Source organism: Streptomyces sp. WMMC500 (assembly GCF_027497195.1).
Lineage (GTDB): Bacteria > Actinomycetota > Actinomycetes > Streptomycetales > Streptomycetaceae > Streptomyces.
Map to the genome: position 1 here is coordinate 5,815,236 of NZ_CP114905.1, position 56,635 is coordinate 5,871,870.

Annotated in this window: 53 protein-coding genes, 2 pseudogenes and 1 riboswitch (1 of these 56 running past the window's edge); of the genes and pseudogenes, 32 read left to right on the forward strand and 23 right to left on the reverse strand. The window is 72.9% G+C overall.

All coding sequences use genetic code 11. The annotated features are described in order from the left end of the window. The first annotated feature begins 261 nt into the window (after window positions 1–261). Both O7599_RS25095 and O7599_RS25100 read left to right on the forward strand, forming a co-directional pair. Window positions 262–1,245 carry an HNH endonuclease gene (locus O7599_RS25095; protein ID WP_281617871.1) on the forward strand — a complete coding sequence of 328 codons (984 nt, stop codon included), beginning with the start codon at window positions 262–264 and terminating at the stop codon, window positions 1,243–1,245. A gap of 8 nt (window positions 1,246–1,253) precedes the next feature. Next, entirely contained in the window at window positions 1,254–4,055 is a 2,802-nt protein-coding gene (locus O7599_RS25100) for an SUKH-4 family immunity protein (protein WP_281617872.1), read from the forward strand. Window positions 4,056–4,061: 6 nt separating this feature from the next. Here the strand turns inward: O7599_RS25100 and O7599_RS25105 are convergent. After that, window positions 4,062–5,691, reverse strand: a pseudogene (locus O7599_RS25105) (IS200/IS605 family accessory protein TnpB-related protein). A gap of 334 nt (window positions 5,692–6,025) precedes the next feature. Here O7599_RS25105 and O7599_RS25110 point away from each other — a divergent pair. Beyond that, window positions 6,026–6,964 carry a hypothetical protein gene (locus O7599_RS25110; protein ID WP_281617873.1) on the forward strand — a complete coding sequence of 313 codons (939 nt, stop codon included), beginning with the start codon at window positions 6,026–6,028 and terminating at the stop codon, window positions 6,962–6,964. Between the two features lie 50 nt (window positions 6,965–7,014). Here the strand turns inward: O7599_RS25110 and O7599_RS25115 are convergent, their stop codons facing one another. Continuing rightward, a complete protein-coding gene (locus tag O7599_RS25115; RefSeq protein WP_281617874.1) occupies window positions 7,015–7,614 on the reverse strand; it encodes a TetR/AcrR family transcriptional regulator in 600 nt (199 codons plus the stop codon). A gap of 110 nt (window positions 7,615–7,724) precedes the next feature. Between O7599_RS25115 and O7599_RS25120 the strand changes: the two genes are divergently transcribed. After that, a complete protein-coding gene (locus O7599_RS25120) occupies window positions 7,725–8,471 on the forward strand; it encodes an SDR family oxidoreductase (RefSeq protein ID WP_281617875.1) in 747 nt (248 codons plus the stop codon). Window positions 8,472–8,543: 72 nt separating this feature from the next. Next, the gene (locus O7599_RS25125; RefSeq protein ID WP_281617876.1) at window positions 8,544–8,855 is read left to right on the forward strand and encodes a hypothetical protein; all 312 of its coding nucleotides are present in this window, start codon (window positions 8,544–8,546) and stop codon (window positions 8,853–8,855) included. Between the two features lie 187 nt (window positions 8,856–9,042). On the opposite strand, the gene O7599_RS25130 is transcribed toward O7599_RS25125, so the two are convergent. Beyond that, window positions 9,043–11,625, reverse strand: coding sequence for an FtsX-like permease family protein (locus tag O7599_RS25130; protein WP_281617877.1), 2,583 nt, complete (start codon window positions 11,623–11,625; stop codon window positions 9,043–9,045). A gap of 1 nt (window position 11,626) precedes the next feature. Continuing rightward, the gene (locus tag O7599_RS25135) at window positions 11,627–12,424 is read right to left on the reverse strand and encodes an ABC transporter ATP-binding protein (RefSeq protein WP_281617878.1); all 798 of its coding nucleotides are present in this window, start codon (window positions 12,422–12,424) and stop codon (window positions 11,627–11,629) included. A 716-nt stretch (window positions 12,425–13,140) separates the two neighbouring features. Here O7599_RS25135 and mfd point away from each other — a divergent pair. After that, window positions 13,141–16,737, forward strand: a complete 3,597-nt coding sequence (mfd, locus tag O7599_RS25140) for a transcription-repair coupling factor (protein ID WP_281617879.1) — start codon at window positions 13,141–13,143, stop codon at window positions 16,735–16,737. Window positions 16,738–16,763: 26 nt separating this feature from the next. Here mfd and O7599_RS25145 read toward each other — a convergent pair whose 3' ends face one another. Further along, window positions 16,764–17,048, reverse strand: a complete 285-nt coding sequence (locus O7599_RS25145) for an antibiotic biosynthesis monooxygenase family protein (RefSeq protein WP_281617880.1) — start codon at window positions 17,046–17,048, stop codon at window positions 16,764–16,766. 169 nt (window positions 17,049–17,217) lie between these two features. Here O7599_RS25145 and O7599_RS25150 point away from each other — a divergent pair, with 169 nt between their 5' ends. From O7599_RS25150 to O7599_RS25165, 4 genes and pseudogenes are all read left to right on the forward strand, one after another. Further along, a complete protein-coding gene (locus tag O7599_RS25150) occupies window positions 17,218–17,979 on the forward strand; it encodes an N-acetyltransferase (protein ID WP_281617881.1) in 762 nt (253 codons plus the stop codon). Window positions 17,980–18,111: 132 nt separating this feature from the next. Next, window positions 18,112–18,432: a DUF6247 family protein gene (locus O7599_RS25155; RefSeq protein WP_281617882.1), complete on the forward strand. Its 321-nt coding sequence runs from the start codon at window positions 18,112–18,114 to the stop codon at window positions 18,430–18,432. Beyond that, complete coding sequence (locus tag O7599_RS25160) at window positions 18,432–18,671, forward strand: hypothetical protein (protein ID WP_281617883.1); 240 nt, start codon at window positions 18,432–18,434, stop codon at window positions 18,669–18,671. The genes O7599_RS25155 and O7599_RS25160 overlap by 1 nt, the downstream gene beginning before the upstream one ends. A 15-nt stretch (window positions 18,672–18,686) precedes the next feature. Further along, window positions 18,687–18,776, forward strand: a pseudogene (locus O7599_RS25165) (N-acetyltransferase); the annotation flags it as partial. 33 nt (window positions 18,777–18,809) lie between these two features. On the opposite strand, the gene O7599_RS25170 reads toward O7599_RS25165, so the two are convergent. Both O7599_RS25170 and O7599_RS25175 read right to left on the reverse strand, forming a co-directional pair. Then, complete coding sequence (locus tag O7599_RS25170) at window positions 18,810–19,298, reverse strand: DinB family protein (protein WP_281617884.1); 489 nt, start codon at window positions 19,296–19,298, stop codon at window positions 18,810–18,812. A gap of 135 nt (window positions 19,299–19,433) precedes the next feature. Then, window positions 19,434–20,222, reverse strand: a complete 789-nt coding sequence (locus O7599_RS25175; RefSeq protein WP_281617885.1) for a methyltransferase domain-containing protein — start codon at window positions 20,220–20,222, stop codon at window positions 19,434–19,436. A gap of 103 nt (window positions 20,223–20,325) precedes the next feature. Between O7599_RS25175 and O7599_RS25180 the strand changes: the two genes are divergently transcribed. Further along, a complete protein-coding gene (locus tag O7599_RS25180; RefSeq protein ID WP_281617886.1) occupies window positions 20,326–20,889 on the forward strand; it encodes a helix-turn-helix domain-containing protein in 564 nt (187 codons plus the stop codon). Here the strand turns inward: O7599_RS25180 and O7599_RS25185 are convergent. The 7 genes from O7599_RS25185 to O7599_RS25215 all read right to left on the reverse strand — a co-directional run bounded on the left by O7599_RS25185 (window position 20,866) and on the right by O7599_RS25215 (window position 26,576). Further along, window positions 20,866–21,219, reverse strand: coding sequence for a hypothetical protein (locus O7599_RS25185; protein ID WP_281617887.1), 354 nt, complete (start codon window positions 21,217–21,219; stop codon window positions 20,866–20,868). The two genes, O7599_RS25180 and O7599_RS25185, sit on opposite strands and share 24 nt — an antisense overlap. Before the next feature lie 97 nt (window positions 21,220–21,316). Continuing rightward, window positions 21,317–21,826, reverse strand: coding sequence for an ATP-binding protein (locus O7599_RS25190; RefSeq protein ID WP_281617888.1), 510 nt, complete (start codon window positions 21,824–21,826; stop codon window positions 21,317–21,319). Between the two features lie 153 nt (window positions 21,827–21,979). Next, window positions 21,980–22,588 (reverse strand): D-Ala-D-Ala dipeptidase VanX, encoded by a 609-nt coding sequence (gene vanX / locus O7599_RS25195; protein WP_281617889.1) that lies wholly within the window; start codon window positions 22,586–22,588, stop codon window positions 21,980–21,982. Beyond that, on the reverse strand, window positions 22,585–23,628 hold the full coding sequence (gene vanA / locus O7599_RS25200) for a D-alanine--(R)-lactate ligase (RefSeq protein WP_281617890.1): 1,044 nt from the start codon (window positions 23,626–23,628) through the stop codon (window positions 22,585–22,587). Before vanA ends, vanX begins: the two co-directional genes overlap by 4 nt. Then, window positions 23,621–24,598 (reverse strand): D-isomer specific 2-hydroxyacid dehydrogenase family protein, encoded by a 978-nt coding sequence (locus O7599_RS25205; protein ID WP_281617891.1) that lies wholly within the window; start codon window positions 24,596–24,598, stop codon window positions 23,621–23,623. The genes vanA and O7599_RS25205 overlap by 8 nt, the downstream gene beginning before the upstream one ends. Before the next feature lie 136 nt (window positions 24,599–24,734). Then, a complete protein-coding gene (locus O7599_RS25210) occupies window positions 24,735–25,280 on the reverse strand; it encodes a dihydrofolate reductase family protein (RefSeq protein WP_281617892.1) in 546 nt (181 codons plus the stop codon). Window positions 25,281–25,430: 150 nt separating this feature from the next. Further along, on the reverse strand, window positions 25,431–26,576 hold the full coding sequence (locus O7599_RS25215) for a peptidoglycan bridge formation glycyltransferase FemA/FemB family protein (protein ID WP_281617893.1): 1,146 nt from the start codon (window positions 26,574–26,576) through the stop codon (window positions 25,431–25,433). A gap of 175 nt (window positions 26,577–26,751) precedes the next feature. On the opposite strand from O7599_RS25215, the gene O7599_RS25220 reads away from it, so the two are divergent. The 7 genes from O7599_RS25220 to O7599_RS25250 all read left to right on the forward strand — a co-directional run bounded on the left by O7599_RS25220 (window position 26,752) and on the right by O7599_RS25250 (window position 32,599). Next, entirely contained in the window at window positions 26,752–27,738 is a 987-nt protein-coding gene (locus O7599_RS25220; protein WP_281617894.1) for a winged helix-turn-helix domain-containing protein, read from the forward strand. 216 nt (window positions 27,739–27,954) lie between these two features. Continuing rightward, complete coding sequence (locus O7599_RS25225; protein ID WP_281617895.1) at window positions 27,955–28,359, forward strand: hypothetical protein; 405 nt, start codon at window positions 27,955–27,957, stop codon at window positions 28,357–28,359. A gap of 27 nt (window positions 28,360–28,386) precedes the next feature. Beyond that, window positions 28,387–28,845 carry an NUDIX domain-containing protein gene (locus O7599_RS25230; protein ID WP_281617896.1) on the forward strand — a complete coding sequence of 153 codons (459 nt, stop codon included), beginning with the start codon at window positions 28,387–28,389 and terminating at the stop codon, window positions 28,843–28,845. A gap of 529 nt (window positions 28,846–29,374) precedes the next feature. After that, window positions 29,375–29,911 carry a hypothetical protein gene (locus O7599_RS25235; RefSeq protein WP_281617897.1) on the forward strand — a complete coding sequence of 179 codons (537 nt, stop codon included), beginning with the start codon at window positions 29,375–29,377 and terminating at the stop codon, window positions 29,909–29,911. Further along, window positions 29,908–30,087: a hypothetical protein gene (locus tag O7599_RS25240; RefSeq protein WP_281617898.1), complete on the forward strand. Its 180-nt coding sequence runs from the start codon at window positions 29,908–29,910 to the stop codon at window positions 30,085–30,087. Before O7599_RS25235 ends, O7599_RS25240 begins: the two co-directional genes overlap by 4 nt. A 49-nt stretch (window positions 30,088–30,136) precedes the next feature. Then, window positions 30,137–31,135 carry a family 43 glycosylhydrolase gene (locus O7599_RS25245; protein WP_281617899.1) on the forward strand — a complete coding sequence of 333 codons (999 nt, stop codon included), beginning with the start codon at window positions 30,137–30,139 and terminating at the stop codon, window positions 31,133–31,135. A 60-nt stretch (window positions 31,136–31,195) separates the two neighbouring features. Further along, window positions 31,196–32,599, forward strand: a complete 1,404-nt coding sequence (locus O7599_RS25250; RefSeq protein WP_281617900.1) for a DUF6055 domain-containing protein — start codon at window positions 31,196–31,198, stop codon at window positions 32,597–32,599. 80 nt (window positions 32,600–32,679) lie between these two features. On the opposite strand, the gene O7599_RS25255 is transcribed toward O7599_RS25250, so the two are convergent. Next, window positions 32,680–33,009: a helix-turn-helix transcriptional regulator gene (locus tag O7599_RS25255; protein WP_281617901.1), complete on the reverse strand. Its 330-nt coding sequence runs from the start codon at window positions 33,007–33,009 to the stop codon at window positions 32,680–32,682. 86 nt (window positions 33,010–33,095) lie between these two features. On the opposite strand from O7599_RS25255, the gene O7599_RS25260 reads away from it, so the two are divergent. Beyond that, entirely contained in the window at window positions 33,096–34,271 is a 1,176-nt protein-coding gene (locus O7599_RS25260) for an MFS transporter (protein WP_281617902.1), read from the forward strand. A gap of 16 nt (window positions 34,272–34,287) precedes the next feature. Here the strand turns inward: O7599_RS25260 and O7599_RS25265 are convergent, their stop codons facing one another. The 6 genes from O7599_RS25265 to O7599_RS25290 form a co-directional block, all read right to left on the reverse strand. After that, window positions 34,288–35,079, reverse strand: coding sequence for an ABC transporter ATP-binding protein (locus O7599_RS25265; protein ID WP_281617903.1), 792 nt, complete (start codon window positions 35,077–35,079; stop codon window positions 34,288–34,290). 2 nt (window positions 35,080–35,081) lie between these two features. After that, window positions 35,082–36,179 carry an iron ABC transporter permease gene (locus O7599_RS25270; RefSeq protein WP_281617904.1) on the reverse strand — a complete coding sequence of 366 codons (1,098 nt, stop codon included), beginning with the start codon at window positions 36,177–36,179 and terminating at the stop codon, window positions 35,082–35,084. Beyond that, window positions 36,179–37,246, reverse strand: a complete 1,068-nt coding sequence (locus O7599_RS25275) for an ABC transporter substrate-binding protein (RefSeq protein ID WP_281617905.1) — start codon at window positions 37,244–37,246, stop codon at window positions 36,179–36,181. The genes O7599_RS25270 and O7599_RS25275 overlap by 1 nt, the downstream gene beginning before the upstream one ends. A gap of 72 nt (window positions 37,247–37,318) precedes the next feature. Next, on the reverse strand, window positions 37,319–38,446 hold the full coding sequence (locus tag O7599_RS25280) for a SagB/ThcOx family dehydrogenase (protein ID WP_281617906.1): 1,128 nt from the start codon (window positions 38,444–38,446) through the stop codon (window positions 37,319–37,321). 205 nt (window positions 38,447–38,651) lie between these two features. After that, the gene (locus tag O7599_RS25285) at window positions 38,652–39,851 is read right to left on the reverse strand and encodes an MFS transporter (RefSeq protein WP_281617907.1); all 1,200 of its coding nucleotides are present in this window, start codon (window positions 39,849–39,851) and stop codon (window positions 38,652–38,654) included. Then, entirely contained in the window at window positions 39,844–40,257 is a 414-nt protein-coding gene (locus tag O7599_RS25290) for a hypothetical protein (RefSeq protein ID WP_281617908.1), read from the reverse strand. Before O7599_RS25290 ends, O7599_RS25285 begins: the two co-directional genes overlap by 8 nt. A 200-nt stretch (window positions 40,258–40,457) precedes the next feature. Here O7599_RS25290 and O7599_RS25295 point away from each other — a divergent pair, with 200 nt between their 5' ends. Beyond that, the gene (locus O7599_RS25295) at window positions 40,458–41,954 is read left to right on the forward strand and encodes a family 43 glycosylhydrolase (RefSeq protein WP_281617909.1); all 1,497 of its coding nucleotides are present in this window, start codon (window positions 40,458–40,460) and stop codon (window positions 41,952–41,954) included. A 55-nt stretch (window positions 41,955–42,009) separates the two neighbouring features. Here O7599_RS25295 and O7599_RS25300 read toward each other — a convergent pair whose 3' ends face one another. After that, complete coding sequence (locus tag O7599_RS25300) at window positions 42,010–42,735, reverse strand: hypothetical protein (RefSeq protein ID WP_281617910.1); 726 nt, start codon at window positions 42,733–42,735, stop codon at window positions 42,010–42,012. 133 nt (window positions 42,736–42,868) lie between these two features. On the opposite strand from O7599_RS25300, the gene O7599_RS25305 reads away from it, so the two are divergent. The 4 genes from O7599_RS25305 (at window position 42,869) to O7599_RS25320 (ending at window position 47,350) form a co-directional block, all read left to right on the forward strand. Next, complete coding sequence (locus tag O7599_RS25305) at window positions 42,869–43,654, forward strand: HNH endonuclease family protein (protein WP_281617911.1); 786 nt, start codon at window positions 42,869–42,871, stop codon at window positions 43,652–43,654. Between the two features lie 75 nt (window positions 43,655–43,729). Beyond that, complete coding sequence (locus O7599_RS25310) at window positions 43,730–44,881, forward strand: DUF6183 family protein (RefSeq protein ID WP_281617912.1); 1,152 nt, start codon at window positions 43,730–43,732, stop codon at window positions 44,879–44,881. Between the two features lie 114 nt (window positions 44,882–44,995). After that, window positions 44,996–46,021, forward strand: a complete 1,026-nt coding sequence (locus O7599_RS25315) for a glycosyltransferase family 2 protein (protein WP_281617913.1) — start codon at window positions 44,996–44,998, stop codon at window positions 46,019–46,021. A gap of 3 nt (window positions 46,022–46,024) precedes the next feature. Further along, complete coding sequence (locus tag O7599_RS25320) at window positions 46,025–47,350, forward strand: polysialyltransferase family glycosyltransferase (RefSeq protein ID WP_281617914.1); 1,326 nt, start codon at window positions 46,025–46,027, stop codon at window positions 47,348–47,350. Window positions 47,351–47,459: 109 nt separating this feature from the next. Here the strand turns inward: O7599_RS25320 and O7599_RS25325 are convergent, their stop codons facing one another. After that, window positions 47,460–48,599 (reverse strand): acyltransferase, encoded by a 1,140-nt coding sequence (locus O7599_RS25325; RefSeq protein WP_281617915.1) that lies wholly within the window; start codon window positions 48,597–48,599, stop codon window positions 47,460–47,462. Between the two features lie 158 nt (window positions 48,600–48,757). Between O7599_RS25325 and O7599_RS25330 the strand changes: the two genes are divergently transcribed. The 8 genes from O7599_RS25330 to O7599_RS25365 form a co-directional block, all read left to right on the forward strand. Then, window positions 48,758–49,411 carry a SurA N-terminal domain-containing protein gene (locus O7599_RS25330; protein ID WP_281617916.1) on the forward strand — a complete coding sequence of 218 codons (654 nt, stop codon included), beginning with the start codon at window positions 48,758–48,760 and terminating at the stop codon, window positions 49,409–49,411. Between the two features lie 78 nt (window positions 49,412–49,489). Continuing rightward, window positions 49,490–50,668: a nucleoside triphosphate pyrophosphohydrolase gene (locus tag O7599_RS25335; protein WP_281617917.1), complete on the forward strand. Its 1,179-nt coding sequence runs from the start codon at window positions 49,490–49,492 to the stop codon at window positions 50,666–50,668. A gap of 1 nt (window position 50,669) precedes the next feature. Next, entirely contained in the window at window positions 50,670–51,947 is a 1,278-nt protein-coding gene (locus O7599_RS25340) for a cytochrome P450 (protein WP_281617918.1), read from the forward strand. Between the two features lie 98 nt (window positions 51,948–52,045). Next, window positions 52,046–53,116, forward strand: a complete 1,071-nt coding sequence (locus tag O7599_RS25345) for a transglycosylase family protein (RefSeq protein WP_281617919.1) — start codon at window positions 52,046–52,048, stop codon at window positions 53,114–53,116. 161 nt (window positions 53,117–53,277) lie between these two features. Next, window positions 53,278–53,489: riboswitch (cyclic di-AMP (ydaO/yuaA leader) on the forward strand. A gap of 76 nt (window positions 53,490–53,565) precedes the next feature. Beyond that, window positions 53,566–54,216 (forward strand): transglycosylase family protein, encoded by a 651-nt coding sequence (locus tag O7599_RS25350; RefSeq protein ID WP_281617920.1) that lies wholly within the window; start codon window positions 53,566–53,568, stop codon window positions 54,214–54,216. Window positions 54,217–54,558: 342 nt separating this feature from the next. Continuing rightward, the gene (gene eno, locus O7599_RS25355; protein ID WP_281617921.1) at window positions 54,559–55,842 is read left to right on the forward strand and encodes a phosphopyruvate hydratase; all 1,284 of its coding nucleotides are present in this window, start codon (window positions 54,559–54,561) and stop codon (window positions 55,840–55,842) included. A gap of 110 nt (window positions 55,843–55,952) precedes the next feature. After that, on the forward strand, window positions 55,953–56,420 hold the full coding sequence (locus tag O7599_RS25360; protein ID WP_281617922.1) for a septum formation initiator family protein: 468 nt from the start codon (window positions 55,953–55,955) through the stop codon (window positions 56,418–56,420). A 68-nt stretch (window positions 56,421–56,488) separates the two neighbouring features. Continuing rightward, window positions 56,489–56,635 carry the start of a DUF501 domain-containing protein gene (locus tag O7599_RS25365; RefSeq protein ID WP_281617923.1) on the forward strand. It continues 390 nt past the right edge of the window, so the window shows 147 of its 537 coding nt (coding positions 1–147); its start codon is at window positions 56,489–56,491; the stop codon falls past the right edge of the window.

Below are 56,635 nucleotides of genomic sequence, written 5' to 3' on the forward strand. Positions count from 1 at the left end.
GTGCATAGCGGTAAGAGCCTCCCCCGTGAAACTCCGCTGTCTCGCGTCGTCCAGCTTGCCACATACGTACGACAGGCCACCCGAGACGCCTTCCGCACCGGCGTGTGCGCGCCCGGTGGCGCGGGCGTGCGCTGGGCAAGTCCGTCATTGCGGAGCAGATCACGCCGCTTGCCGGGGCGCTCTCTGACCAGGGCAAGACCGTCGGCGGCGGCACCCCATAGGCTGTGTTTCGACGGAGACCAACGGCAGGGGGCACACGCGATGACGTCAGGTCGGCGAGGAACGACCGTCGCACCGCCGAACGCGGCATACGCGGGGCAGGTCGTGAACTTCCCGGACCCGGTCCGGGCTGCCAGACACCCCCGGGGCGTGCGTGTCGATGCCGACGGTTACCCGGATTTCTCTCCGTACGCGCGCGCGGCGGCGGAGATCGCGGAGCCCCCGGAGGGCTTCGGTATCGACGAGCTGCGGCTGACGGACTACGTGTCGGCGAACGCGGCGCTGCGCGCGCAGGGACACGAGCTGTGGTCGACGCTGCCGCCGGTGGCGACGCCGCACGGCTGGACGTGGCATCACGTGGCGGGCACGCGCCGGATGGAGCTGGTGCCGGCGGATGTGAAGGCGCTGCTGCGGCATCACGGCGGGCTGGCGACGGCGGCGGTGGACCAGGACAAGCGCGGTACGCGCCCGTTGCAGGAGACGCGGCCGGTGCACTTCACGCTGCCGCGTGACGGGGCGGCGGTCACGGAGGACCAGGTGCTGGGCGTCGAGGAGGATCTGGGGTACGGGCTGCCGGGCGCGTACCGCGACTTCCTCAAGGCGGCGGGCGGCTGTGCGCCGGTGGGGGCGGCGCTGGATCCGGAGCTGGGGCTGCTGGTGGACCAGCCGTTCTTCACGGTGCGCGACGAGGCGGCGGTCAACGATCTGGTCTACGTCAACAAGTGCCTGCGCGACCATCTGACGAAGGACTACCTGGGCATCGCGTTTCTGCAGGGCGGGGTGCTGGCGCTGCAGACGAGGGGCCGCAGGCGCGGCAGCGTGTGGTTCTGCCCGTACGACGACGCCCGCGACCAGGGTGATGCGGGGTGGTCGGTCGCGGAGCGGGTGGAGCGGCTGCTGCTGTTCTGCGGGGAGGACTTCGACGCCTTCCTGGACCGGCTGGTCGGTGGTCCGCCGGAGTTGGAGACCGTGGCGAATCTGATGGTGGACGGCGGCTTCGCGCGCGCCGTGCCGGTGGAGGGGTGAAGGCGGTAATGGTCACCTTCGCGCAGGCGCAGGAGCGCGCCGATTCGTGGATCAACGGCGGGGTGCCGCAGCAGCGGCGCCGCGAGGTCAAGGTGCGGGAGTTCGAGCTGGGCTTCGTGGCCTGGGCGGAGATCCCGGCCGGCGGTGAGCCGGAGGGTTCCGGGGCGCGGCTGGTCATCGCGCGCGACTCGGGCGATACGACGCTGTGGCCGGCGTTGCCGGTCGGCGAGGTGATCCGGCGCTTCGAGGAGGAGTACGGCGGCGACGAGGCGGCGGCGCCGCGGGGGGCGCAGCCGGGGGAGCGCGTGGACCTGGGGGCGACGTCGTTCCTGCTGACGCCGCCGGAGTGGCTGCAGGAGGCGGCGGACCAGATCGGCATTCCGCGGCGCGGCGACTCGGGGTCTTCGGGGTCTGCGGGGGCTTCCGGTTCCCGCGGCAGGCACGCGGGTGCGGCCGCGGGCTCCGGCTCGCCTGCCCCGGCGCCTGGGCCGGCTTCGGCGCAGGGGAGTCCGGGTGCGCCGTACGGGGCGGGGAGTTCCGGTACGCCGTCTCCGGGTGGGCCCGCTTCGCCGTACGCGGCGGGGGGTCCCGGCGCGTCGGGTGCCTCGGGGGCGGTGGGTCCGCGGGTGGATCCGACGGCGCCCGCGGCGGCGGCGCCGACTCCGTGGAACGACACCAACTCGCGCGGCGACGACGACGCGGCTTCCGTGCCTCTGCCGGAGACGGTCCTCTCGTCGCAGCTTCCCGACACCCCGCCGCCGGGCGGCCCTTACCCGCCGCCGTCCGCCTCCAGCGGTTACCCCGCCGCGCCGGGCGGCCCGGCGTCGGCCCCGGGTGCCCCGGCGGCCCCCGGCGGTACGCCGCCTCCGGCTCCCGGCTCCGGTGGCTACCCCGGTGCGCCGGGCACCCCGCCGCATGCTCCCGCCCCGGCACCGCCGGGGCCGCCGGGGGCCGTGGGAGCCCCCGGATCCACGGGCACCCCCGGCGCTCCGGGAGCCCCGGGCGCCCCGGGCACTCCGCCCGGCGCGCCGCCCGCTCCGCCGGCCCCGGGCGCCCCGGTCCCGCCCGGCCCACCGTCGGCCCCCGGCGCCCCGGGCACCCCCGGAGCCCCGCCGGCCCCGGGCGCCCAGGGCGCCCCGGGTGCCCCCGCCGCCCCGCCGCCCGGCGCCGGCCCCGGCCCCGGCCCCGGCCCCGGCGCGGGTCCCGGCCCCGGTGGCGGCGCCGCCGACATCGCCGAGCAGGCCACCAGCAAGGCCACCCCCCTCCCGCCCCCGCTCAAGGGCAAGCGGGCCCCCGCCGGGCAGGGCGTACCGCCGCCCCCCGGCGCTCCCGGGACGCCCGGGGCCGCCCGCGGCTCCGGGTCGTCGGCACCGCCCCCGCCGTCCGCTCCCGGCGCCCCGGGCGCCGGCAACGCGTACATCCCGACGCAGCTCGTGTCGCAGGTCGACCCGGGCGCCTCCGCGGGCGGCCCGGGCGGCGCACCCCCCGGCCCGCCCGCGCCGCCCGGCGCACCCGGTGCCCCTGCCGCCCCCGGGGCGCCCGGCGCCCCGCCCGTACCCGGCGCTCCCGGCGCACCCCCGCCCGCCGCGCCCGGCCAGGCGGCTCCGCCCCCCGGCGGCGCCCCCTTCGCGCCCGGCGCCCCGGGCGCCCCCGGCGCGCCCCCCGGTGCCGCGCCCTTCCCGCCGGGCGCCCCCGCCGGACCCGCCCCGGGCGCCCCCGGTGCTCCCGGCATGCCGCCCCCCGCGGGCCCCGCCGCCCCCGGCATGCCGCCCGGCGCCCAGAACCCGGCCGCACCCGCCGGCTACGGCTACCCGCCCCCCGGCGTCCCCACGGTCGGACCCGGCTACCTCGCCGTTCTGCGCTACCGCGCCCAGGACGGCTCCGAACAGCAGGTCATGCGCCGCTCCGCCCCCGGCACCCCGCACCCCGAGTGGCAGATCCTGCACGAGCTGCGCGGCATGGGCGTACCCCCGCAGCAGGTCCTGGAGCTGCACACCGAGCTGGAGCCCTGCGACCTGCCCGGCGGTTACTGCTCGCGCATGATCCGCGAGACCTGGCCGCAGGTCCGGCTGAGCCACACCGCCTCCTACGGCCGCGACCACGCCTCCCGGCAGCAGGGCATGCAGCAGCTCATCGAGCACCAGGGCGAGCTGCACCAGGTCGCCGACGGCCCCGCCCGGCCCCGGCCGCAGCGCGTGCCGCTGCCGCCGCCGGGGCAGATCCCGGTGCTGCCGCCGCTGCCCCCGGAGGCGCTGGGGCACGAGCTGTACCAGGCGTTCGGGCCGCAGGGCGTGTTCCGTTACGACCAGCGGGCAGTGGCCCGCCAGGGCGTGCCGGACGTGGTGGCGCAGACGCTCGTGTGGGCGGGGCTGCCGATGGACTTCGGCCCGTTCTTCTGGGGCCAGGCACAGCCGGGCCGGCCGGTGCCGACGCTGGCGGAGCTTGCGGCGGAGCGGGGTGTGCAGCCGGCCTCGGACGCCGGTTCGTACCTCGTCATGGGCAACGACTTCGGCCGCCAGATGTGCGTCCAGTACGGCACGGCGCACATCGTCGCCGTGCCGCTGGAGGCGGCGCCGGGCGGCGGCAGCGCGCCGCCGCAGTTCGTGAACACCGGGCTGCCCGAGTTCGTGCGCTGCCTGGGGATGCTCGGCCACATGTGGCGGCTGCGCTTCGGGCTCACCCCGGACCAGGGGGGGCGCTGGACGGTCGACTTCCAGAACCAGTTGGCGGCGATCGACCCGGCGGCCCTTGAGGGCCCGGACCACTGGTGGTCGGTCGTCCTCGAACAGCTCTGGGACGGCCTGTTGTAACCGTTCCTAGAGGCTGAGTGGAAGTGAGTCCTGGTGCCGGGACTCGTGCTCAGCCGCGTGCCCCGAACGGTTGTGGGCACGCTGGTTGCCCGCTTTCGCTCCGCGTCCGGCGTGCACGGATCGTGTCCGTGGTCCGGGGATGCGGGGGCGGGTTTCCTCGCTCCCCGGGACACCTGACGCGGCCTGGACGGTCCGATGCCCCACCGCATCACTCCGGTGCGGTGGGGGCGGTGCCGTCCGTCGCCGGATCGAACATCCCAGGGCGCGTCTTCCGATCGCCACGGCGGCAGCGTCGTGGCGGGTGGTCGTGCGAGTCTTGGTGGTCAGGGGTTTCTGCCAGTTCTGGGCGCCCCAGCGGCTGGTGTAGGCGGGATCGACGGCGACGAGGGTGATGCTGAGTTCGGCGGCCATGGACACCAGCCGGTTACGCAGCTTAGCCGTGGGCATCCCGGAGATCAGCCGGCGCAACCGTTTGCGCCGCCCGTGTTTCTCTCTGGTCTTCTCTGTGGCGAAGTCCAGGTCCTCGATCGCGATGGCCAGGTTGTGGCGCTGGGCGAGGTGCAGCAGGCGGATGAGGGCATGCCGCATCTGCGCGTCCCGGTGCGGTGCACTGCCGCTCAGATCGTAGGCGAACCTGCGCGGTTCGCCGACGGGATTGCCGTGGGTGTCCAGGCGCCAGGCCGCGAGGTGGTCGGCGTTCATGTCCACGCCGACCAGCCCGCTCGCCTGGGCTGCCTCCACAGGAACGGTCCTGACCGGTGGGATCTGCCAGGAGGCGGTCAGGTACCAGCGGCCGTGGCTCACGTCGTAGTGGATGCGGTAGGCCACGGCACGGTGGGTGGTGATGCGGTCAGCCCACTGCTCGCCCCGGTGGCGGAAGCCCACCCGGCAGGCGAGCACGTACCGGCCGTGGGGTGCGTTCGCCCACCCGGCCAGCGGTGCCGGGAGTTTGATGCTCACCACGCCGCCCGGGCTGACGCGGATGGTCTCGTTGCCGTAGCGCTTGCCGGACTCTCCGTCGGCCTGAAGGAACCAGCGTTCGGCGTCCCACCGCACACGCCACTCGGCCTCGGTCAACCGGGCAGCTTCGAGGTGGTGCCGGGTGCGCAGCAGCTTCTTGCCGCCGCGCACCACCCGCACGCGTCCCGCGTCACGGTCGGCCCGTTCCCGTCCCAGCCGGTCTTCGAGCAGACGACAGGCGCCGGGACTTGGCAAACCACTCCTGCTTCGAGCGGTAACCACCCGGCTGCCCCTTCGAGCCCGTCGCCCCGACCGGCAGCGACAGCCGGTTCGTGATCGTGTCGACGCCGGCCTGAAGGGACTGGACATGGGCGAGTTGGCCGCGCCGGGCCAGTGCCCACTGGTCATGCGTGGCTTTGGTGATGCTGCCCGCCCAACGCGAGGACGACTGCTCGGTCAGGGCACGCTTGCGCTGCGTCCACCGGTCACTGTCGTGCTCGAACCCGGCCGTGCAGCGAACCTTCAGGTCGCGGGAGGCCAGAGAGCCGAGCAGGTCCCCGACCAGGCGCAGGACCGTCTCGTCCCGCCCCGTCAGGCCCTTGGGGCTGTCGCGGATCGCCACCCCAGACGGGCCGGGCACCACGAACGGCGTCGCCATCTTGCGCAGCCCACCCATCCCCCACCCCGCACGGCTCGAAGATCCCTCACCACACCCAACGACCACCTCCCGGAAAGGTCACGCATTCGAGGTAGGAACCCCCGTTCTTCCACGGCCCATCGCACGGTCGTCGACGCTCACCCTGCACAGAACGCGCTCAGACGCTGTCAACCAGCAGCAGTTCCCAACCCCCCGGGCAGCAGTCGGGGACGGGCGCGGGCCGGTGGGGCCGTTTCATATGTTCTTCGACCGATGACCACCTGAAAGGAGTGGGTGTCAGATTATGACCGGTTCGCGCATCTCCTGAAGGATGAGCGCCGACAGCGACCGGGGACGAGAGGAGCTCGATCACATGGGCGCCGTGAAGACGTCGGCTGGGGGCTTCGACACCGTACGCGGTGGTCGCGGCTACCGCCCCGACCAAGTGGACGCCGCGGTGACCCGCGTCGGCGAGGAGCGCGACTCCGCCTGGGAGCGGGCCGCCCGCCTCACCGTCCTGGAGCGCGAGCTGAGCGAGGAGCTCGACCGGCTCACCGGCGAGCTGGCGGAGGTCAAGGAGCAGACCTACGCGGAGCTGGGGGTGCGCGCGCAGGAGATCCTGTACCTCGCCCAGGACCAGGCCGCCGAACTCCGCGGCAGCGCCGCGGAACAACTGCAGCGCGCGGAGGCGGAGACGCGGCAGTACGTCGAGGAGACCACCGCCGACACCCGCCGCGCGGCCCGGGCGCTGCGCGAGGAGGCCGAGGCCCGGCTGCGCAGCGTGCTCGGCGCGGCCGAGCAGGAGGCCGCCGACCTGCTGACCTCCGCGCAGGCGGCCGTCGAGGACACCGCGGGCGAGGCGGCGGCGGCGCTGGCGGAGATGAAGCGCCGGACGGCGGCGATGCTCGACGACGCGCGTCGCGAACACCAGGCGGCGGTACGGCGGTTGGACGAGGAGGTACGGGAGAGCCAGGAGGCCGCCGACGCCGAGCTCGCCACCCGTACCCGCAGCGCGGAGTCGCACCTCGCCGAGCAGGAGGCGGCCCACGCCGAGGCCGAGGCGTACGCGCGCCGCTGCCGCGACGAGGCGGAGGCGCAGGGCGCGGAGCTGGTGGCGGAGGCGGTGGGGCGGGCGGAGCAGATCGAGCGCGACACGCGGCGCGCGCTGCGCGAGGCGGAGGTCCGCCGCGAGGAGCTGTCGGCGCACATGGAGCTCGTACGCGCCACGCTCACGGCGATGACGGGCCGCGCCCCCGACTCCGACACGGCCACGGGCACGGTCCCGGGCCCGTCCCCGCACGCGGACGACTAGAGCGGGTCTCTCTGATCCTGGGGTGAGCGACCTTCGGATCGCCTGCGGGTTCAGTCGCCGGAGTGGTCCGGCAGGAGCTGAGCCGCGAGCGATCGTGCGGTCGCGGTGAGTGTGGCCGTGTCCAGCCCGGTCCGGCTCATGAACACGAGCCCTTGCTGCGCGGCCAGGAGGGCCCGCGCCAGTGCGGTCGGATCCGCTCCGGCCGGCAGGTCGCCCTCGCGCTGGGCGCGGGCGACGCAGTCGCCGATCAGCGCGGTGGACGCCTCGTAGGTGCGGTGGGCGTGGTCGAGGACTGCCGGATCGGCGTTGCCGAGTTCGCAGGTGCTGTTGGCCATCAGGCAGCCACGCCGCGTGCCGGCGCCGGCCGGGTCGTCGATCGGTGCCTCCAGGAGCATGCGTAGAGCGTCCACGGCCCGTGGAGCCTCGGCGAGGGCTCTCCGAAGCTGGCCGAGGAGGTCCTCGGTGTAGCCGTGCAGCACCCGGAGGAAGAGCTGACGCTTGTCGCCGAACGCCGCATAGAGGCTGCCTTTGCCCAGCCGGCTGACCCGCATCAGGTCTTCCAGCGAGGTCGCGGCGTACCCGGCGTCCCAGAACTGCTCCCGGACGGCGTTCAGCACTTGCTTCTCGTCGAACGCTCGCGGACGTGCCATGCGCACCAGGATACGGATTCTTGACCGCACGGTCCACTATTCTTATGGTGGACCGAACGGTCAAGAATTCCGTCGCACGGCACACGCCGCACCGAGGAAGTAGGAAGCACATGGGAAAGCTGGACGGCAAGGTGGCGATCGTCACCGGCGGATCGCGGGGGATAGGGGCGGCGTCCGCGCTGGCACTGGCCGACGAGGGAGCCGACGTCGCCATCAGCTACTCGTCCTCGGCGGACCGGGCCCAGGCCGTGGTCGCCGGCCTGGAGGCAAAGGGGGTGCGCGCGGCGGCCTTCCAGGCCGACCAGGCCGATGCCGAACAGGCCGCGGGCCTGATCCACAGCGTGGTCGAGCAGTTCGGAAGGCTGGACATCCTGGTCAACAACGCGGCCACGGGCGGTGGGGGCCTCGTCGACAGCGAGCAGGTCGACCAGGCCGCCCTCGATCGGCAGCTCGCCGTCAACTACACCAGTGTGGAGGCCGCGATCCGGGCGGCCTTCCCGCTGCTGCCCGATGGCGGGCGGATCGTCAACATCAGCTCGGGTGTGGGAACGCGGGCGGGTTTCCCCGGGATGGCGTACTACGCGGCAACGAAGTCGGCCCTCGAGGGCTTCAGCCGGGGCGCAGCCCGCGATCTGGCGCACCGGGGCATCACGGTCAACGTCATCCAGCCAGGGTTCGTCGACACCGAAGGAAACCCCGCCGACGGCCCGGCCGCGGCCGTGTTCCTCCCGACCACGGCGATCGGACGGTACGGCAGGCCGGAGGAGATCGCCGCGGGCGTCGTCTTCCTCGCCGGCCCGCAGGCTTCCTACGTCACCGGCGCAGTACTGAGGATCGACGGCGGCTACGGCGCATAGCGCGACGGCGAAGCCGACGGCGGCAGCCGCGGACAGGTTTGGGGACAGCCGTCGGCAGAAGGCGCCGGGTCTGTGTGCCGGTACTCCCGGGGCGTCGGGTTCTGCGTCGAGTTCACGATCGAGAACGCCGACGGCAGCGACCTCGGCGGCCCCTGCCCGCCGGACCTGACCGGTGTCACCGCGGACGGCGGTGACACCGGGGCCACGGTCTTCGGCGCGGACGTCGAGGGCTGCGCGGAGGGCGTGGCGCCCGACGAGTTCGCCGAGGCGGGTGCCGCGTACGAGACGAAGCGGCTGCAGGGTGCCGGGCCGGGTGCCACCGTCGCGGACGCCTCGTACGAGGAGGACGACTACGCGGACCAGCCGATCGTCTGGACCTCGTAGCCCCCCGCACGGCACAGGCAACCAAAGAGGGCCGGCGGCCCCGCCCCCGCGGGGCCGCCGGCCCGTACGGGAACCGCCCCCGGCGGCTCCCCTCCTGCCGCCCGGCCCGGCTACCCCCGTACCGGAACGGGCACGGGGCCCGGCGACGCCCACCAAGCTCGCCGGGCCCCTCCACCGCGTACCGCCGCTACTCGGTCGCGATGGCGTTCAGCACGTTCATCCGGCCCGCCCGGAACGCCGGCACCAGCGCCGCGAACAGCCCGACGACCGCCGAGCCCGCGAACACCACCCCGATCGTCGGCCAGGGGATGTCGAGCACCTTCAGGCCCTCCAGCGCCAGCAGTTGCTGCGCCGCGGTGCCCCACGCCATGCCGAGCCCGAGCCCGAGCACCGCGCCGAACAGGGCGATCACCACCGACTCCAGCCGGATCATCCGGCGCAGTTGCCGGCGCGACAGTCCGATCGCGCGCACCAGCCCGATCTCCCGGGTCCGCTCGATCACCGACAGAGCCAGGGTGTTGACGACGCCGAGGACGGCCACGATGATCGCCAGCGCCAGCAGCCCGTTGACGAGGTTGAGCATCTGGCCCACCTGGTCCTTGAGCGTCTGCTTGAAGTCGGTCTGGTCCCGGACCTGGTATTGCGGGTACGGGTCCATCGCCTTCTTCAGCGCCGCGTACGCGGCCTCCTCCTGGCCGTCCTTCGCCTTGCCGAACATGATGTCGTTGCGCGGCAGGTCGCCGGGCTTGATGTAGTCCCGCGCCGTGCCCAGGCTCAGATACGCCGCGCCCGAGTCCAGCGTGGTGTCCGACGAGGTGATCGCGCGCAGCGTCAGCTCCGCCTTGCCGCCGTCCTCGAAGTCGACGGCGAGGGTGTCGCCGAGCTTCAGCCCGTGGTCCTTCGCGAAGTCCTCGCCCACGGACATGCTGTCCTTCTTGTAGGCGTCGGTCAGTTCGCCGCGCACGGTCTCGGACCTGAGGTCCTGCGCGTACGTCTTGGAGGCGGCGGTCAGGCTGTACTCCTCGACCGTCTTGCCGTCCGGCAGCGTCAGGTCCGCGTCGAGCGCCTTGTAGTGGGTGACGTGCTGCATGTGCGGGGCGTCGTCGAGGACCTTCGCCGCCTCCGGCACGATCGGCTGGCCCATGTCGGACTGGATGATGAAGTCCGCGCCCACCGACTTGTCCAGCTCCTCCGTCGCCGAGGCGACCATGGAGGACCCGACGACCGACAGGCAGGCGACGAGCGCGAGCCCGATCATCAGCGCCGAGGCGGTCGCCCCGGTGCGGCGCGGGTTGCGCAGCGCGTTGCGCTCGGCCATGCGGCCCACCGGGCCGAAGATCCGCAGGACGCCGGCCGCGAGGGCCCGTACGAGCAGCCCGGCCAGCACGGGTGCGAAGACGATGAACCCGAGCAGGGACAGCAGCACGCCGCCCGCGAGGAACATCGCGCCGTCGGCGGCCTCGTCGACGCGGGTGGTCTGGAAGAGCAGCCCGCCGCCGGCGGCGGTGAGCACCAGGCCCAGCACGGTCCGTACGACACCGGCCTTGCGGTCGCCCGGCGTGCCGGCGTCGCGCAGCGCGGCCATCGGCGAGACCTTGCCCGCCCGGCGGGCCGGCAGCCACGCCGCGAGCACGGTGACGACGACGCCGAGGACGATGCCCACGACCGGTGTGGTGGCGCTGATCGTCAGGTCGGCGGTGCTCAGCTCCATGCCGACCGCGCCCATGAGCTTCATCAGCCCCACGGCGATGCCGATGCCCGCGCCGACGCCGAGGACCGAGCCGATGACGCCGAGGAGCAGCGCCTCGACGAGTACGGAGCGGTTGACCTGGCGGCGGCCGGCGCCGATGGCGCGGAGCAGCCCCAGCTCGCGGGTGCGCTGGGCGACGAGCATGGAGAAGGTGTTGACGATGAGGAAGATGCCGACGAGGACGGCGATGCCGGCGAAGCCGAGCATGGCGTACTTCATCACGTCCATGAAGCCGCCGAGGTCGTCCTTGCCCTCCTCGACCACCTCGTCCTTCGTCTGCACCTTGAGGGGGTCGGTGAAGTCGGCCGCGGCCTTCTGCACGCCGGCCTTCAGCTCCTCGTGGGAGACGCCGGGGGCGGCGGTGAGGTTGATCGAGGAGTAGACGTCCGGCTTGCCGAGGAGCTTCTCCTGCGCGGTCGCGGTGTCGAAGTAGACGATCGTCGCGCCCGGGTTGGTGATCTTGAAGGTGGCGATGCCGACGACCTCGGAGGTGAACGAGCCGGGGTCGGCGATCGTACGGATCCTGTCGCCGATCTCGACGCCGTGCTTGTCGGCGGCGTCGGCGTCGATGACGACCTCGGTGGGGCCGCGCGGCTCGTGGCCCGAGGTGATCTCGACGGACTTCTGCTCCTGCGGGTCCCAGTTGGTGCCGATGGTGGGGGCGCCGGTGGTGGAGCCGAGGTTGTCGTTGTCGGCGTCCGCGACGGTGATGGCGTCGTTGGTGACCTCGCCGTCGGCGGCCTTGACCCCGTCGACCTTCTCGGCCCGCGCCAGGTCCGCGGCCGGCAGCGTCGGCTGCGGCTTGCGTCCCCACTCGTCGTCGTTGTCGGCGGCCTTGGGGCTGACGCGGACGTCGGCGGCGGTGGCCTTGAAGAGCCGGTCGAAGGTGGTGGTCATGGTGTCGGAGAAGACGAGCGTGCCGCACACGAACGCCACCGACAGGACGACGGCGACCGCGGAGAGCGCCATGCGTCCCTTGTGGGAGAAGAAGTTCCGCATCGATGTCTTGACGACGGTCATCTCAGGCCACCGAGCCCTGCTGTGCGTCGAAGGCGGTGGTCCGGGGGTTGCCCCCGGTGAAGAGGCGCATGCGGTCGAGGACCTGCTCGGAGGTGGGGTTCCACATCTCGTCGACGATGCGGCCGTCGGCGAGGTAGAGGACGCGGTCGGCGTAGCCGGCGGCGACCGGGTCGTGGGTGACCATCACGATGGTCTGGCCCAGCTCGTCCACGGAGCGGCGCAGGAAGCCGAGGACCTCGGCGCCGGAGCGGGAGTCGAGGTTGCCGGTCGGCTCGTCGCCGAAGATGATCTCCGGCCGGGAGGCGAGCGCCCGCGCCACGGCGACGCGCTGCTGCTGGCCGCCGGAGAGCTGGCTCGGGCGGTGCTTGAGCCGGTCGCCCAGGCCCACGGTCTCCACCACGCGCCGCAGCCACTCGCGGTCGGGCTTGCGGCCGGCGATGTCCATGGGCAGCGTGATGTTCTCCAGGGCGTTGAGGGTGGGCAGGAGGTTGAACGCCTGGAAGATGAAGCCCACGCGGTCGCGCCGCAGTTGGGTCAGCTTCTTGTCCTTCAGCCCGGTGATCTCGGTCTCGTCGATCCAGATGCGGCCCGCCGTGACCGTGTCGAGGCCGGCGAGGCAGTGCATGAGGGTCGACTTGCCGGAGCCCGAGGGCCCCATGATGGCGGTGAACTGGCCCCGGGCGATGTCCACATCGACGTTGTCGAGAGCGAGGACCCGCGTTTCCCCCGAGCCGTACGCCTTGGTCACCTGTCGCGCTCGTGCGGCGACGGCCGTGCGCGCCGCTACAGCCGTAGTCACTGTCGTGTCTCCTTCGTCTGCGGAACCTGTCCGTCTGGAACCTGTCCGTCGTGCTTATGAGTCTCGGGAGCGGCGGCCCGGAAATCCCTGGTGCCTGGCGCCGTATCCGGTGTGGGGATATCCCCACCCCCGTACGGGGGACGGGCCCCCCGCCGACCCCCGGTGCCCCGCCGACGACCCGCCTGACCAGGCTAGAAAGCGCGGCTGCCGGTCCCGTCGGCCGGACGGAGGAGCCGTCCCCGGCTTTCGTGCCGGGGCGGGCCCTTAGGGGAGTGCGGGGGCGGTACGGGCCGCGGGTCGGGGTTCGGGGGCGGCACCTGCGGGTTCGGACCGGGGGCGCGGCGGGCGGGGCGCGGCTGCGGGTGCGGGTGCGGGTGCCGGGGTACGGGGACGGGGCTGGCCCGCGGCGCGGGGCGGGTGCGCGCCGGGCAGCGCGCGTGCTGGCGGCGCGGGGACGTGGCCGCGCGCCGGAGTGGGGGGCGTACGCGGGTGGTGACCGTACGTGGCGGTCGGTGACCGTGCGCGGCGGGTGGGGCCGTCCGGCGGCGGGGGGCGCGGGGTGTCGGTGAGGCGTCGTACGCTGGAGACCCCCGGGGCGCTCGCCGCCTCGGGCTGTTCGCGTTGCCCACGGCGCGAGCCGCAGCCCCACCACCCGGTGCCACCAAGCCACCAAGCGACCAGCCACCCAGCACCAGTCACCCGGAGCGGATGTCCCCATGAGCCTGCACGGCCTGCTCGACGCCGTCGTCCGCGACCCCGCACTCGCCGAGGCGGTGACGGCCGCGGAAGGCGGCGGACGGCCGCACGTCGACCTCGTCGGCCCGCCCGCCGCCCGCCCCTTCGCGCTCGCGGCGCTCGCCGCCCGTACCCGGCGCCCGGTGCTCGCGGTCACCGCCACCGGCCGCGAGGCCGAGGACCTGGCCGCCGCCCTGCGCTCCCTGATGCCGCCGGGCCGCGAGGACGCCGTGGTGGAGTACCCGGCGTGGGAGACCCTGCCGCACGAGCGTCTTTCGCCCCGCTCCGACACCGTCGGCCGCCGCCTCGCCGTGCTCCGCCGGCTGGCGCACCCGGACCCGGACGACGCGGCCACCGGCCCGGTCTCCGTCGTCGTCGCGCCCGTGCGCTCGGTGCTCCAGCCGCAGGTCAAGGGGCTCGGCGACCTCAAGCCCGTGGCGCTGCGCAGCGGGCGGTCCGCCGACCTCGAAGAGACGGTGCAGGCGCTGGGGGCCGCCGCGTACAGCCGGGTGGAGCTGGTGGAGAAGCGCGGCGAGTTCGCGGTGCGCGGCGGCATCCTCGACGTGTTCCCGCCCACCGAGGAGCATCCGCTGCGGGTGGAGTTCTGGGGCGACGACATCGAGGAGATCCGCTACTTCAAGGTGGCCGACCAGCGCTCGCTGGAGGTCGCCGAGCACGGCCTGTGGGCGCCGCCCTGCCGCGAGCTGCTGCTGACCCCCTCCGTCCGGGCCCGGGCCGCCGACCTCGCCGTACGGCACCCGCAGCTCGGCGAGATGCTCGGCAAGATCGCCGAGGGGATCGCGGTGGAGGGCATGGAGTCCCTGGCGCCGGTCCTCGTCGACGACATGGAGCTGCTGCTCGACGTGCTGCCGTCCGGCAGCATGGCGGTGTCCTGCGACCCCGAGCGGGTGCGGACCCGCGCCGCGGACCTGGTCGCCACGTCGCAGGAGTTCCTCCAGGCGTCGTGGGCCGCGTCCGCGGGCGGCGGGGAGGCGCCGATCGACCTGGAGCTGCTGGGCCGGGCGTCGCTGTGGGGCATCGCCGACGTCCGTGAGCACGCGCGCGAGCTGGGCATGATGTGGTGGTCGGTCAGCCCCTTCTCCGTGGACGCGGAGCTGGAGGAGGAGTCCCCTGGGCCCTGGGGGCCCGGGGAGGCCCCATCCCTGGAGCTGGGCCTGCACGCCCCGGAGGTCTACCGCGGGGACACCGCCCGCGCGCTCGCCGACACCAAGGGCTGGCTCGCCGACGGCTGGCGCGTGGTGTACCTCACCGAGGGCCACGGCCCCGCGCAGCGCACCACCGAGGTCCTCGGCGGCGAGGGCATCGCCGCCCGCCTCGACGCGGACCTGGGCCCGGACGCGCTCGCGCCGTCCGTCGTGCACGTCTCGTGCGGCGAGCTGGACCACGGCTTCGTCGCCCCGGACCTGAAGCTCGCGGTGCTCACCGAGACCGACCTGTCCGGGCAGAAGGCCGCCGGCCGCGAGGGCGCCCGCATGCCCGCGCGGCGGCGCAAGCAGATCGACCCGCTGACGCTCCAGGCCGGCGACTACATCGTGCACGAGCAGCACGGCGTCGGCCGCTACCTGGAGATGGTGCAGCGGACGGTGCAGGGCGCCACCCGCGAGTACCTGCTGGTGGAGTACGCCCCGGCCAAGCGCGGCCAGCCCGGCGACCGGCTGTACATCCCCACCGACCAGCTCGACCAGGTCACCAAGTACGTCGGCGGCGAGGCCCCGACGCTGCACCGGCTGGGCGGCTCCGACTGGGCCAAGACCAAGTCCCGGGCGAAGAAGGCCGTCAAGGAGATCGCCGCCGACCTCATCAAGCTGTACTCGGCGCGCATGGCCGCCCCCGGCCACGCCTTCGCGGGGGACACGCCCTGGCAGCGCGAGCTGGAGGACGCCTTCCCGTACGTGGAGACGCCGGATCAGTTGTCCACCATCACCGAGGTGAAGGAGGACATGGAAAAGCCGGTGCCCATGGACCGCCTCGTCTGCGGCGACGTCGGGTACGGCAAGACGGAGATCGCGGTGCGGGCGGCGTTCAAGGCGGTGCAGGACGGCAAGCAGGTCGCCGTCCTCGTACCGACGACGCTGCTGGTGCAGCAGCACATGGGCACGTTCTCCGAGCGGTACGCGCAGTTCCCCGTGGTCGTGCGGGCGCTGTCCCGGTTCCAGACGGACACCGAGGCCAGGGCGGTGATCGACGGGCTGCTCGAGGGCTCGGTGGACGTCGTCATCGGCACGCACCGGCTGTTCTCGTCCGACATCCGGTTCAAGGACCTGGGTCTGGTCATCGTCGACGAGGAGCAGCGCTTCGGGGTGGAGCACAAGGAGCAGTTGAAGAAGCTGCGCGCCAACGTCGACGTGCTGACGATGTCCGCCACCCCCATCCCGCGCACGCTGGAGATGGCCGTCACCGGCATCCGCGAGATGTCGACGATCACCACCCCGCCGGAGGAGCGGCACCCGGTGCTGACCTTCGTCGGCGCGTACGAGGAGAAGCAGATCGGCGCCGCCGTCCGCCGCGAACTGCTGCGCGAGGGCCAGGTCTTCTACATCCACAACCGGGTGGAGTCCATCGACCGCGCCGCCTCCCGGCTGCGGCAGGCCGTGCCGGAGGCGCGGGTCGCCACGGCGCACGGGCAGATGTCGGAGTCGGCGCTGGAGCAGGTGGTGGTCGACTTCTGGGAGAAGAAGTTCGACGTGCTGGTCTCCACGACGATCGTCGAGAACGGCATCGACATCTCCAACGCCAACACCCTCATCGTCGAACGCGGCGACACCTTCGGCCTCTCGCAGTTGCACCAGTTGCGCGGGCGCGTCGGCCGGGGCCGCGAGCGGGGCTACGCGTACTTCCTGTACCCGCCGGAGAAGCCGCTGACGGAGACCGCGCACGAACGGCTCGCCACCATCGCGCAGCACACGGAGATGGGCGCCGGCATGTACGTGGCGATGAAGGACCTGGAGATCCGCGGCGCGGGCAACCTGCTGGGCGGCGAGCAGTCGGGCCACATCGCGGGCGTCGGCTTCGACCTGTACGTCCGGATGGTCGGCGAGGCCGTCGCGGACTACCGCGCGACGATGGGGGGTGCCGACGGAAAGGCAGCGGAGGCGCCGCCGCCGGAGGTCAAGATCGAGCTGCCGGTCGACGCCCACGTCCCGCACGACTACGCCCCGGGCGAACGGCTGCGCCTCTCCGCGTACCGCGCCATCGCCTCGGTCACGACGGAGGACGACATCCGCGCGGTCCGCGAGGAGCTGACCGACCGCTACGGCCCGCTCCCGGAGCCGGTCGAGAACCTCCTGCTGGTCGCGGGCCTGCGGATGCTGGCCCGCTCCTGCGGCGTCGCGGACATCACGCTGCAGGGCACCCGCATCCGCTTCAGCCCGGTGTCGCTGCGGGAGTCGCAGGAACTGCGGCTGAAGCGGCTGTACCCGGGCGCGGTGGTCAAGCCGGCGCTGAACCAGATCCTGGTGGACCGCCCGAAGCCGAAGCAGATGGGCGCCCAGCCGCTGAAGGGCCGGGAACTGCTGGCGTGGGTGGGGGAGCTGCTGACAACGGTCCTGGACTCGTAGCCGGTAGGGCGGGGGCGCGCGGCCTGCTACGGGGCCTCGACGCCGGAGATGCGGTACTTGCGTACCTCGGCGTCGAGGATCCGGGCGGACTGGTCGTCGTCCGGGCCGGTGCCGCGGAAGCGGAGGAGGTCCTCGTCGGTCTCCCACCGCTCGTACACGTTGATCCGGTCCGGCTCGACGAGGTCGGCGGACAGCGCGAAGTCCAGGCACCCGGCGGCTCTCCGTGCCTGCGCGACGACGTCCGCGCACCCGGCCAGATAGCCGTCGCGGTCGGCGGGCTCGACGCGCAGGGTCCCGGCGATGATGATCATGACGCTCCTCTTCGTTGCGGCTCGTGAGGACAGACCATCCCGGCACGCGGGACTCATCGCGGCGCCGCGCCGAGGCGAGCGGACGGAGGGCCCGTACGCGTACGCGCCCCGCGAGCCCGTGCTCCGCGGCCCGCCGCCACGGGCCACCCGCCTCGCTACACTCCGCCGCATGGAGCCGATCCGCGTCACCAGCCTCGCCGAACGCCCGGAACTCCGGGCCCGGCTCTGGGACATGGCCGACTCCTGGCCGGAGTTCATGACCCACGACCACGTCGCCAACGCCCTGCACGAGCGCATCGCCGAGGTCTTTCCGGAGCACGTGCACGTCGCCACCGACGACTCCGGCGCGGTGGTCGCCCGCGCGTTCGCCGTGCCGTTCGCGCTGCGCGGCGCGGGGCGCGACGGCGCGCTGCCGGGCCGCGGCTGGGACCAGGTCCTCGTCTGGGCGTTCCACGACCGGCGCTACGGCGTCGAGCCGGACACCGTCAGCGCGATCGAGATCGCCGTCGACGCGGGACAGCAGGGCCGCGGGCTGTCCGCCGTCATGCTCGGCGCGATGCGGTCCGCCGCCGCGGACCGCGGCTTCACCGAGGTCGTCGCCCCCGTACGCCCCAGCGCCAAGCACCGCGAGCCGCACACCCCGATGCCCGAGTACGCCGCCCGTACCCGTGCGGACGGCCTCCCGTACGACCCCTGGCTCCGCGTCCACGTCCGCGCCGGCGGCACCCTGGCCACCCCCGACCCGGTGGCCCCGGCGTCGATGGTCATCGGCGCCACACTCGCCGAGTGGCGCACGTGGACGGGCCTCCCTTTCGACACCCAGGGCTGGACCGACGTCCCGGGCGCCCTCGCCCCGGTCCGCTGCGAGCCGGACCGGAACTGGGCCGTGTACGTCGAACCGAACGTCTGGGTCCGCCACACCCTGCGCTGAGGTCACCCCGGTGTGGGCCGACGAATGTCGTACGCCCCGTGTGGCGGGTCTGACTCCGCTACATTTCCCGAAGCCGTAGATGCGTGAGCGGATGGTCGCACCGGTCGCCACGGCAGACTTGGAGGGATGGAGATGAGCGCTACCGAGACCGTCTGTCCGAGGACGCCCGAGGCCATACTCCACGCCCTGGAACGCAAGCCGGAGTGGCTGGAGTCCTTTCAGCAGGAGTGGATGGCCGCCGCCGCCGATTTCAGCGCGGAGGCGCTGGAGACCGTGCTGGACAAGTGGCATCCGGCCGCGATCGCCTGCGCCGTCCCCGGACACCTGGACGAGGTCGAGGACATGGTGCGCCGCGTCGACGACGGGGACGACAGCGACCTCGTCTTCTACGACGACGAAGGGCTGGCGTGGAGCGCCGCCAACGAGCGCCGGCCAGACCGGGACCGGCGCTGATGGCGACCTACACGATCCGCTATGCGGAGCGCGCGCGAGCGGCCAAGGACTGCCTGTCGCCCCGGCAGAAGTCCTCGTTAGAGGTGCTGGAGAAAAGGCTGGCCGGCAACCCCTACGGATTCGGTGCTCAAAGCAACCGCGACAGCAGTTGGTCGGCGTTCTTCACGGGCGGCGTGATCACATATGTGGTGTCGAATCGGTACCTGATCATCAACGTCATCGATGTCACCGCGGTCTGAGCCCGTACGCAAGACGGGTCCCTCACCCCGGTCCGCTGCGAGCCGGACCGGAACTGGGCGGTGTACGTCGAACCGAACGTCTGGGTCCGCCACACGCTCCGGTGAGGCCGCGGGGCGCGACCGGGGTCGGGCCGCCCGTCAGCGGCCCGTCGCGCCGTCGATCTGTTCGCGGAGGATGTCCGCGTGGCCCGCGTGGCGGCCCGTCTCCTCGATCATGTGCGTCAGCGCCCACCGCACGCTCGGCGCCTTCCCGCCCCGCCCCGGGACCTGCTCGCCCAGGTCCGCGCACCCGTCCAGGACCCGGTTCGCGCCGTCGACCGCCTCGCGGTAGCGGGCGACGACCTCCGCCACGGTGGCCTCCGTCGGGGCGTGGAACGTCGCCTGCCAGTCGGTCACCTTCTCCCCGAGGAACATCGCCCCCTCCACGTGCGTGAGGTGGTGCAGCAGGCCCAGCAGGTTCGTACCCGACGGCACTCCCGCCGTGCGCACCTGCGGGTCCGGGGCACCCTCGACCTTCGCGGCGATCGACGTCCTGAGGTAGTCGAGGAACCCGCGCAGCGTCTCGGCCTCGGTGCCCCCGGTACGTGGCGGCGGGGTGTCCCTGCGGCGGGACGCGGCGGCGGCCATGAGCGGCTCCTCTCCCGGCGATCAGCGGTCGGCGATCGCGTGGTCGGCGGTCAGCGGTCTGCCATCCCCGCCAGTGTCGGAGGCTGCCCCGCCTGCCGCGAGATTTCTTGCCGTTCCGGCAAACTCCCGCCCGGCTCACGCCCGCCGGAGCGCGTACCCCAGGTACGTCACCAGCGGGCTGCCCTCCCGGTCCAGCACCATGTCCACCAGCTCAGGCAACTGCTCGTCCGTCAGCGTGCCCCGCCTGCGCCCGCGCGTCGCGCGCACCAGGCTCCGCACGTCGCGCGGCTTGAAGGCCGCGACGTCCTTCGGCGACAGCCCCGCCCGGTCGAGGGCCTCGGCGAGTTCGGCGGGGCGGCGCAGCCGGCGTGCGGCGTAGCGGCCGCGCGGCATGATGCGTGTGCCCGGGAACGCCTGGAAGGCGCCCAGGTAGATGAGGCGGGACACGGGCGTGCGGTTCACCGTGTCGTAGACGAAGACCCCGCCGGGACGGCGCAGTACACGCGCCGCCTCCGCGAGGACCGCGTCCGGCCGCTCGGTGATCTCCAGGGTGTCGGCGCAGTACACGAGGTCGAAGGAGCCGGCGGGCAGGCCGAGTTCCTCGGCGGGCGCCGTCAGGTACGTGAGGCCCAGTCCGTCGTCCGCCTCCCTCGCCAGCGCCGTCGCGGCGGGGGAGGGGTCGGCGGCGACGACCTCGAAGCCGAGCCGGGCGAGCCCGCGGGCGGGCAGGCCGCGCCCGCTGCCGACGACGAGCGCCCGGCCGCCTGCCGCCGCGCCGCCGGACTCGGCGCGGCCCAGCTCCCCGAGTACGTACCGCACGTATGCGAGCCGGACGGACTGGAAGGTCACGGCCCGGATATGGCGGCCGTCGACAACCGAGGGCGACCCGGCCGAGTCGAGTGCGATGCGCGGGGCGGGGGTCATGGCGGGCGGCCTCCAGCGTCGACGGTGTGGCATCAAGGGTTCCCTGAGTAAACCTAGCAGCTTTAGGTTCCCTCAGGGAACCATGCGCGGGTACGATCCGGGTGTGACCCGTACTCCCCTCTCCGGCGTCGCGTGCTCGATTGCCCGCGCGACCGACCTGTTCGGCGACGCCTGGACCGCCCTGATCATGCGCGACGTCCTCGTCGGCATCCGCCGCTTCGACGAACTGGCCGAAGACCTCGGCCTGTCCCGCAAGGTCCTCGCCGCGCGGCTGGCCCGCCTGACCGAGGAGGGCGTGCTGACCCGAGAGCGCTACCGCGCCAGCCCGCCCCGCGACGAGTACGTGGCCACGGAGAAGGGCCGGGAGCTGTACCCGGTCCTGTTGGCGCTCATGGCCTGGGGCGACAAGTGGTACGCGGACCCCGCGGGCCCGCCCGCCAGGATCCGCCACAACACCTGCGGGCACGTCACCACGCCCGTCACGACCTGCGCCGTCTGCCGCGAACCCCTCACGCCGGCCGACACGACGCAACTCCCCGGCCCCGGCGGCCGGGCCGGCCCCGGCACCCGCCTCCTGGGGCCCCTCATCGCCGCCCGCGCGGACGACGACGGCACCGGCCCGCCTCGGGCCGCGGAGGCTCGGTCACACCTCATGACAGGTGAGTAACAGCGCGGTCCCCTCGGGAAACTCCAGCCGCATCGCGGCTTCACGTCCACCCGTCGCGGGCTGGTATTCGACGTGGACCGACTTCTTGTCGAACCAGGCGATGTCGAAGAATGTGCGTTTGCGCCGTTCCCAGAGTTCGATCGAGGAGGCCGTCGTGATCAGGTAGAACTCCTGCTCTTCCAGGCCCCTGACCTCCTCCAGCGTGACCCCGTCGAAGGTGGCGTCCTCGGGCGGAGGCGACGAGATCTCCTCACCCTCCAGGACGCCCAGTTCCAGAGACTGATCCCCATCACCACTCCGACCTGCCGCCCGTCGGAGTATCTGTAACACCGCCCCACCGGGACCCATCCCCGAAACGGTCCTCGCCCCGGCGGCTCCTACGCGAATCGCGCCGGGTACCGGGGAGTTCGTCGTGGATCTCGACGGTTCACCGGTTCGCCGCGGTCGTCGAGGCGGGGCGTACGGACCAGGCGCGCGGGCCTGCCGCCGACGCGCCCCCGTCCAGGTCCAGTTCCGCGCGGACCGTCTTGCCGATCGGCACGCGGTTCAGCACCGCCCACCGGTCGGCCAGTTCGTCCACGAGCAGCAGCCCGCGCCCGGAGTCGTCGTCCGCCGCCGGCACGCCCAGGCACCCGGGCGCGGGCGGCCGGCGCTCGCCCCGTACGTCGGACACCTCGATCCGCACGCACCGGTGCAGGAGGGAGAGCCGCAGCTCGAAGTCCCGTCCGGGCACGCGGCCGTGGGTCACGGCGTTCGCGGCCAGTTCGGCGACGATGACGGCTGCGTCGCAGGCGGTGGCGGTGTACGGGACGCCCCAGGCGTTGAGCTTGACGAGCGTCAGATGCCGGGCCAGGCGGGCGCCCAGCGGGGTGGAGCTGAATCGCTGGGAGAACACACGTACGGTGACGGGCGGGGAAGGCGTGGAGGGTGCGGCCATGCCCTGAATCTGACCCGATGGGGCGGGTGTTTGGCCAGCTCACAGCCGCGTACCTGGCCTACCGTACGTGGCCGCGGTGCGGGTGGTCACTGTGACGGAGTGTCACGGAGAGCGCCTTGTCCAGGGGCTCGGGCGTGGGGGCGGCAGCGCTCGTCAGAGGACGGGGAAGTCGAAGTAGGTGTCCGGGTAAGGCTCGTCGGTGAGTGAGTAATGCCACCACTCGCACTCGTACGCGCTGAAGCCGCACGACTCCATGACGGACCGGAGGCGCAGACGGTTCCGCGTCTCCGCCGGCGTGATCCCCGGTGCTCCGTGATGCGAGAGGGTGTCCATCAGGTCGTGGTCACCGCCCATGGGAGCGAGCCCGCCGGTGACCAGATCGAAGAGCGTCAGGTCGACGGTGCTGCCCCGGCTGTGACCCGACCTGGCGGCCACGTAGCCGAGGTCGAACATCTCGGCTCTGGTGATGTTCGGATAGTGCCGCGACTTCGTCAGGCCGTCCTCGGGCTGTTCGGCCCAGCGCAGAAAGCAGTCGACGGCGCGCTGGGGGCGGTAGCCGTCCCAGAGCAGCAGGCCGTAGCCGAGGGATTCGGCCTTCTTCCGCGCGCGCTCCAGGGCGGTGCACAGCTCCCTCGTGCCGGCGATCCGGTTGGCGATGTAGCCGTCCACCGGCTTGCCGGTGAAGTTGTCCCAGGTGGCGTACTTGGCGTCCCAGCGTATTCCGCGGACCAGCTCGTCCACGTAGAAGAAGTCGTCCTTCACCGGCTCTTCCCCGTCAGCGCGAGCGACACCGTCCGGTCGATCACGTCGCCGAGCGTCACCCCGGCGGCGGCCATCATCCTCGGATAACGGCTGTACGACGTCATGCCCGGGAACGTGTTGACCTCGTTGAGCACCACCGTGCCGTCCTCCTTGAGGAACAGGTCCACCCGCGCAAGACCCCGGCACCCCAGGGTGCGGTAGACGGTCATGGCCGTCTCCCGGACGAGCAGGCGCGACTCCGCCGGGATGTCGGCGGGCACGATGGCGGTCGAGTTGTCGGAACCCTTCTCCGGCTCGTCCTCCTGGTGAATCCGGAAGAACCCGTGCGAGAGGTCGATACGGTCCACCTCGCCCGCCGTCAGATCCACTTCGTTCCCCAGGATCGCGCACCCGACCTCGCTGCCGGTGACGGCCTCTTCGACCAGCACCTTCGCGTCGTACTGCCGTGCCGTTTCCACCGCGCTCTGCAGTTCCTCCTCGCGGGTCACCTTGGTGACGCCGAAAGACGACCCGGAACGGGCGGGCTTCACGAAGACCGGATAGGTGAGCCGGCCGGGATCGATCTTCTCGTCCGCGCTGACGGTCCAGAAGGTCGGTGTGGCGATTCCCGCGCCGCGGGCGACGGTGTAGGCGAGGGACTTGTCCATGCACACGGCGGAACTCTGCACATCGCAGCCCACATAGGGGATGCCGGAGAGCTCCAGCAGCCCCTGCATCGCACCGTCCTCACCCAGCCGGCCGTGCAGCACGGGCAGCACGACGTCCAGCGGGATCGTCTCGTAGCGCCCCTGCTCCCGGACGAGCAGCCCCCCGACGCTGCTGTCGGGCGACAGCAGAGCCGGGCGGCAGTCCGCGTCGTCCTCCCAGTCCGCGGCGGGGCCGCCGCACAGCTTCCAGGCTCCGTCCCGCGTGATGCCGACATAGACCGGTTCGTACTTCTCGGTGTCGAGGTGCCGGGCGATCTGCTGCGCGGACTTGACGGATACGGGGTGTTCCTCGGAACGGCCCCCGAAGATGATCCCGAGCTTCAGCCTATCCATACCGGTTCCCGCTTTCGAATTTCAGGCAGTTGGCGATCGAGTTGTGGAGCGTGTCGCGTAGCGCGTGGTCCGTGTAGTAGGCGGTGTGCGGACTGATGAAAACGTTGGGCAACTCCTGCAGCCGCAGGAGCTGCTTGTTCTCCATACGCTTGTGCCGGCAGTCGGCGTAGAAGATGCCTTCCTCGCCTTCGAGGACGTCGAGCGCCGCGCCGCCCAGCCTGCCGTCGGCCAATGCGGTGACCAGGGCCTCGGTGTCGATGAGCGCACCGCGTCCCGTGTTGACGACGAACGCGCCCTGCCTTATCTGCTCGATGCGCTGCTGATTCAGCAGATGGTGCGTGTCCTCGGTGAGCGGGGTGTGCAGCGTGACGATGTCGCTGCGCCGCAGCAGTTCATCGAGCGGAACGTAGTCCGCGGCGGTCCCGGGGCGGGGGTCATGGGCAAGGACGCGACAGCCGAATCCCCGCAGTCTGTCGATGACCGCGGCGCCGATACGGCCAGTTCCGACGACCCCGACGGTCAGGTCCCGCAGCTCTTTCCCGCGCGCTTCACCGAGTCGGTAGTCGTGCATGTCCGCGCGACGGATGACGGATTTCGCGTCGCGCACCGCCATCAGCATCATCATCAGCGTGTAGTCGGCCACGCTGTCCGGCGAGTAGGAGACGTTCTCCACCGTGATGCCGATGGTGTCGGCATATTCCACGTCGATGTGGTTGTACCCGATGCTGCGCGTGGAGACATACGCCACGCCGGCCCGGCCGAGCGCACGGAGAGCGGCGTTCGTGACGCGGGTCTTGTGCCCGACGCTGATGCACCGGCTGCCGGCTGCGAGATTACTGTTGGCTTCGGATACCGGTGCGTCGGTGATGACCGGCGTGACGCCGAATCGAGGTGCCAGTTCCCGGAACAAGACGGCCTCGTCCGGGCCGCACCCATACATGGTGATGCGGGGCGGTTCGCTGTGGGTCATGCCTCCAGTCAATGCGGCCGGGTGTTGCCGGGGCGTATGAGGTTTTCGATACGCCGGCGATACACCGCGGCGCGTTCACTGGGGACATGCCCCACAGGGAAACGCCGTGATCTCTCGCGGCCCCGGAGAGCCGCGCCTACTTCCGCACGCGGAAGCGGAGCATCGTGACGGCGCCCGACTGGATGTTGCTGAAGGGTTCCAGGTCGATCCTGTCGAGCCCCGGGGACGAGAAGCGGACACCGTCGCCGAGGAGCACCGGCAGGACGTACACCAGGATCTCGTCGACGAGTCCGCGCTGCAGGCACTGGGCGGCCACGTCGGCACCGAGGATCTCCAGGTTCCTGCCGCCCGCGGCGCTGCGTGCCGTGGCGACGGCTTCCTCGATGTCGCAGGTGAGGAACGTGACGGTGGGGTCCGGCTCCTCGGGGGGTTCGTGAGTGAGGACGAACTGTGCTCCCCCGTCGTAGGTGGTGTCCTGGCCGGCGGCCATACGCTTGCCGACCTCGTACGTGCCCCTGCCGACGAGCATGGCGCCCGTGGCCGCCATCACCTCCGGGAACGCATCGGCGGTCAGGTACTCGAAGATCCAGTCCATGGCGTGGCCGGGACCGGCGATGAACCCGTCCAGCGACATCGCCCTGTTCACGACCACTTTGCCGGTGCCCATGTTCAGATCACTCATGCGTCTTCTCCGAGGATTGCGGAAGCCCGAGGCCGAATCATAGTGCGGCGGCTCAAGGATTCTCACCACGCGGACGGCACTCGGTCATGCGCTGAAAATGAGCAGGCCCGAAGCGCTCACCGGAATTCTGCAATAACAGTACTCAGCGCCTCAGCGCCCGCGGCGCCTCATGTAGAGGTCGAAAGCCCGGTAGACCACCGGCCGCAGCGGCAGATCCCACTCCCCGACGTACCGCACCGCCTGACCCCCGGTGCCGGCCTTGAACCGGATCAGTCCGGCGTGCGCGTCGTCGGGGTCCAGGGTGGCGGTGATGCCGCGCAGGTCGTAGACGTCGCAGCCGGCCGCGAGGGAGTCGCGGATCATCGCCCACTGACAGGCGTTGGAGCCGCGCACCTCGCGCTTCTCGCTCGCGGAGGCACCGTAGGCGTACACCGCGTGGGTGCCGACGCGGACCAGGAGGGTGGCGGCGACCAGGTCGCCCTGGTGGCGGGCCAGATAGAGCGTGATCCGCTCGGGGTCCTCGGCGCGCAGAGCAGCGAACATGGTCTCGAAGTAGGGCAGGGGCCGAGGAGTGAAGTGGTCGCGCTCGGCGGTGTGGACGTAGAGGTCGTGAAAAGCCTTCAGGTCCTCGCCCACGGTGACCTCGACCCCCGCCTTCTCCGCCTTCTTGATGTTGCGGCGCCAGAGCTGGTTCATGCCTCGCAGGACGTCTTCCGCGGTCCTCCCGGCCAGCGGCACCGCGAACTTGAACTGCGGATGCCCGGACCCGAAGCCGTCCACCGCGTGCTGCGGCACCCACCCGACATCCCTGAGCTGCCCGGTGACCCGGGCACCCACCGGGTCGGTCCACCCGCCGGCCAGCTCGGTCAGCCGCCTGACACCCGGATCCGCGAGGCCCTCCTTGACCTGGTCGGCGCTCCAGGTGTGCGTACGCACCGGCGGCCCGAGCCGGATCGCGAACGCGCCGTGCGCCCGGAGATAAGCCGCCAGCGGATCGAGCCACGCGGCGATCTCGCCGCTCCAGTCGATGACCGGCCCCTCGGCCAGGTAGGCGAGCGTGAAACGGTCGAACCGCGGCACCGGCCGGTGCAGAACAAGCCCCGCACCGACCATGCGCCCGCCGTCGAACCAGCCCAGGGACTCGCTGCGCCACTCGGTCTTGACCCTGGCCCACGCCGGAGTCTGCAGAAAGCTGACCGACGGCTGCGCCCGTACGAACGCCAAGTGCTCGGCGGCGCTGATCGGTTGGACGGCCAGGCGCGTGCCGGCTGTCCGCGGTGGTTCGCTGGAGGCCATGCCGTCAGCCAAGGCGGCGGGGTGTTGTCGGCGCGTATGCGGTTTTCGATATGCCGACGATATGTGGGGGGCGGGCGGGTGCCCGTCCGGCCCCCGTGGGCGTACTCCCCGGCGTGAGCGGGAAGTTGCCCTGCAACTGAGACCGCGCACCACTCGTCTCATCCACGGGGGAATCATGCTTCACATCGAGTTCACTTCTGCCGATCTGAACCGCCTGCGGCTGGCGGGCGACGTCAGTCCCATGTGGGAAGTCGTCCTCAGCCTCCAGGCGCTGCAGACCGACCACGCCGCCCTCGCTCTCGACCCCTGGCGCCGCCGAGTACGGGCCGACCTGCGCGCCGCCGGGCTCGGCGGCACCCTGGAGTCGTTACAACGGCTTTGCCCGGAGGCCGCGTACTTTCCGGACTTTCTCACCCCCGCCAGTGCCGGGGGTCGGACGCTCGACGCCGAGTTGGACCAGGTGTTGACGACCCCCAAGGGCCGGCTGCGCAAGGAGATCGGGCGGCTGTGCGGCTACGGCCGCCCGCCCCGCGGCGCGCGGCGGTTGGCCGACGGGGACGCCGCCGCGATGCGGCGGCTCGGGGATGCCGTGCGGCGGTACTACGCGGTGGCCGTCGCGCCGTACCGGGAGGCGATCCGGTCCGCTGCCGCCGCCGACCGACCCGTACGGGCTGACGCAGCGCTGGGGGAGGGGGCGGAGGGGCTGTTGGCCAGTTTCGCGCCGGAGGTGGCCTGGCGCGGGGACCGGCTGGAGTGCGCGTACCCGGTGGACCGGGGGTTCGCGCTCGAGGGGCGGCCGTTGACGCTGATCCCCTCGTTCTTCTGCACCCGCAGGCCCGTCGCTCTCGCCGACCCCGACCTGCCGCCCGTGCTCGTCCACCCGCTCACCCCCGCCCCCGGCTGGCTCCCGGACTCCGACCCCGGTCGGGGCCCCGACTCCCTCGTACGCCTCATCGGCCTCACCCGCGCCCGCGTGCTGGAACTCCTCGACCGGCCCATGTCGACCGGGCGGATCGCCGACGCCCTGTACGTCGCGCCCGCCAGCGCCAGCCGGCACGCCGCCGTCCTGCGCGAGGCCGGGCTCGTGCGCTCCGAGCGGCGCGGGCCGTGCGTGATGCACCGGCGTACGGACCTGGGGGAGGCCCTGCTCAACGGCGGGTGACGCGGCGCGAGTTCGGGCGGCCCCCCGGCGGCTCCCCCGGGCGGCCCCCAGAGACCCCCGCACGCCCGCCCAAGGGTATGCGCCTGCTGTGACAACGCACCCGGGTCACGGGCACCGTGGGCGAGCGCGGTATGAGCGCGGCCCGGGTGATGGGGTACGGTGCCGGGCGGCCGCCGGTGCGTAGGGCGAGTCGGCTTCGGGGGTACGGCGTCGGGCGTGCCCTCGTTCCTGCGCTGGTGCATGAAGACGAACCGCATGCCCCGCCTCACCCTGCCGCCCCAGGTCATCAAGCAGGACCAGGGGCCACTGCATCAGCACCGCCGACTCGCCATTCTCCGGCGGGTTCTCAAAGACGACTCCCTGCCCCTGCGGGCCCGGGTCGCCGCCGCGCTCGTCCTCCTCTACGCCCAACCCGTCACCCGCATTGTCCGCCTCACCGTCGATGACGTCCTCGACAACGGGACCACCGTCACTGTCCGGCTGGGAGACCCGCCGTCTCCGCTTCCGGAACCCGTCGCCGACCTCATGCGGGCATACATCCAGTCCCGCCAGCAAGACCGCCACGAGACTGGTCACCGAAGCCGGAGGAACCTGGCGCCGATACGCCCCTGGCGACCATGAACGGCGCAGATGACTGACAATGCCGGGATGATCCGACCCAGAATCCGTGTCGCCGCATACGTGATCCGGAACCGCGCCGTCCCCGAAGTTCTGGTCTTCGACCACACCGGCATGCCCGAGGCCGGTACCCAAGTCCCGGCGGGGGAAGTCAAATCAGGGGAGGATCTGGAGGAAGCGGTCCTTCGAGAGGTCGCCGAGGAGACCGGCCTGCTGACAGCCACGGTCGTCCGACAGATCGCCGTGGAGAGCAAGCCCCATCCCAACACCGGTCAGCCACGACGAACCACCTTCTTCTATCTGCAGGCATCAGCAGATACCCGAGATGCGTGGAACCACCACGTCAAGGGCGACGGAGATGACGCTGGCCTTATCTTCACCTGCCGGTTCCTCCCCCTCCCTCTGGAGCAACCACTGGCAGACGACCAAGACGCATGGCTGGGCCACATTGACCCGCGCTGGACCACCGCCAGTGGCGACAGCCAGTAATCAAAGGTCGGCCCCAGTCGCTGAATACGCGACACCTCAACATGCGGACTTACCAGTCCCGAGGCCGGATTCCGGCCGCGCGAGGCGGATTCGCGGGCCTCTCGGGTTGACGCCGTCCGCGCTGGGAGTATTTTCAGATGGTGCCAAATCCCGTACGTTGCCTGATATATCGAACGTCGAAGGTGGCACCCCCCATGGACGCACCCCCCCACCAGAAGGCGATTACCGGCGACGGCGACCAGCGGCGCAGCCGCCGTCCCGCTCGGCCGGTCCGGAGCGGCGGCGTCGCCGATCGCCGCCCGCTCCGGGCCGCGTCGCCCGGCGCCGGCTACGGGTGGGGGCACCTGTCCGCGTACCCGGAGAGCTTCTTCGACCGGCTGGAGGCGGGGAGCGGCGTCTGGGCGCCGCACTGCACCACAACGTCTACCGGCGCACCGGAGGTTGAGCGCCTGTATTCGGTATCTCGGGCACTGTTCTCTATATCGGCATGTCATGTGCACGACTAATGACGAAAGACGGGAGGAACAAGGTGAAACGACGTGCGGTACTGGCCGCGACGGCCGGGGGCGTGGCGACGGTCGGTTCGTGGGCGCTCACCGGGACCGCCCAGGCGGCCGAGGGGCCGACGGCGGCGGGGAAGCGGGCCGCCGACCCGCCCACCGGGACGGTGCGGGTGTTCTGGCTCCGGCCCAGGGACGTGCCGTCCGACCAGCGGTACCCCGACGGCATCTCCGGTGTGCTGCGCGAGTCGCAGCGCTACTACCGGCAGGAACTCGGCGTGACGTTCCGGCTGAACGACCCGGTGGTGGAGGTGGTCGACGGTGCACACGATCAGGCGTGGTACGAGAACACGCCGCACGACGCCGAAGAGTACTGGTGGGTCGTGTTCAACATGCAGCAGGAGCTGATGTCCAGGTTCGGCCTCAGGTCCCGGACCAGCGCTGGCTGTGCGTCGGCGAGATCAGCGCCGAGAAGGACGGCGTCTCCGGCGGCGGCGGTGGTGCGGGCTGGGTCATCCTCAGCGGCCACGACGCCGACGGCGCGGCCGGGATCAACGGCCCCATGAACCGGTGGTACGGCGGCATGGTGCACGAACTGGGCCACGCCTTCGGGCTGCCCGACTCCACGTACACCGACGGCACGCCGATGTCGGCGTCCTTCTACGACTACCCGAACTGCCATTTCAACCAGCAGCAGAAGGACGGGATCCGGAACGGCCCGTACGGCGGCTTCCTGTCCTGAGCCGCCCCGGTGCCGTCGTGCGCACACCAGCCAAGAAGGAGGCACCGCAATGACGTACCGGAGACTGTTCGCCCGACTGGTCCCGGCAGTGGCGGCCCTGCTCCTCACCACCACCGTGGCCGCGGCCGAGACCCCGGCCCGTACCGGCCCGGCGGAGAACCCGATCGTCACCGACATCTACACCGCCGACCCCGCGACGCTCGTCGTCGACGGCACCGCGTACGTCTTCACCGGGCGCGACGAAGCGGCGCCCGGCCAGCAGGCGTTCGTGATGCGCGAATGGCACGCCTTCTCCTCGCGGTCCCCCTCGAACGACCCGGCCGCCTGGCAGCACCACGGCGCGGTCCTCTCGCTCGACACCTTCGCCTGGGCCGGCGCCAACGCCTGGGCCTCCGAGGTGGTGCAGGGGCCCGACGGCCGGTTCTACTGGTTCGTCTCGGTCGACGGCCGCACCGACGGCGGGTGGATGAACATCGGGGTGGCGGTCGCCGACCACCCGCTCGGCCCGTACCGGGACGCCCTCGGCGGCCCGCTGATCTCGGACGCCACCCCCGGCTCGTCCGCGCTGAACATCGACCCGACGGTGTTCCTCGACGACGGCGAGGTCTACCTGTACTGGGGCTCGTACTGGGAGCCAAGGGCGGTGCGCCTGCAGGACTCCATGACCGCACTCGACGGCGCGGTCTTCGAGCCGGCGGGCCTGACGGGATTCTGGGAGGCACCCTGGCTCTTCGAGCGGGGCGGCGTCTATTACCTGGCCTACGCCTCCAACTCCGGCGCCGACTGCGTCACCGACTCGGCCTACGCCTGCATCAGGTACGCGACCGCCGGCAGCCCCGCCGGTCCCTGGACGCACCGGGGAGTCGTGCTGGGCCAGGTGAGTTCGACCACGAACCATCCAGCGATCATGGAGTTCGGCGACCGGTGGCACATGGTCTACCACACGGCCGGCGCTCCCGGCGGCGGCAACTTCCGCCGCTCCGTGGCCATCGACGATCTGTTCTTCAACCCCGACGGCACCATGCGGAAGGTCGTCCAGACCCCCTGAACCGACGGCGGCCCGGTCCTTCCCCGGGCCGCCGCCTCCCCCACAGAAGAAGGTGATCCCATGTTCCGCAGACGACACACGTCCGGCTTACGGGCCCGGTGGCGGCGCGGCCTCGCCCTGGCCGCCGCGTCGGCGGTGGCCCTCGTGCTCGCGGGCCCGGCCGGTGCGGTCAGCCAGTCCGCCGCGGTCAGTCCGGCCGCCGCGGCACCGGACACGGAGGTCCGGGCGGCGAAGCAGACCCGGGTCCCGCAGTTCATGATCGACGCGGGTGCCTCGACCCGCAACGTCGCCGAGTCGGAGCACTTCGCCGTCCGCTGGGGCGACGCGGTCGACGCCGTCGCCTGGGGCCGGCAGAACCGCGGGATCGACAACTATCCGCAGTGGGTCGCGGACCACATGGACGACATCTACGACTACTACGTGAACCAGGTCGGGTTCGTCGATCCCGCGGACCACCAGGCCGGATCCCGGTACCGGATCAACCTCTACCTGTGCGGGACCTGGTCCGGCGACTTCCTGCCGCCGGCCAACTGGGCCGGCCGCGACGACATCGGGCTGGGCCACATGTGCCTGCCCTACGACAAGATCTGGGACGACTGGGTCGAGTCGCACGAGTTCAACCACGTCCTCCAGAACTACGCCGTCGACCTCAACATCGCTGCCGGCCACGGCGGCGGCTGGGGCGCCGGCAACCCGGTGTCCGGGCCGGTGTGGGAAGCGCACGCCAACTACATGGCCCGCATGAAGCGCCCCGACGTGGTCGTCGGATCCGGCTACTACGTCGACCGCCAGCACCGCCGGTGGCTGTCCCAGGAGACGTACTACGGCGACTGGATGCTGTTCACCACCATCCGGGACCTCTACGGGCCGCAGGCGGTCGACCGGCTCTGGTACGAGGCCGAGCAGGGCGAGCACCCGATCGACACCATCAAGCGCGTCCTCGGTCTCGACCACCAGGAGTTCGCCGGGCTGATCGCCGAGTACACCTCCCGGCAGGTCGTCTACGACTTCGCCGACGGCGCCGCCATCCGCGGCGACCTCTGGCGCGGCGGCGGGAGCTACCGCCCCCTGCACACCGATCCCCTGCAGAGCCTCGGCGGCGGCCTCTACCGCATCGCGGACAGCGACGCCCCGCACCAGTACGGGCACAACGTCATCCGGTTGAACCCGACCGGCGGCCAGGTCTCCGTCCGGCTGACGGGCCGGTCCGGCCTCTCCGGCGCCGACTGGCGGTTCCGCCTCGCGGCGGTCTCCCCCAATTTCTCCGTCCGGTACAGCGCCGCCTTCGCGCCCGGCCAGACGGCGGACTTCGGTCTCCAGAGCGGCGAGACGCACCTGATGCTGGTCGTCGCGGCCACCCCGTCCCAGCACCGCAACTACCCGATGTGGCAGGTCGGGGTCGGAGACCCGTTCCCCTACGAACTCTCGATCCAGGGCGCGTCTCCGGCACGCGCGACGCAGTAGCGCCGGAACGTCGGCAAGCGCACGTGCGGCCCGTCGTCACCGCAGGCGGCGGGCCGCCCGGGCGCCGCGGGTGGCGCGTTTCAGGAGGACCCCGCCGGGTGCCGGGAGGCGCCGTTCAGCACCGAGTCCAGCAGGCCCGGGAACCGCTCCTCCAGGTCGTCCCGCCGCAACCGCACCAGCCGCGTGCGGCCCTGGACCGTCGTCCACGTCACGCCCGCCTCGCGCAGCACCCGGTAGTGGTGCGACATCGTCGTCTGGTGGACGTCGAGGTCGCCGCCGATGGCGTTGCAGCTCTCCTCGCCCGTCGCGGCGAGCCGTAGCACGACCTCCAGCCGCACCGGGTCGGCGAGCGCGCGCAGCACGTCCACCATCCGGATCGACTCGGCCGTGGGCTGGGACACCTCGCGCATCGTCTTCCTCTTCTCCGGTACGGCCCCAGCCTACCCACCCATTGATACATGGACAACTATCCATGTGTTCTCTAGAGTGCCGTTCCGTGACCAGACAGCTCCTGCCCCTCGCCCTCGCCACCTTCGCCGTCGGCACCGACAGTTACGTCATCGCCGGCCTCCTCCCCGCCATCGCCGCCGACCTCGGGGTGTCCACCCCCGCGGCCGGGCAGCTCGTGACGGTCTTCGCCCTGACGATGGCCGTGTCCGCGCCCGTCTTCGGGGCGCTCACCGGCGGGCTCGACCGGCGGACGACGCTGCTGATCGCGCTCGGCGTCTTCGTCGTCGGCAACGCCGCCACCGCCCTGGCCACCGGCTACGCGACCGCCATGGCCGCCCGCGTCGTCACCGCCGTGGGCGCCGGCGTCATCAACTCCGCCGCCTCCAGCACCGCCGCCGCGATCGTGCCGCCCGAACGGCGCGGCCGGGCGCTGGCGTTCGTGCTGGGCGGGCTGACGCTGGCGACCGCCCTCGGGCTGCCGCTCGGCACGCTGATCGGCCGCGCCGACTGGCAGGTCACGCTCTGGGCCGTCGCCGGGACCGGGCTGGTGGCGGCGGTCGGCGTCGCCGTCGGGCTGCCCGCCGTGCGGCTGCCCGCCGCCTCGCTCCGCGACCGGCTGCGTCCGCTCGCGCACGGCGGCCGGGTGCCGGCGCTGCTGGCCGTCACGATGCTGGCCTTCCTCGGCGCGTACACGCTCTACACCTACGTCGCCCCCGCCCTCCGCGACGCCACGGACGGCGACGAGTCGCTGCTCACCCTGGTGCTGCTGGCCTGGGGCGTCGGGGTGCTCGCCGGGAACACCGCCGCGGGGCGGCTGGTCGACCGCCGCGACCCCGCCCGCGTCCTCACCGGGCCGCTCGCGCTCGCCGTCCTCGCCCTGGCGCTCACCCCGCTGGCCACCCGCGCCCTCATACCCGCGCTGGTGTGGGCGGCGGTCTGGGGCGTGGCCGTCGGCTTCGTCGTCGTGCCGCAGCAGCACCGGCTCGTCGCGCTCGGCCCGGCCGCCGCGCCGGTCCTGCTCGGGCTCAACTCCTCCGCCCTGTACGCCGGGATGGCGCTCGGCGGCGGGCTGGGCGGGCTGGCGCAGGAGTGGTTCGGACTGAGCCCGGCGGGGCTGGGACCGGTGGCCGCGGGGGTCACCGGCGTGGCGCTGCTGTGGCACCTGGCTACGTCCCGGGCGCCCCGGCCGTCCCGGACGTCCCGCGCGCGGACGCCGGCCTGAAGGCCGGGCCCGGGCTTCAGGCGCCGGGTTCCGGGCCGCGGCCGGCGAGGACGACGTGGGGCCGGCCGCTGCGCGGGTGGGCGATGACGTCCGCCTCGACGCCGAACACGCTGCGCAGCATCTCCGGCGTGATGATCCGCTCTGGGTCGCCGTGCCGTACGGTCCCGCCGTCGCACATGACGACGAGCCGGTCGCAGTACTCGGCGGCGAGGTTCAGGTCGTGCATGGCCATGACCGTGGTGAGCCCCTGGTCCCGGACGATGCGCATCAGCTCCTCCTGGTGCGCGAGGTCGAGGTGGTTGGTCGGCTCGTCCAGCACGAGCACCGTCGCCGCCTGCGCGAGGGCGCGCGCGAGGAAGACGCGCTGCCGCTCGCCGCCGGAGAGCGTGCTCACGGAGCGGTCCGCCATGTGGTCGACGCCGGTCCGCCGCATCGCGGTCTGGACCCGTTCGCGGTCGTCCCGGCCCAGGGCCTGCAGGGCCTGGAGATAGGGGGTCCGGCCGACGGCCACCAGTTCCTCGACGGTGACGTCGAAGGTGACCTTCGTCTCCTGGGGTACGCCGGCGATCAGTTGGGCCGCGGGGCGCGGCTTCATCGACCACACGTCCCGGTCGTCGACGCGCACCGTGCCCGACTCGGGCCGCAGATGCCGGTAGACGGTCCGGATCAGCGTGGACTTGCCGGCCCCGTTCGGCCCGATCAGGCCGATCAGCGTGCCCGCGGGTGCCTCCAGGGCGGCGTTCACCACCACCTTCACGGAGCCGAGGGACACCGACACGCCCTCGATGACCAGCATGCCCTCGCGCACTGCTACGCCCCTCCCAGTCGGACTTCGCGGCGGCTCATCAGGTAGAGGAACAGCGGAGCCCCGATCACGCTGGTGGCCACCCCCACCGGGAGTTCCTGCGGCGACATGACCGTACGGCAGGCGATGTCCACCGTGAGCAGGAAGAGCCCGCCGAGCAGCGCCGCCATCGGCAGGAGCCTGCGGTGGTCGTTGCCCACCAGCAGCCGGGCGATGTGGGGGACGATCAGCCCGACGAACCCGATCGCGCCGGAGAGGGCCACCGCAAGCCCCGTGAGCAGCGCGGCGACGACGAAGAGCGTCACGCGCAGGCGCTGCGGGTCCACTCCCACGCTCGCCGAGGTCTCGTCGCCCAGGAGGATCGCGTTGAGCTGGCGGGCCCGCGACATGAGGTAGGCGAAGCCGGTCACCAGTCCCAGCGCGGGAAGGCCGAGTTGGTCCCAGGACGCGCCGGCGAGACTGCCGAGGAGCCAGAAGAGGGCCGAGTTCGTCGTCCCCGGGTCCTCGGCCTGGAAGACGAGGTAGTTGGTGATCCCGGAGAGGCCGGCGCCGACCACCACCCCGGCGAGCAGCAGCCTGGTCGGCGAGAACTCTCCCGTCAGCGTGACGAAGGCGTAGATGACCAGAAGCGCGGCGAGGGCGCCGGCGAAGCCCGCGAAGCCGGCCGAGATCCCGCCGAAGACGCCGACGCCCAGGACCATGGAGGCCACCGCGCCGAGCGCCGCGCCCGACGAGGTGCCCAGCAGGTACGGATCGGCGAGCGGGTTGCGTACGAGAGCCTGGGTGACGACGCCCACGACGGACAGAGCGGCGCCGACCAGTAGGGCGAGCAGGACGCGGGGCAGCCGGAGGTCCCACACGATGCCGTCCTGCACGAGCGTCCATCCGTCCGGGTCGCCGAGTCCGGTGATCCGGTGGACGAGGATCTCCACCACCGTGGGCGCGGGGATGGCGACCGAGCCCACCGCGAGCGCGACCACGGACAGCAGGGGCACGCACAGGACGAGGCCGGCCACCGCCCACCGGATGCCGCCGCGGGCGGGACCGGACCCGGCGGCGAACCGGACGCGGGCGGCGGACGCCCCGGCCTTCGTGCGCGGCATCAGCCGACGAGGCCGGGGTGGAGTTCCCGGGCCAGGCCGGCGACGGCGTCGGCGTTGCGCACGCTGCCGACCGCGTACTCCTCGTAGGTCACCGGGATGAACCTGCGCTCCTTGACCGCGGTCACGCCGGCCAGCGGCTCGAAGTCGTCGAGGAACTTCTCGGCCTCGTTCACGACCTCGTCGAACTCGGCCTTCGTGTCCTTGCCGTAGACGACGATGGCGATCGCGTCGGGGTTGCGGTCCGCGACCTGCTCCCAGCTCACCTTCTCGTAGGTGCTGTCCAGGTCCGCGAAGATGTTCTTCCCGCCGGCCTGGGTGATCACGGCGTGGGCGAGGGTCCGGTTGCCCTGGGCGTACGGGGTCTGCGTGCCCTCCTCGTACTCGAAGCCGAAGACGCTGACGGGCTCCGCGGAACCGACCCGCTCCCGGACCGAGGCGACCTTCTCGCGCATGCCGGACACGAGGGCGTCGGACTCGGCCTTCACGTCGAAGATCCGGCCGTAGTTGTCCAGGTCCTTGTAGACGGAGGCGAAGTCGGTGACCGGGGCCTTGGACGCCGCTTCGCAGGACGTGCTGAACGCGTAGTAGGAGTCGATGTCCCGCTCGGTGAGCTGCGCCTGGCTCAGCGCCCCGAGGCCCGCGTCGAAGTTCGACGACCAGCCGCCCACGACCAGGTCGGGCTGCACGTTCAGCAACTGCTCCTTCTGGACGGGCGCGTAGGACTTCGGTTTGTACTCGCCCGACAGCTTGTGCAGGCCGTCCGCGACGCGCTCCAGTCCGGGGCGGAACGCGCCCGGGGCCACGGCCTGAATCCCCGCGATCCGGTCCTTCAGGCCCAGGGACAGCAGCATCTCCAGCACGCTGGAGGTCACGGTCGCCACCCGGGCCGGAGCCGCCCGGAACGTCGACGTGTGCCCCGTGCAGTCCGTCACCGTCCGCTTCGCGTACGGCTCGCCGTCCGTGGCGGCGGCCGGGGAGGAGTCCCGTCCCGCCGGCCCTCCGCATCCGGACAGGCACAGCACCGCCAGCGCCAGGGCCGCGGCGATCGGGGTGGTTCCTCTGCGCATTCCATCATTCCGTTCTCGGTGGGTGGCCGAACCCCCGGCGGGCGCGGGCCCGTCGGCGGACTCGGCCCCGGGCTAGCGGGGGGACGCGGCGACGCTCATGTCGATCGGATGGCCGTCGACCGGCCCGGCCGGGCGGCCCGCGCCGATCAGGTAGAGGGCGGTCTCGGCGATGCCGTCGACGCCGAGGGCGGCTTCTGCCTCGCTGTCGCGGAACGCGGCGGTCTGGAAGGGGCCCAGGCCCGTCGCCGTGCTCACCAGGGCGAAGGTCTGCGCGAGGTGCCCGGCGTCCAGGAGGATCATCCGCAGCGTGCGCGGGTGGCGGTACTTGTACGTCGCCCTGGACACCAGCGCGGTCATGAAGACGACGAAGCCTGCCGTGACCGCCATCTGCTGGCCGAAGCCGAGCCGGTCCACGTGCCCGGCCCGGAACTCGGGGTCGATCAGCTCCAGCGCGTGCTGCTCGACGTTGTAGTGGTAGAGGCCGGGTGCGACGCCCTCGACGTTGAGCACGCCCACGTACGCCTCGATCTCGTGGCGTGCGCCGCCACCGGGGCTGGTGCGCATCATGAGCGTGCCGTACTCGCGGGCGTCCACGAAGTACATCGGGCCGAAGGTGTAGTGCAGCGTCGTGGCGAGCTGCCGCAGCGTGACCGGTTCCGCGGTGAACTCGCGGTGGGTACGGCGGGCCAGCAGCACCTCGTCGAAGTCCCGGCGCAGCGGCAGGAACGCCCGGGGCAGCCGGACCCGGGGGGCGTCGGGGTAGCTCTTGAAGACGGGCGGCGGGGGGCCGGTCTCCAGCGCGACGGCGGTGGCCGCCGCGCGGTGCTCCGCGTCGTCGCCGATGTACACGGCGTCCTTCGTGCCGAAGTGGAAGAACCGGGCCTCCTCGCTCCAGGCGGCCCACTCCGAGGCCAGCAGGTCCTCCTGCCCGGCCTGTTCCGGGGTGTGCAGGAGCCCGGCGTCCGCCAGGGCGTCGATGGCGGTGCGGACGGACGCGGGGTCGTAGCCGGACAGGGCGTCGAGGACCGACTCGGGATCCGTCCAGTCCTCGAAGCGCTGCAGCAGGCGCAGCGCGTCCTCGTCGACGGCGACCGCGTTGTCCTCGTCCTCGTCGGAGGACTTGGCCGACAGGTAGTCTTCGAGGACGAAGTCGCCCTCGTGCCAGTAGCCGACCAGGCTGCGCGTGCGGCGTAGCTTCATGCCTTTCCTCCTTGGAGGGTTCTCCGGGGGTGATGCAGGGTGCGGGGCGGCAGTCCGCGCCGCCCCGCACCCGCGGTTCAGCGGGTTACGCCGCGTGGTTCGACAGGAGCTTGCCGCGCGTCTTCTTGGCGCGGACCTGGACCTTGAGCTTGGCCATGGTGTTCACCTCCGTTCGCATTCCGGTCGGTTGGTGCGCCCTCGCGTCTCACGACGGCGAGGGAGTACGGGGGCGCAGCAGGTCGATGCGCCAGAAGGCGGCCAGCGCCGCGAGGGCGAGCAGCCCGGCCGCGACGACGACCCCGGCACGCCAGTGGGTGTCCTGGACGAGCCAGCCGCCGAGGCCGGTGCCGGCGGCGTTGCCGCCGAAGGTGGCGGTGGTCGCCCAGGCGAATCCCTCGGTGACCGTTCCCGCGGGCGCGCAGCGGCTGATCAGGCTGAACTCGCCGATGGTCGCGGGGGTCAGGGCGAGCCCGGTGAGGACGGCCAGCCCGAACATGACCGCGAAGCCGGTCCCGGCCAGGAGGAACAGCACGCAGGCCGCGTACAGGGAGAGCAGCACCACGTAGCGGCGTTCGACGGGTGCGGTCCAGTTCCGGCTGCCGTACCACAGGCCGCTTGCCGCGCTGCCGATGCCGACGGCGGAGTAGAGCAGGCCGCCCGAGGACGCGTCGCCGGAGGCGTCCGCGAACCCGATGAGCGAGACGCGTACGACGCCCAGGGCCGCGGCGGTGGCGGTGATCGTGGACAGCAGGAGCAGGAACCCCGCCGCGCGCAGCGGGCTGATGCCCCGCCTGGCGCCCGTGGGCCGGGCCGACCGGCAGGCGGGCAGCGCGGTGAAGACGAGCGTGCCGGCCGCCATGAGGAGGCCGGTCACCGCCACCGCGGCGGAGGGCCCGGCGACGGCGGACAGCCCCGTCACCACCAGCGGTCCGGCGATGAGGAAGGCGTCCAACTGGAGGGAGTCCAGGGCGAGTGCGCTCTCGCGCCGCCGGTCGTCGAGCAGCCGCGGCCACAGCGCGCGCTGACACGCGGAAACCGGCGGCACCGACGCTCCGGCGAGAAAGGCCGCGGCGCCGAGCGGCCAGGCCGACGACAGCCAGGCGGCAGCCGCCAGACAGATGCCGAAGGCGCAGGCGTTGACCGCCGCGGCGGACAGCAGCGGCCGTACCGGGCCGTGCCGGTCCGCGGCCCTGCCGAGGGCGGGGCCGAAGACGGCGTGGCCGATCCCGGCGGCGGCACCCACCGCGCCCGCGGAGCTGAGGGATCCCGTCTTGTCGTGCGCCAGGAGGATGAGGCCGAGCCCGTACATGCTCACGGGCAGCCGCGCGAGGGCGCCGGCCGCCAGCACGGCGGGGACCTGGGGGGTGCGCAGGAGCGCCGAGTAGGACGAGGAGGATTCAGCCATGGCCGCAGCCCTCCGCGGCGTTGCCTAACCCCACCGGGGTCTTCGGGGACGACGCCGGAGAGGGACGGCATCCGCACGACTCGGTCTTGCAGGCGCCGGCGTTCGCCGTGGCCGGGCGGGTGAGGTGCCCGTACAGGAGCGTGACGGCGGCCGACACGTCCGGCGGCACGGACCACTCGCGGCATCCGCCGCGGGGGCCCGCGAGCACGGCGGCGACCCCGTCCTCGGGGCAGGTGCGCACGCAGCCGGACGCCGCCACGGTCAGGGAGTCGCGCCCCAGCAGCCCGTACAGCCGGCTGCGGAACTCCCGTACCCAGGCGTCCCCCGCCTCGGGACGGCATCGCCGGCAGACGAACAGCATGGCGTCGTGCCGTGGCCGGCCGTCGGCGCTCTCCTGAAGGCTCACCCCTAGTCAGTCGGGAGCCGGGCCCGCCGAGTTCCCGGCGCGGGCCCGGCGATTCGACGGATGCGCTTCTGCGCGCGGCCCGTTCCGGCCCGGCCGGCTCCGGCGCGACGGGTTGTACAACGTTGGAATCTCCGCTACAAACCTCGTGACACCCTCCTGCGCACCACACCCCCACAGGCACCGCACGGAAGGTACGCACCGTGACCCACGCCGTACGCAGACTCCGCCGCCGCCCCTGGGCGGCCCTGGCCGCGACGCTGCTCGCCGTCGCCGTGGCGGCCGGCCTCGGCCCGGCAGCCGCCGACGAAGCCCCGGCGACCGGCGGCGCCGCCGCGGACCGCGCCGCGGCCGCCCCGGCAGCCGGTCAACCCGCTGCCGCCGCCGGCCAGTTCCGCAACCCCGTCAACACCGGCGCCGACCCCACCCTCGTCACGTACGAGGGCAACTACTACGTCGCCACCACCCAGGGCGACGCCCTGCGCATGTGGAAGTCCCCCTCCGTCGCGACCCTCCTCACCGCCTCCCCGCACGAGGTCTGGCGCGACAGCGACCCCTCCCGCAACCAGCAGATCTGGGCCCCCGGCCTCTTCAGGGACGGCGACCGCTGGTACCTCTACTACACCGCCAGCGACGGCAACGACGCCACGCACCGGATGTACGTGCTGGAGTCGGAGGGCGCCGACCCGCTCGGCCCGTACCACTTCAAGGCCAAGGTCGCCGACTTCGGCAACGACCGCTGGGCCATCGACGGAGAGCCCTTCCGGCACGACGGCAAGCTGTACTTCGCCTGGAGCGGCCAGCGCGACGACGGCGTCGGCAACCAGCTCTTCGTCGCCCCCATGTCCAACCCCTGGACCCTCTCCGGCGGTCGCGTCCACATCCCCGCGGACGGCAACTGCCCCGAGGTGCGCGAGGGCCCCACCCCGCTGCACAACGCCGCGGGACGGCTCTACCTCACGTACTCCGCCTGCGACACCGGCAAGCCCGACTACGCGATCTGGGCCAAGTCGCTGGCCCCCGGCGCGAACCCGCTCGACCCCGCCGCCTGGCGGCAGGAGCCCGGCCCGATGTTCTCGCGCAACGACGGCGCGGGCGTCTACGGCCCCGGGCACCACTTCTTCTTCAAGTCGCCGGACGGCAGCGAGGACTGGATCGCGTACCACGCCAAGAACACGACGACGTTCACCTACAGTTGGCGCACCACGCGGGTGCAGAAGATCGGCTGGACCGCGGACGGCCGCCCCGACCTCGGCACCCCCGTGGCCGCCGGCGCGACGATCGACCTGCCCGCGGGCGACCCGGGCCCCGGCACCACGGCGCTCAACGACACCGACCCGCAGGTGACGTACACCGGCAACTGGAACTCCGGCGGCGGCTGCGCCGTGCAGTGCTTCTGGGGCAACGACCACTGGAGCGCGGAGGCCGGCGCGACGGCCACGTTCCGGTTCACCGGGACGCGGCTGGCGCTGCTGTCGGTCAAGGACACCGGCAACGGGATCGCCGCGATCTCCGTCGACGGCGGCCCGGAGCAGCGCGTCGACTACTACGGCAGCCCGCGCGTCGGCGAGCAACTGCAGTGGGTGAGCCCGGAGCTGCCGCGCGGCGAGCACACGGTACGGATCCGGGTGACCGGCGAGAAGAACCCCGACTCGGGCGCGGCGTTCGTGTCCGTCGACCGGGCGGAGGTCTATCCGTAGGCGGCCGTCGGACGGTGTGACCGACCGGCGAGGGGGAGCAGTTGCCCGGTGGTGGTCATCTTGCCCAGCGCGGGCAGAACTCCACGTGCAACTGCTCCCAGTCGCGCATGTTCCGTGTGTCCAGGCCCCAGTCGTGGACGGGGCGGCACACGTGGTAGTTGCAGGCGCCGGGAATGTAGAGACCGGTGGCGGCTTCCGGCGGTCCGTACTTCGTGACGGCGAAGATGTCCCTGGCGCCTTCCCGGAAGGCCGCGGCGCCCCCGGTCAGCAACAGCGTCTCGGCGTAGACGTCTTTGCGAAGGAGGAACTCGTTCGCCTCCTTCGGGTCGTCCGGAACGCGGTAGTCGCCGTCGGGATCGGGAAGGTCCCGCTCCGGCACACCGGCGGTGTGGAGCTGTCGGGCGGCGTTCCCCGCGCGCAGGCCCGCCCGGATCCGCTTCCACCGCGAAGGGCGCAACTGCGCGGTGCGCGGGGCCAGTACGAGGTCGAGCGGGTGCTCGCCGTCCTCGCCGATACCGGGGACGGCCGGGGTGGTGCGCATCGGCAGGTAGACCAGGGAGTGCGGCGACCGCGCCGCGAGCAGCCACAGCGTGCCGACGCGGCGGCCGTCCGTGCGGTCCACGTACATCTCGTAATGGCTGCGGGTCTTGTAGAGCGCCCCGTTCTTCAGCGGCCCGGCCGGCCGGATCACGCGGTATTCGGTACCGGCCACCCGCACCTTCTGCACGACGATCTTCACGCGCAGGCCGTCGCGGGTCAGGCGGGCACGTGACGCGGCCATGCTGCTCTCTCCCGCCTGTCGACGCCGGGGCCGGCGATCAGCGTATGCCCCGCGCCCCGGGGGAACCGCGCCGTTTAGCATGCGGAGCCGGGGCCCGGCCGGGGTTCCGGCTCCGATGTGAGGTGCGAGTGCCGTGAGACGAATACGCCGCCTGCCGCCGCTCCTTGCCGCCGCCGCGGCCCTGGCCGTGGCGCTGGCCGCGGGCTGCGACACCGCGGTCGACCCCGCGGACGGGCTCCCGGCGGAGACGACTCCTGCCGACGGCGCTCCCCAAACCCCGGGCCGCGCCTCCTCTCCCCTCGACAACCCCGACGGCACCGCCCCCGGCCTCGCCCCCCTCACCGCCGCCGCCGACCGCGAGGCCGCACTCGGCGTCATCGGCCGCCTGGCCACCGGGAGCCGCGGGTCCGGATCCGGCTACGACCGTGACGAGTTCGGCTACGCCTGGATGGACACCGCGACCGGGGTGCCGCTGGCCTCGAACGGCTGCGACACCCGCAACGACCTGCTGCGCCGCGACGGGCAGGACGTACGACTCCAGGGCGACGACTGCACGGTCGAGAGCATGGAGCTGGCGGACCCGTACGCCGGCCGGGACATCGACTTCGAGCGCGGCCCGTCCTCCTCGGTGGAGGTGCAGATAGACCACGTGGTGCCGCTGTCGTACGCCTGGCAGATGGGCGCCGCGACGTGGGCGGAGGACAAGCGGCGGCAGTTGGCGAACGACCCGCTGAACCTCCTCGCGGTCGACGGCGACACGAACTCCTCGAAGGGCGACTCGGGGCCGGAGTCGTGGCTGCCGCCGGAGGAGGGGATCCGGTGCGCGTACGGCGTGCGGTTCGCGCAGGTCGCGCTCAAGTACGAACTGCCGGTGACGGCGGGGGACAAGGAGACGCTGCGGCGCCAGTGCGGGACGTGACCCGCGGCGCGGCAGGGCGCGGCGATCCGGACGTGCGCCGGAGCGCGGGCGGCGCGGGCGCGTAGGCTCGGCGCCGTGACCGACGACCGGATACGGAAGATCGTCGCGAACCTGCCGGCCATGGAGAACGTCAGGGCCGTGTGGGCGGAGGCCGACGAGCGGCTCGCGCGGGGGGACGCCGGCTTCGCGGCGGACCTCGGGGTCGCCCTCACCGCGGCGTACGGGACCGGGGGCGGCGGGGACGTCTGGCAGTACCGCGGCGTCTTCGACCACCTGCTGCGGCTGCTGGCGACGACCCCGGGGCCCGGACACTGCGCGCACGCGCTGCGGCTGGTGGCCGCGGCGGCGGAGGCCGGCCGGCGGCTGGACCGGTACGCCGCCTCGCTGCTGGCCGGCGGCCAGCCGGCGGCGGAACTCGCCACGGCGTTCACGGCGGACGCCCCCGACGAGCTACGGGCCTGTCTGCTGCACGAACTGGTCCTCAGGAAGGTCCCCGTCACCGAGACGCCGGGGATCGCGGAGTGGGCCGCCTCCCCGTACCCGAGCCGGCACCCGCTGGGCCGGCTGCCGCTGACGCTGTGCGATGTGGAAGGGCGGCCGGAGCTGCCGCGCCACGGCCCCGGGGGCACCGGCCACGCGGTGCCGTACGGCCCGGCGGGCCACCGCGGCGCCCTGCAGGGCGGCTCCGCGGGGCCCGTACCGGCCGCCGAGGAGACGACCACGGACGCCGGCGCGCGGCGCATGGCCAGGGCCGTGGCGAACTGGGCCGAGGAGTCCAACGGGCGCGTCGAGGCGCGGGAGTTCGCCCTCGCCGCGCCGCCGGCGGCAGGCGCGGTGCCGGAGACGCTGCTGTCGCTGGGCCTGGCGTGCCTGCGGGAGCCGTCGCCGCGGAACCCCTTCGCCGTCGTGCCCTGCCCGCCGGCCGAGGCGTGGCGCATGCTCTTCGCCGCCGCGTCCCTGGGCGGGGCGTACAACTCCGGCCTGGGCGGCGCGTACGGCCGGCTGGCGGCCTGGGAGTCCCTGGCCGCTCTCGCCGGGGTGGCGGAGGGCGCGGGCGCGGAGGACGCGGGCGTCGGGGAGGTGGAGGCCCGGGCGGGGGAGTGCGCCTGGTACGGCTTCGTCGCCGACACGGCGTGGTTCGAGCAGGTGGCCTGGGACCTCGCGCTGGCCGCGGTCGGCGCGGAGGGCCGCCGGCTGGCGGTGCTGGCGGCGACCGACACGGACTGAGACCCGGCGGGGCACGCCCGCCACCGCGGACGTTTGCATGACGGGCACCGAGAATTCACCGTCTGGACTTCTGCGGGGCAACCGTTCAAACGATTGCCCTCATAGCCTTGCTCAGTGCCCAAACTGTCAGTCATCGTGCCCTTTCACAACGTGCAGGAGTTCGCGCAGGACACGCTGCGCAGCCTTGCCCGTAACGCCAGCTCCGACCGGGAGTTCATCCTCGTCGACGACTGCTCGACGGATGCCACCCCGCAGATCGTCGACCGCGCCGCGCGGACACTGCCCGGCGCGCGCGTGATCAGGCACGAGACCAACCAGGGCATCGCCCGCGCGAGAAACAGCGGCATCGATGCCGCCCGCGGCGACTATCTGACGTTCCTCGACGGCGACGACTGGTACGCGCCCGGCTACCTGGACGACCTCATCGCCGCCATGGAGCGGTACGGCACGGACTTCGTCCGCACCGACCACGTGCAGTCCAACGGCCGCGACCGCGTCGTGCGCCGCGCCCCGGCCCGCCGCCGCGACTCGATACTCGCGGCCCGCGACGGCATCGGTCAGGCCAATCTCGAAACGATGGTCGACTACCCCTTCGTCTGGGCCGGGATATACCACCGCCGCCTCTTCAAGGACGGCGCCGGGCGCTTCGCCGCCGAGCTGCGCACCGCCGAGGACCGGCTGTGGACGTGGATGCTGCACCTGACCGCCGACACCTTCGCGGTCACGGGCCTGCTCGGCGTCTTCTACCGGCGCGGCGTCAAGACCTCCCTGACGCAGATCAGCGACGACCGCCAGCTCGACTTCATCCCCGCGCACGACGCGATGCTCGACGCCGTACGCGCCGACCCGGACGCCGACCGCTTCCTCCCCAAGGCCGTCCGCACCTACTGCGCCCTCATCGCCTTTCACCGCGGCAACTCCGAGCGCCTGGAGCCCGGCCTCGCCCGGCGCCTGGAGCGCGCCTCCGCCGAGGCGCTGCGGCGCATGCCGCAGGACGTGCTGGAGGAGACCCTGCGCGGCATGGACGAGCAGCGCGGGCGCATGCTGCGGCAACTGCGCGCGTCGGGGCGGGGCAAGCCCGGCAGGCCGGGCAAACCGGTCAAGCAGGACAGTACGGGAAAGCCGGAAAGGGTCGCCTGAGCCGTGCACGAGCACCGCACCCAGATCTTCGAGGTCTCCACGCTGTACGGGGCGGCGACGCTCGCCGCCGCACTGGACGCCGGGCAGTTCGGACCGCGGGCCGACGCCCGCCGCATCCTGCTCGTCGCCAACAACGCGACCGTGCCCGAGACCGCGACCCGGCTCTCGGAGATGCACGGCTGGACGCCGGTCTCCGCCCGCTTCGACGAGGTGCTGGACTACAACCACGAGATCCGCCCGCACCACCCCGCCGCCTGGCACCCCAAGGGCGGCGACGTGCCGCTGCTGCAGCGGCTGCTGCGCCGCGCCTGGGACCTCGGCGACGGGCCGCTGGACCTGGTGGTCGAGTCGGTGACCGCGCCGCCCGCCAAGGCGCTCGTCGCGATCTTCGCCGACGCCGACGTGCACGTGTACGCGGACGGGCTGATGAGCTACGGCCCGACCCGCGAGCGGCTGCCGCAGCACGTGGCCTGCCGGGTGCAGCGGCTGCTGCACCTGGACCTGGTGCCGGGCCTTGAGCCCCTGCTGCTCACCGAGTACGGGGTCCCGGCCGAGGTGGTGCCGAACGAGGCGTTCCGCGCCGTGCTCGACGAGGTGGCCGCCGCCGCCCCGGCGCCGGCCGCGGACCCCGAGGGGGAGGGCGCGCCCACCGCCGTGCTCCTCGGGCAGTACCTCGCCGCGCTCAACATCCTCAGCCACGCCGAGGAAGAGGCGCTGCACGAGCGGATGCTGCGCGGCGCCGCCGCGGCCGGGCACCGCTCGGTCCTCTTCAAGCCCCACCCCACCGCACCCGCCCGCTACTCCACGGGGCTGCAGAAGGCCGCCGCGGACGCGGGCGTCACGCTGACGGTGCAGGAGGAGCCGATGCTCGCCGAGGCGCTGTACGGCACGCTGCGCCCGCGGCTCGTCGTCGGCTGCTTCTCCACGGCGATGCTCACCGCGGCCACCCTGTACGACATCCCCGTCGCCCGGGTCGGCACGGAGACGCTGCTGGAGCGGCTGACGCCGTACCAGAACAGCAACCGGATCCCCGTCACCATCGTCGACTCGGTGGTGCCGGAGCTGGGCGGCCCCGACCGCCCGGCGCGGGACGCCGCCCAACTCGCCGGTCTGCTGGTGGCGGTGGGGTACTGCATGCAGGCCGACAACCACGCGCGGCTGCGCTCGCGCGCGCAGGAGTGGCTGGCGGTGTACCTGGACGCCGGCACGCGCCCGTACTTCAAGCGCAAGCGGCTGACGGCGCTGCGGCTGCCCGGCGGCAACCTCGGCCGGGTCCCCAACGCCCGCAGGGCGCTGGGGAAGGTGCGCAGGGCGCTCACCAAGCCGTAGGAGCCACCGAGCCGCAGGAGCGTCGACACGGCCCCCGGACCGGCCCGCAGGCCGCCGGGGGCTCCGCCGTGTCCCGGGCCCCGGCCGTGTCCCGGCCGCGCCCCGCGCGCTACCCCAGCAGCCGCCGCAGTCCCAGCCGTTGCCACAGCAGCGCCGCGCCGAAGGACAGCACCACGCTCGCCACCCAGATCACCGCCGTGAGCAGCACCGCCTCCGCGCCGCCCAGATCCGCCGACACCAGCGGGTCCGCCAGCGTCCTGATCACCATCAGGTGCACCAGGTACGCCCCGAACGCCGCCCCCGCGACGCGCTTCAGACGCGGGCGCCACCGCTCCGGCACCCGCACCCGGGTCAGCATCAGCAGCACCGAGCCGGTGAACACCGCGACCAGCACGTGGGCGTTGGGGATCACGTAGCTCACCTGGGTCTGGTAGACGAGCACGCCCAGCATCGCCGCCGTCGCGGCGCCGAGCCACAGCATGCGCAGTCCCCGCCCGCTCCGCGGCCGCAGCGAGAAGAGCAGGGCGCCCCCGGCCGCGTACACGAGCGAGTAGACGCCGAACCCCCAGCCGAACGACGGCGTGCCCCAGTCCGTCGCGCGGCCCGCGTCGGCCAGCAGGCCGGGGCCGAGCGCGAAGCCGAGGAGCACCGCGCCGAGCCACCACGGGCGCTTTCCGGCGCGCAGCAGGACGACGAAGCCGAGGAGGAGGACGATGGGGACGTAGGCGTACAGGTACCAGAGGTGGTAGGCGGGGCGTACGGTCCCGAACGCGGCGTCCACCGCCAGGTTCCGCAGGGGGTCCTCGTTCGTCCCTTCGAGCTTGCCCCAGAGCAGATAGACGACCGTCCACACGCCCATGGGGACGACGATGCGCGTCATCCGCTGCGCGAGGCGCCACCCGTCGCGCGGCGGGGCGCCGACGAGGACGGCCCAGCCGGCGATGGCGAAGTACATGGGGACGGCGAACCGGCTGATCGCGTCGGCGGTCATGCCCGCCCAGTACGCGGCGGCGCCGTTCGCCTCCTGGCGGCCGACGGCGTTGATGAACTCCGAGCCGGTGTGGCCCAGGATGACGCCGCAGGCGCACAGCAGCCGGATGACGTCCACGTCGTAGCGGTGGCCGGACCGCCCCTGCGCGGCGGGCGCCGGAGCGGCGGACGCGGGGGCGGCGGGGGCCCGGGCGGCGGGGCGCTTCGGCGGTGCGGTGGAGGCGGCTGCCGGCTGCGCCGGCACGTCGGATACGGTCACTGCCGAACCTTCTTGTGTCCCGGTGTACGGAACATGAATGACGGCCGAACAGACAAGTCACGCCTCGGCAGTGGTGGCGTCGGCCGCCCGTTGCATAAGATCGTGATCCGTATCACGAAGTGGCACGCCGCCGCAGGAGAGCCGCCCAGGAGGCCGCCATGCGCAGGACAGCGCTCGCCGTAACCGCCGCCGCGTTCATCGCGGCCGTGCCGCTGCTCAGCTCGTGCAGCGGCGAACCGCGCGCGGGAGCCGCGGCCGTGCTCGGCGACGACGAGCGCATCACGGTCGCGCAGTTGCAGAACCGGGTCGCGGACGTGCGGGAGGCGCAGAACGCCAGCCCCCAGGCCGACGAGATGATCGACCAGAGCGGCGACCTCAGCGTGGACACGTTGAACTCGATGCTCCAGGGCCGGGTCATCGAGCAGGCCGCCGAGAACCACGGCGTGACCGTCCCCCGCGGCGAGGTGCAGAGCACCCGCCGGGACGAGGCGGACGCGGTCGGCGGCGAGAAGCAGCTCCAGGCCATGTACCTCCAGCAGTACAGCATCCCGCCGCAGGGCCTCGACACCCACTACAAGCAGCAGCTCATGGTGCAGGGGCTGGTGGAGGAGCTGGGCATCGACCCGCAGACGCAGGAAGGCCAGGCGCGGCTCGGCGGGGTGCTGGTCGAGGCGTCGGAGGACCTGGGCATCGACGTCAGCCCGCGGTTCGGCGAGTGGGACGACGAGCAGGTGCGACTGGGGCGGGCCGAGACCCCGTGGATCAAGCAGGTCAGCGCCGCCCCGGAGGGCGGCGTCGCCCCCCAGCAGTGAGCGGGCGGGGCGCGTAGGACGGCCGCGGGACCGGCGGCCGGTGCGGGGCTGTCGGAGGCGTCGGCTACGGTCGGGGACGTGACCGGGCGAATCGTTCTGCTGACCACCACCCACCGCATCGCGCCCGGGCTGCTGTCCTGGCCCGCGTGGGAGGCGCTGCGCGGCGCCGACCGCGTGCTGTGCGCCGACGCCGCGCATCCTCAGGTGCCGTATCTGCGCGAGGCGGGGGTCGCGGTGGAGACCGCGGAGCCCGACGCCCGCGAGCTGGTCGACGCCTGCGCCGCGGGCGCCACCGTCGTCGTGGTCGCCGCGGCGGACGGCGAGCCCGGGCTGACGGACGGCCTGGCTCGGCTGGCGGGCTCGGGGCGGGTGGAGATGCCGTCCCTGGAGCTGCTGCCCGGTTCGTACGACGTGCCGGGGGCCCGGCTGGTCGACGTGGTGCAGGTGATGGACCGGATCCGGCGCGAGTGCCCCTGGAGCAGCATCCAGACCAGCGAGGGGCTGGCGGAGCACAGCCTGGAAGAGGTCTACGAGCTGGTCGAGGAGATCGAGGCGGGGAACCGGCATGCCGTCCGCGAGGAGCTGGGGGACGTGCTGCTGCAGGTCGTCTTCCACGCCAGGATCGCGGAGGACGACCCCGAGGAGCCCTTCTCCGTCGACGACGTGGCGGGCACCATCGTGGAGAAGCTGGTCCGGCGCCATCCGCACGTCTTCGGCGACGCGGTGGCCGAGACCCCGGCGGACGTGAAGGCGCACTGGCTGCGCGAGAAGGCCCTGGAGAAGCGCCGTACGTCGGTCACGGAGGGCGTCCCGCTGGCCCAGCCGGCGCTGTCGCTGGTGGCGAAGCTCGCGGGCCGCGCCCGCACCGCGGGCCTGAACGTGCCGGTGCCCCCCGGGCCGGGCAACGGCGGCCCGCCCACCGCCGGGCACGGCGGACGTACCGACGAGGCTGCCGACGCCGTAGGGGAAGGCCGGGGCGAGCCCGCACCGGCGGGCGGTCCCGCGGCCGTCATCGGGGCGGAACTGCTGGCGCTGGCCCTGCGGGCGGAGGCCCGTGGCGTCGACCCCGAGACGGCGCTGCGGTCGGCGGCGCGCGGGTACCGCGAGGCGATCCTCATCGCCGAGAAGGCGAGCGCCGAGGCTTCGACGCCCGGCTCGCGCGGTGCGGAACCGGCGGCGGCCGGAGCCGAAGCCCCGTCGTCCGCCGCGGGCGGCGGCGCCGACGGCCCTCCCGGCGCCCCTTCCGGCGCCCGCTGACGTGTCCGGCCCCGACGCGCCCGGCGACGGGCCCCGGCCCGCGCTCTTCGGCTGGGAGTTCGCCACCGACCCCTACCCCGCGTACGCCTGGCTGCGCACCCACGCGCCCGTCCACCGCACCACCGTGCCCAGCGGCGTCGAGGCCTGGCTCGTCACCCGCTACGCCGACGCCCGCCGGGCCCTCGCCGACCCGCGGCTGTCCAAGAACCCCGCGCACCACCACAGCGACAAGACCGGCATCCCGGGCGAACGCAGCGCCGGCCTCATGACCCACCTGCTCAACATCGACCCGCCCGACCACACCCGGCTGCGCCGGCTGGTCTCCCAGGCGTTCACGCCCCGCCGCGTCGCCGCCTTCGCGCCCCGTGTGCAGGAGCTGACCGACCGCCTCATCGACGGCTTCGCGGACCGCGGCGAGGCCGACCTCATCCACGAGTTCGCCTTCCCGCTGCCGATCTACGCCATCTGCGACCTGCTGGGCGTACCCGCCGAGGACCAGGACGACTTCCGCGACTGGGCGGGCGCCATGCTGCATTTTTCCGGGGGACGCCGCCCGGACCCCCGGAACCACGGCAAGGGCCCCCGCGGCGGCGTCGCGCGCGCGGTGAAGAAGATGCGCGCCTACCTCGCCGAGCTGATCCACCGGAAGCGCGCGGCGCTTCGCGCCGGCGACGCCGCGGACGACGACCTCATCTCCGGCCTCATCCGCGCCTCCGACGAGGGCGAGAAGCTGACGGAGAACGAGGCCGCCGCCATGGCGTTCATCCTGCTGTTCGCCGGCTTCGAGACCACCGTCAACCTCATCGGCAACGGCACCTACGCCCTCCTCACCCATCCCGCCCAGCGCGCCCTGCTGGCCGCCGAGCCCGCGCTGCTGCCCACGGCCGTGGAGGAACTCCTGCGCTACGACGGCCCGGTGGAGCTGGCGACGTGGCGGTACGCCACCGAGCCGCTGGAGATCGGCGGGCAGCGCGTCGCCGTGGGCGACCCCGTGCTCGTCGTGCTGGCCGCCGCCGACCGCGACCCCGCCCGGTTCGCCGACCCCGACACCCTGGACCTGTCCCGCCGTGACAACCCCCACCTCGGCTACGGCCACGGCATCCACTACTGCCTCGGCGCCCCCCTCGCCCGCCTGGAGGCGCAGACCGCCCTGGGCACCCTGCTGCGCCGCCTTCCCGACCTGCGGCTGGCCGGCGAGACGTCCGAACTGCGGTGGCGCGGCGGGCTCATCATGCGCGGTCTACGGACGCTGCCGGTGCGCTTCGACCCTTCTCTGTGATCTGCCCGTGACTCTCAGGCGATCAACTTGTGATCGGAGGTACTTCGGTATTAAGTTCTGCCACTGGCTCGAACACACAGGGAACGAAAGGCACTCGCATGCGCTCGGGTAACGGACGCCACCGACGTCCCCGCCAGGCCCCCGCGTTCGTCGTCGCCGCCGGTGCGACCGGGGCGGGTCTCGCCCTGCCGCTGCTGGGGGCGAGCGGCGCGAGCGCCGCCGACGCCGGTACGTGGGACCGGGTCGCCGAGTGCGAGAGCGGCGGGCTGTGGAGCGCCGACGAGGGCAACGGGTACTACGGCGGCCTGCAGTTGACGATGGACATGTGGCAGGAGTACGGCGGCGAGGAGTTCGCCTCGCAGCCCGACTTCGCCAGCCGGGCGCAGCAGATCACGGTCGCCGAGCGCATCCTCGCCGGCATGGGCGCCGACAGGGCGTGGCCGGAGTGCGCCGAGGACGCCGGGCTGGACGGCGACGACGCGGTGCCGGAGGTCGACCCCGGCGCCGAGCTGCCGCTGCCCCCCACGGCGCCGCCCACCCTCGCCCCCGACCCGGGCGCCACGGACGGCTCCCAGGGCGGGGAGAAGGACGGGGACCGGCGTACGGACCGCGAGGACAAGCGCGACGCCGAGGACGGCGACCGCGACGCCGAGAAGGGCACCGAGGGCGGCGGCAAGCACCGCGGCACCCAGGACCCGGACGAGCGCGACGGCGGGTCCGGCGAGTCGGCCGGCCGGGACTCCGACACCACCGGCGCCTCCGAGGGCACCGGCCGGCACCGCGCCCCGGACGCCTCCGCGACCCCCACGCCGTCCGACACCCCGCCCTCCGCCCCCGAGGCCCCGCGCGAGGCCGTCGAGACCCCCGGCAGCTCCCAGTCGCCCGACGCGAGCGAGGTGCCCGACACCGGCCGCGAGTGGATCGCGGAGATCCCCGGCGACGACACGGGGCAGCGAAGCGGGAACCGCGGGAGCGACGGATCCGGCGGCGAAGCCGCGGCGGGCGAGGGCAGTTATACCGTCCGACCGGGTGACACCCTCTCGGATATCGCCTCGGAGCATTCACTGGCGGGCGGATGGTCCGAATTGTACGACGGCAACAAGAACTCCCTCGGTGCGGACCCCGACAACATCAAGCCTGGTCAGGAACTCGAATTGAGCGGGAACTGAACGGTCGGCGGGTGAAGTCGGCGCGGATTAGTCATATTTGACGTAATCGGCTGACCGGGCTACCTGACGGACGGAAAACCGGGCGCGGCGCTTTCCGGGGTCTTTGAATCGCACACGCCTATGTGCTTACCGTCACATCGCTCGCCAACGCGAGCCCCGGTGATCGCCTCACGCCGAATCCTGTCGGCGTTCACCCGGGCCACCTGTGCATGAAGCACCGCTGACAGGAGCGGGGGACCCACGGTAAGCGCCGCTCCGGTCCAACGAGAAGGCGGACCGGACGGCTTGGGGTCAAGCCGCACGCTCGACGTACGGCCGGGCACTCACAGCCCGCACCCGACAGCTCACCTCGCAGGCGTCGGTGAGAAAAGAGCATCATGCTTCTTCCTGCCGGAACGGGTAAGCACCGCCGCCCCGCCGCAGAGGCACGCCTGGGCACACACTCCCGCATGGCCGTTCTCGTGGGCGCCACGGGAACCGCGATCGGGCTGCCCGTGCTGGGCCCTCAGCACGCTGCCGCGGAGCCCATCGATACGTGGGAACGGGTGGCCGCCTGCGAGTCCGGAGGAGAGTGGGCGACGAATACCGGGAACGGCTATTTCGGCGGTGTCCAGTTCTCCCAGTCGAGCTGGGAGGCCGCCGGCGGCCGCAGCTACGCCCCGCGCGCCGACCTGGCGTCGAAGCAGCAGCAGATCGCCGTGGCCGAGCGGCTGCTGTCCATGCAGGGCCCGGGCGCGTGGCCCGCCTGCGGCTCTCGCGCGGGCCTGGCCGCCGGCGGCCCGCCCGCCGGGCAGCTCGCGCCGGCGCCACAGGAGGCGCAACCGCAGACCCAGCCGGAGACGGCCCCGCAGGCGCAGGAGCAGGCGCCGCAGGAGGCCCCGCAGGGCACCGGGGCCCGCGGCGCCGGCGAGCAGACGCAGCCGGAGTCCCGCACCGTCTTCCGCGGCTTCTACTACGAGGTCCGCGAGGGCGACACCCTCGACGACATCGCCCGGCGGCACGGCGGGGAGAGCTGGCGGCAGTTGTACGAGGACAACAAGTCCGTCATCGGCGGGGACCCGGACCTCATCCGGCCGGGCCAGAAGCTGAAGGTGAGCTAGCCGGGGGCGCGGGCCGCCGCACCGGACCGAGACCGGCCGGCCCGCCCGCGCCCCGTACCGCCGCACCCGTCGCCCCGTACGCCGCCGGGGCACGGTGCGGCGCGGCGTGGCCGTCCCGGCCCGTCCGGTGCGCCGGCCGGGACGGCCACGCCGCACACCGCCGGCCCCGGTGACCCCGGGCCCGGCTCCGGAACCCTCCCTGCACTCTCGCGTCCTCTCCCGGCCTTTCCGGGCGCGAACCGTCTCGTACCGCGGAATGCGGCCGGGTACGCGCCGGGGCCGTCACCCGGGGCGGCTAGGCTCAGGGCGGAACCCGTAGCGAATCCCTCCGAAGGAGACACCGTGCCGTCCATCGACGTCGTCGTAGCCCGAGAGATTCTCGACTCCCGCGGCAACCCCACGGTCGAGGTCGAGGTCGGCCTCGACGACGGCAGCACCGGCCGTGCTGCCGTACCGTCCGGCGCCTCCACCGGCGCCTTCGAGGCCCTGGAGCTGAGGGACGGGGACAAGGCCCGCTACGGCGGGAAGGGCGTCGAGAAGGCCGTGCTCGCCGTCATCGAGCAGATCGGCCCCGAGCTCGTCGGCTACGACGCCACCGAGCAGCGCCTCATCGACCAGGCGATGTTCGACCTCGACGCCACCCCCGACAAGTCGTCGCTGGGCGCCAACGCCATCCTCGGCGTCTCGCTCGCCGTCGCGCACGCCGCCTCCGAGGCTTCCGACCTGCCGCTGTTCCGCTACCTCGGCGGCCCCAACGCGCACGTGCTGCCCGTGCCGATGATGAACATCCTCAACGGCGGCAGCCACGCGGACTCCAACGTCGACATCCAGGAGTTCATGATCGCGCCGATCGGCGCCGAGTCGTTCTCCGAGGCCGTACGCTGCGGCGCGGAGATCTACCACCAGCTCAAGGCCGTCCTCAAGGAGCGCGGCCTGTCCACGGGCCTCGGCGACGAGGGCGGCTTCGCGCCGAACCTCGACTCCAACCGGGACGCGCTGGACCTCATCGTCGAGGCGATCCAGAAGGCCGGCTACACCGCGGGCCAGGACGTCGCCCTCGCGCTCGACGTCGCCGCCTCGGAGTTCTACAAGGACGGCGCCTACGTCTTCGAGGGCAAGAGCCGCTCCGCCGCCGAGATGACCGAGTACTACGAGCAGCTCGTCGCGGACTACCCGCTGGTGTCCATCGAGGACCCGCTGTTCGAGGACGACTGGGCCGGCTGGCACGTGCTGACCGAGCGCCTCGGCGACAAGGTCCAGATCGTCGGCGACGACCTCTTCGTCACCAACCCCGAGCGGCTGCAGCGCGGCATCGACGAGAACGCGGCGAACGCGCTGCTGGTCAAGGTCAACCAGATCGGGTCGCTCACCGAGACCCTGGACGCCGTCGAGCTGGCCCAGCGCAGCGGCTTCAAGTGCATGATGTCCCACCGCTCCGGCGAGACCGAGGACGTCACCATCGCCGACCTGGCCGTCGCCACCAACTGCGGCCAGATCAAGACCGGCGCCCCCGCCCGCTCCGAGCGGGTCGCCAAGTACAACCAGCTCCTGCGCATCGAGGAGATCCTCGACGACGCAGCCGAGTACGCGGGCCGCAGCGCCTTCCCCCGCTACAAGAACGGCTGACCGGGCCGACCCGTACGACATCGGCGTCGGACGCACCCGGCCCCGGCCGCACCGCGTAAGGTGCGACCGGGGCCGACCACCGCACGCCGCCCGGGGAGGACGCGACGCACATGGCCAGGGAGCGCTTCTCCACCACCACCCGGCTCAAGCTGCTCGGCGAGCAGGCCGTCAGCCGGGTCTCGGAGCGCGTCTACCGCGCGCGCCCGCCGCGGCGCAGCCGGCTGACGGGGCGGGCCGCGGTGCTCGCGCTCGTCGTCTGCTCGCTGGTGGTGGCGCTCGCGTACCCGCTGCGCCAGTACATCGCCCAGCGCGCCGAGATCGCCGAGCTGGAGCGGGAGAAGGCGCAGGCCGAGCGGCGGGTGGAGGAGCTGCGGGACGAGAAGGCGCGCTGGCGGGACCCGGAGTACGTCCGCCGGCAGGCCCGCGAGCACCTGCACTACGTGCTGCCGGGCGAGACCGGCTACCTGATGCGCGACGGCACCGGCTCCGCCCGCTCCGGCGAGGCCGGGGAGACGGTGGACAGGCCGTGGTACGAGAACATGTGGGACGGCCTGGACGCCGCGGACGGGCGGCGCTGAGGCGCGTACGCACGCGCACCCCGCCGGCCGCCGAGCGCCGCCCGCCGCCCGCCTGTTGAAGAGGAGAGATGGACAAACCCCCGCCGCCCACCGAGCACACCCCCGCCACCGCGGCGGACGCCGCCGCCGTGGCCGCGCAGTTGGGCCGCTCCCCGCGCGGCCTGCGCGCCGTGGCGCACCGCTGCCCGTGCGGCAACCCGGACGTCGTCGAGACG

Bases quoted from the DNA above. Each gene is read 5' to 3' on its own strand.
- O7599_RS25170 (WP_281617884.1), bottom strand. From the start codon at position 19,298: ATGGCCGCCGCCGCGTCCCGCCGCAGGGACACCCCGCCGCCACGTACC.
- O7599_RS25245 (WP_281617899.1), top strand. From the start codon at position 30,137: ATGACGTACCGGAGACTGTTCGCCCGACTGGTCCCGGCAGTGGCGGCC.
- O7599_RS25155 (WP_281617882.1), top strand. From the start codon at position 18,112: ATGAGCGCTACCGAGACCGTCTGTCCGAGGACGCCCGAGGCCATACTC.
- O7599_RS25255 (WP_281617901.1), bottom strand. From the start codon at position 33,009: ATGCGCGAGGTGTCCCAGCCCACGGCCGAGTCGATCCGGATGGTGGAC.
- O7599_RS25210 (WP_281617892.1), bottom strand. From the start codon at position 25,280: ATGAGTGATCTGAACATGGGCACCGGCAAAGTGGTCGTGAACAGGGCG.
- O7599_RS25240 (WP_281617898.1), top strand. From the start codon at position 29,908: ATGAACCGGTGGTACGGCGGCATGGTGCACGAACTGGGCCACGCCTTC.
- vanA (WP_281617890.1), bottom strand. From the start codon at position 23,628: ATGGATAGGCTGAAGCTCGGGATCATCTTCGGGGGCCGTTCCGAGGAA.
- O7599_RS25280 (WP_281617906.1), bottom strand. From the start codon at position 38,446: ATGAAGCTACGCCGCACGCGCAGCCTGGTCGGCTACTGGCACGAGGGC.
- O7599_RS25160 (WP_281617883.1), top strand. From the start codon at position 18,432: ATGGCGACCTACACGATCCGCTATGCGGAGCGCGCGCGAGCGGCCAAG.
- mfd (WP_281617879.1), top strand. From the start codon at position 13,141: ATGAGCCTGCACGGCCTGCTCGACGCCGTCGTCCGCGACCCCGCACTC.
- O7599_RS25205 (WP_281617891.1), bottom strand. From the start codon at position 24,598: ATGACCCACAGCGAACCGCCCCGCATCACCATGTATGGGTGCGGCCCG.
- O7599_RS25175 (WP_281617885.1), bottom strand. From the start codon at position 20,222: ATGACCCCCGCCCCGCGCATCGCACTCGACTCGGCCGGGTCGCCCTCG.
- O7599_RS25095 (WP_281617871.1), top strand. From the start codon at position 262: ATGACGTCAGGTCGGCGAGGAACGACCGTCGCACCGCCGAACGCGGCA.
- O7599_RS25350 (WP_281617920.1), top strand. From the start codon at position 53,566: ATGGCCGTTCTCGTGGGCGCCACGGGAACCGCGATCGGGCTGCCCGTG.
- O7599_RS25285 (WP_281617907.1), bottom strand. From the start codon at position 39,851: ATGGCTGAATCCTCCTCGTCCTACTCGGCGCTCCTGCGCACCCCCCAG.
- O7599_RS25120 (WP_281617875.1), top strand. From the start codon at position 7,725: ATGGGAAAGCTGGACGGCAAGGTGGCGATCGTCACCGGCGGATCGCGG.
- O7599_RS25270 (WP_281617904.1), bottom strand. From the start codon at position 36,179: ATGCCGCGCACGAAGGCCGGGGCGTCCGCCGCCCGCGTCCGGTTCGCC.
- O7599_RS25130 (WP_281617877.1), bottom strand. From the start codon at position 11,625: ATGACCGTCGTCAAGACATCGATGCGGAACTTCTTCTCCCACAAGGGA.
- O7599_RS25330 (WP_281617916.1), top strand. From the start codon at position 48,758: ATGCGCAGGACAGCGCTCGCCGTAACCGCCGCCGCGTTCATCGCGGCC.
- O7599_RS25220 (WP_281617894.1), top strand. From the start codon at position 26,752: ATGCTTCACATCGAGTTCACTTCTGCCGATCTGAACCGCCTGCGGCTG.
- O7599_RS25300 (WP_281617910.1), bottom strand. From the start codon at position 42,735: ATGGCCGCGTCACGTGCCCGCCTGACCCGCGACGGCCTGCGCGTGAAG.
- O7599_RS25230 (WP_281617896.1), top strand. From the start codon at position 28,387: ATGATCCGACCCAGAATCCGTGTCGCCGCATACGTGATCCGGAACCGC.
- O7599_RS25110 (WP_281617873.1), top strand. From the start codon at position 6,026: ATGGGCGCCGTGAAGACGTCGGCTGGGGGCTTCGACACCGTACGCGGT.
- O7599_RS25360 (WP_281617922.1), top strand. From the start codon at position 55,953: ATGGCCAGGGAGCGCTTCTCCACCACCACCCGGCTCAAGCTGCTCGGC.
- O7599_RS25100 (WP_281617872.1), top strand. From the start codon at position 1,254: ATGGTCACCTTCGCGCAGGCGCAGGAGCGCGCCGATTCGTGGATCAAC.
- O7599_RS25275 (WP_281617905.1), bottom strand. From the start codon at position 37,246: ATGCGCAGAGGAACCACCCCGATCGCCGCGGCCCTGGCGCTGGCGGTG.
- O7599_RS25250 (WP_281617900.1), top strand. From the start codon at position 31,196: ATGTTCCGCAGACGACACACGTCCGGCTTACGGGCCCGGTGGCGGCGC.
- O7599_RS25145 (WP_281617880.1), bottom strand. From the start codon at position 17,048: ATGATCATCATCGCCGGGACCCTGCGCGTCGAGCCCGCCGACCGCGAC.
- O7599_RS25190 (WP_281617888.1), bottom strand. From the start codon at position 21,826: ATGGCCGCACCCTCCACGCCTTCCCCGCCCGTCACCGTACGTGTGTTC.
- O7599_RS25215 (WP_281617893.1), bottom strand. From the start codon at position 26,576: ATGGCCTCCAGCGAACCACCGCGGACAGCCGGCACGCGCCTGGCCGTC.
- O7599_RS25150 (WP_281617881.1), top strand. From the start codon at position 17,218: ATGGAGCCGATCCGCGTCACCAGCCTCGCCGAACGCCCGGAACTCCGG.
- O7599_RS25115 (WP_281617874.1), bottom strand. From the start codon at position 7,614: ATGGCACGTCCGCGAGCGTTCGACGAGAAGCAAGTGCTGAACGCCGTC.
- O7599_RS25345 (WP_281617919.1), top strand. From the start codon at position 52,046: ATGCGCTCGGGTAACGGACGCCACCGACGTCCCCGCCAGGCCCCCGCG.